Source organism: Draconibacterium sp. IB214405 (genome assembly GCF_033963885.1).
Classification (GTDB): Bacteria; Bacteroidota; Bacteroidia; order Bacteroidales; family Prolixibacteraceae; genus Draconibacterium.
In genome coordinates this window covers 921,145-978,815 of sequence record NZ_JAXBMA010000004.1, presented here as the reverse complement: position 1 = coordinate 978,815, position 57,671 = coordinate 921,145, and the positions used below count along the sequence as shown (strand labels likewise).

Below are 57,671 nucleotides of genomic sequence, written 5' to 3'. Positions count from 1 at the left end.
TACGATACAATACTTCGGTAAAGTTTAGCTATAATCGAACCGTTCAATACATTCACATTTTAACAAATTCCACTGCAATATCGCCAACCGACACCTGGAAATTGAGTGATGAACACATTCCTCCTCAGTTGGGGCACCAGTTATCTGCCGGAATTTTTAGAAGCTTTGGAGACAATGATATTGAGGTTTCTGTTGAAGGCTTTTTTAAACGAATTGATAACCTGAAAGAATACAAACCGGGTGCAAGTTTATTGCTGAACGATCATATCGAGACAGAGATATTAAATGGAAAAGGGAAGTCGTACGGAGTGGAGTTTGCACTAAAAAAGAATACCGGTCGATTAAACGGAGGTTTGGGTTATGCTTATATGCGAACGTTGTTAAAAGCCGATTCTGAATTTGAATCGGAAAAGGTGAACAATGGCGAGTATTTCCCTGCGAACTACGATAAACCGCATAATTTTAACCTTCTGCTTAATCTCAAAGCAACTCGTAAAGTGTTGTTGTCGAGTACAGTTAATTATTCAACAGGTCGGCCGATAACATACCCGGTAGCAAAATACCAGTTGGGAGACCAGGTAATGCTGCATTATTCTGATTTTAACCGCTACCGGATTCCTGATTATTTCAGAATGGATTTCTCAGTAACCTTTGAGGGTAACTTAAAAGCGGACAAAAAAATCGATGGTTCACTAACTTTTGCCATCTATAATGTTACAGCACGTAAAAATGCGTACTCTGTATTTTTCCGGAGCGAAGGAGAACAGTTTAACGGCTATCGGCTATCAGTTTTTGCCACAGCAATACCAACGATATCTTATAATTTTAAATTTTAATGAAAGCTAAACTATTAAAATATTGTGTCGTTATTTTTTCCTTGCTTTCAGCGGTGTTGCTGAATAATTGTATCGATCCGTATCGTCCAGATTTAAAAGATGAGGACATGCAGAGTATTTTGGTTGTAGAAGGTTTGATAACAACAGAAGCCGGTCGGTTTGAAGTGATTTTGCGGCGTTCTGTTCCCTTGGATACAATGGTTAATTTTACGGAAGAATCGGGGGCACAGGTTTATATTCTGGATAGTAACGGTAAACGAACAGAACTGGTGGAAATGGCTCCCGGAACGTACAGAAGTCTGAATGATGATGACCAGGCAGAGGTGGGTATTGAATACCAGTTATTCATAACCGATGCAACGGGGGCAGCATATGAATCGTCGCCTGTAACGCTGGAGCAATCGCCCGATTTTGGAGACCTGGAATGGGAAGAAACAGAGGTTGTAGTATTTGTAGATAACGAGGCGATTACCCAAAAAGCGATGAATATTTACGTAAATGCCAGCGATCCAACGAACGAAACGGAATACTATCAGTGGGAATTTTCAGAAACCTTTGAAGTGATTATGCCGGGACATATTACCGCACTCGATGGTTTTGGAATGCCTTACGAAGCTACTGTTATCGTTCCTGAAGAAAAAAAATACTGCTGGGTAACGCGTCCGCAAAGCAACATTTTGGTTAAATCGGTTGCCAGCCAGTCAAACAGCGATGTGGAAAAGTTCGTTGTCCTGAAAATTCCGGAGAACGACGACCGCTTGTTTTATCGCTATTCCATCGAAGTAAGTCAGTACCGTATTAATGAAGAATTATATGATTTCTGGAAGAAGTTAAAGGACATTAATGAAACTGCGGGGTCGTTGTACGACCAGGTGCCGGCTGCCGTTTTTGGTAACATTAGCTGCTGCGACGGAAGTTCTAAAGTATTGGGATTTTTTAATGCCGTGGATGTAAAACGGAAACGAATATTTATTGAAAATTACGAGCATGCCGTGCCTGCTGAAAATGCCTATGGTGGCTGTACTTATGTAACAGATTTTACCAGTTATCATTTTGTGAACCAGTTTTATGCCCGAAGTGCTTTTTGCAGCGATTGCCGGGTGTACGGAAGTAATATTAAACCGGATTTTTGGTAAGAGCACATGATGACCACAAAAAGCTATATCATATTATTCCTGCTACTGATCAGTGTTTTGGCTAAAGCACAGACCGGTAGTTTGCCACACGAAAAAATCGATGTGCACTTAAGCGAACAGTGCCTTTTGGTGGGTGACGAGCTGTGGATGAGTATCAGTGTAAATAATGAGCAGGAATTAGCGGGAAAGCAGATTTCGAATTTAGCTTTGGTTGAATTTGTGTCGGAGAATAACCAGTCTCTGGTGCGTAAAAAGATTTTATTGACCAAAGGTATTGGAGAATGTTCGATTACCGTCCCCGATACAATAGACTCCGGAATATATTACCTGATGACTTACACAAACTGGAGTAAAAACTTTGGCGAAGGTGCATCGAATGTGTCAAAAATTTATGTTTTTAATCCGGCAAAAACGGCAAATGTTAGTGTTGATACAACAGCAAAACAAGAAGCAGAAATAACACCCGTTGAAAATGAAGTTATTATCAAAACACAAAAGTCAGAATACACGTCCAGAGAACGGATAGACTTTTCTTTTCAACTGAAAGACGAGCAGTTGTCGCCAATTGCCTATTCGGTTTCGGTTGCTCCGGTATTGAGTAATTTGCTGAATAAAGAACTGACTGTTTTGACGCAATCCTCGCTTGCCGTATCGGACAAAATAGAATATTTGCCGGATTATAAAGGAATTTTACTTAGCGGGACACTCATCAATAAATTGAATAACGAAACCATTCCAAATCAGGAGCTGGTGATGTCATTACCGGGAGATGCCGTTGCTATCGATTTCACCACGACTGATGCACAAGGAAAATTTGAGTTTTTGTTGGAAGCCCGGGCCGGTTCAAAAGACATTGTATTTAATCTGCCATCAAATGAGGCGGTGATAAAATTTGATGAAAGTTTTGTAAATGGTTTTGAGAAAACTCCTGAAAGGACAGCTCTTGCGTTTGATGAGGGTACAGTTGATTTTCTGAAACGAATGTTTCTTTATCATCAACTAGGGGAACGATTCGATCAGAAAAATTACAAACCGGCAAGCAGTTCCTATGCCTCTGCTCATAGTAGTTTTTATGGCGAAGTTTATCAAAAAGTCTACCTAAAAGATTTTACAGAACTCGATTCCATTTCCGAATATTTCTACGAATTAACGCCAACTGTACATTTCCCGAAAAAAAGGGGAGAGCAGGAGTTGTATCTCACAAATCCGGAAACCAACTTTTCATTGGGATCGAACCCTGCTGTATTTATCGATGGTGTGTATTACCCGTATTTTGATGATTTGGCCGGACTGGATTATAAGTTGGTGGAGCAGATCAATGTAATTCCGAAGAATTATTACTACAAGAATAAAGTTTTTAATGGTATCGTTTCGTTGTATACGCACCAGAAAAACTTTAACGAGGTGTTTCAGCCTGAATCTATGCAGCGAATTATTTATCCCTTAACCGATGCATCATTCAGCTTTGGGGAATTTGTTCCGGAGAAAAGCAGCAGAGTACCTGATTTAAGAAGATTATTGCACTGGGAGCAAAACGCATGGAAAACAAAGGGGGCAGAACAAAAAGGTTCTTGTTATTCCAGCGATATCACAGGCGATTATCAAATTAATGTGCGTATTGTTACGGCTTCGGGCGAAGTTGTTAAGGGCGCAAAGCAAATCCGGGTTAAATAATTATCTCGCCCTACCAAGGCATCAATAATCAGTATCATGTTTCGGATAGGTGTGTATTGACACCTCGAAAAATGAGCGAATAATACTTTTATTATTCTATAGCTGTTTAACCATAAATTCTTACTTTTAAACAGCTAAAAAACCTGAAATGAAGAACACAGTTCTAATCTTTATCGCTTTATTACCACTATTTTGTTTCTCACAAAACGAAAACTGCGGTTTCTTTATAGAAACAGGAGTAACCATGTTTGGAGGCGGAGATTACATGCCGTTCGTTGGTAAAACAGGTATCTCCTTCTGGCAATCGAAAACATTTGTTGATAGAAATGGCGATGTGGAACTCTATGAAGGGTACAATTATCATGTTACCTCTTTTTCCATTGCACCACGATTTGGATATTGTTTAAGTAAGAAACTAGCTGTAGGTCTGGATTTTCAATATTTTAGAAATTATAATGCATATCGGGGAGCATATGATGATAAAGAGAATTACAGGAACTTTTTAGCAGGTATATTCCTTCGATATACCATTTTGGATAAAAAACACAGTCCTTTTGTTGAACTGGCTTCAGGAACAGGAATTTCGAAAAATATGTATAAAAGTTATTCTTCCGGAGGAGGGAGATATGATTTGATAAAGTACGATAACTTACCCTACATTGCAGGCAGTTTGGGCTATTTATTCAGGCTGAATGATAGCTTTAAAGTAGGAATAGCGGCAACGGTTCAGAATACACTTGAAAAGCCGAATGATAAAGGGAATGTTGGAACAGATATTGACCGGGTTTCAATTCTCGAAACAGGCATGGTCGCTTCAATAAGTTATTATTTTAAAAAACGGCAAAAACCAATAGAATAAATACAGGATGACAATCTCTCGAATAAAAACCTTGGTAATTGGTTTGATTTTTATATCAAGTGCATTAGTAAGTAGCGGACAATAAGCGAATTTTTGAAAGTTTTAAACCCTATTAAAAACCATATTATGAAAGCAATAACGATTTTACTGTTAAGCCTGATTTGTTGCAACTTATTTGCACAGGAAATAGGAGAAAAAGAAATTGAAACAAGTGTTTCGGAAGTAACCGTTTTTATTGAAGGAGCACAAATTACCCGAAAAAAAACAATTGAATTTGCAGAAGGGGAAACGGTACTCAAATTTACTAAGCTTTCGCCTTTTATCGATGCTAAAAGTGTTCAGGTTAAAGCAAATGGCGATGTTACTGTTTTGTCGGTCAATCATCAGCAAAATTTTTTGGAGACGCTTGAAAAACCGGATGAGGTAAAAACCATTGAAACAAAAATTAAAGCTCTTGATTCGAAAATAGAATTGGAACAAACACATTTGTCGATACTCGATGAGCAACTTACTTTCTTAAAAGACAACCGGGTAATCGGGGGTGAAAACAGTGAGACAAGCGTGGCAAACCTAAAGGAAACGTCGGAGTTTTACAGTGCTCAACTCACCGATTTGATGATGAAAAAAATTGAGCGGAATAAAACAATAGAAAACCTGAACGAGCAAAAAAGCAACCTTAAAAATCAGTTAAATACCATCTCCGGGAAAAAAGAGTTTGCCATGGGAGAAATTGTAGTTAAAGTTGAAACAAAAACAAAAACTTCAGCTTCAATTGAAATCTCCTATCTGGTGGAAAATGCCGGTTGGAATCCAAGCTACGATATTCGGGCAAAGTCAATAAACGATCCTGTTGAAATTATTTACAAGGCAAATGTCAGACAAGACACTAAAGTGGACTGGGACAATGTCAAATTAAAATTCTCATCATCCAATCCCACAACTTCCGGCGTTGCTCCCGAGTTAAAAACCTATTACCTGGATTATAACAATTTTCCGCCGGTTTATAATACAACCATAAATTTTGTTTCAGGACGGGTTGTCGACAAGGAGAATCAAACGCTTCCGGGAGTATCTGTAATGGTTCCGGGAACAACGATTGGTGCCGTAACAGATATAAACGGACGGTATTCTATTACCATTCCTCAAAATTCTGATTATTTAAGCTTTTCATTTATTGGTTGTAAAACTCAAACATTGCCAATCACACGTTCTGTAATTAATGTAAAATTGGAACAAGACCTGGTGGCGCTCGATGAAGTTGTTGCGATAGGTTACGGAACTCAGGAAGATTCAGATTTTGAACCTGCACTTCAGGGAAGAGTCGCAGGTATTAAAATTCGTGGAAGTTCAAGTCTGAAGAGCCGGGGGACTGAAAGTATTGCCGTCCCATTTCAAAAAACAGAAAATCAGACCACAGTTGATTTTGAGATTAAAACTCCCTATTCAGTAAAATCGGATAACAAAAGTTATGCGGTTGATATGGCAGTTTCCCAGGTTCCGGCATTTTATCAATATTATGCTGTTCCGAAAATTAGTAACGATGCTTTTTTGATCGCAAATATTACAGATTGGGAAAAATACAATTTACTGGAAGGAGAGGCTAACCTGTTTTTCGAAGAGACTTATATCGGAAAATCATTAATCGATGTCAGGTTTGCATCCGACACTTTACAAGTGTCGTTAGGAAAAGATAAAAATGTGAGTGTCAGCCGAAAAAATTTAAAGGACTTTACAAGCCGGCAATTTATCGGTTCGAAGAAGGAAGAAACGAAGTCGTGGATAACAACGATACGGAATAATAAAAGTCAGGAAATAAATATGATGATTCTTGATCAGGTTCCCGTTTCAAAACGTGAAGAAATAGAGGTTGATATTCAGGATTTATCAGGAGGAAAACAAAATAAAGAAACCGGAGAAGTAAAGTGGGAGTTTACGCTGAAACCATCGGTTGAAAAAGAACTAAAACTGAAATATTCGGTGAAATATCCAAAATCGAGGAATTTAGTAGTTGAATAAAAACCGATGCAACCTTGTACCAACCGTTACGAAAGATTTAGTACGCAACCAATACTATGTAAAGCACATCTAATAATCAGACAATCATTAACTAATAAATGTAAACATTAAAAAAAGTAATTATGAATGATATAAGGTGGAAAATCGGAATTCTAACCGTACTTGTTCTTTTTTGTAGTTGCTCAAAAGACGATGTTGAAATTGAAAATTCGAATGGAACAAAATTAATTTCAATCGATTACTCATATGAAGAAAATGAATGGAGTGAATATTATTACTACAATTCAAAGGATCAGTTGGTAGAAATGGAGGATTTAAGGTCACTAGGGCGGAGATATGAGTTTCTGTATTCCGATGATAAAGTTGAGCAAATTGAAACCTACCGGATCAGTGATAACAGGATCGTATTCAGAGATTCCATAGCGTATAATGATGCGGGTGAAATTGATAGAATTTATAGTTATTCAATCAATTTGGGAGACGATTTGCCATTGAATCTGATCTATGAATTCGAATACGATGACGCTGGAAATATCGTTAAAAAAACAACTTATTCCGATTTTTATGGCGAGAATCCCCGGATACAGAAATACTATTGGACGGATGGGAATGTTACGCGAGCGGAAGAATGGAGTGGTGATCAGTTGGTAACGGAATATTTTTATACGTACGATGATAAAATATATTATAAAAAGGATGCCCGGAATTATGCGACCGGCGAAGTGATAAAAAATAGAAACAATGTAAAATCGATATCTTTTAAAGATTACTCCGGATTGGTAGATGCTATTTGTAATCCTTGCGAATCATCGTATACATATAATCTGGATGATTATCCGGTAAAGATTACGACTAGTTACGGGCGCACAATGCGTATCAATTACGAATAAAATTGTATTAAAATACGTAATTGCCACTTGGCAACACGAACCAAAAACCAAACTACAACCCTTGACCGATTTGCGAATGAAAACAATAAGCAGCTGATTCTGGATTTGAGAAAGGATGAAATTTCTACTGCTGATATTGAATATTTGGCGGAGTAGAAGTTGTTAATCATTCCAACATTAAATCCAATTGGTAATTGGATATAAATTGACGAAATAAGAAGTTATGAGCTATTACTTTGTTGCACAGATTAGAATAAACGACGAGGTGGAGTACCAAAAATACATCGATAAATCGGATGCGATTTTTGCGAAGTTCAAGGGCGAATATTTGGCGGTTGACAACGAACCAACAGTGCTCGAAGGAAACTGGGGTTATACCCGCACTGTAATGATTAAATTTGAGAGCAAGGAGGATTTTATGGACTGGTACACCTCTGATGAGTATGAAACCATAAAACGCTTCCGCTTAAATGCAGCGGATTGTGATTCGCTATTGATAAAGGGACTGTAATAATTGAAAATATATTGGAAATGCTTCAGGTTTCAACCGATAAAACAAAATTGGATATAAAACTGATTCACGACTATTTGTCGAAAGAATCGTATTGGGCAGTTGGCAGGAATATTGAGGTGGTGCAACGTTCGATCGAAAATTCCTTGTGTTTTGGTTTGTACATCGACAACAAACAAATTGGATTTGCCCGGGTGGTGACCGATTATGCTGTGTTTGCCTGGATAATGGATGTTTTTATTCTCAAGGATTACCAGGGAAACGGCTACGGTAAAAAATTAATGCATGCGATAATGACGCATGAAAAACTTCAAAACCTTCAGCGTTGGGGGCTAGGAACCGATGATGCGCATGGACTTTACGAACAGTTTGGGTTTAAACCGTTAGAGAAGCCACAAAATATGATGGAAATTAAACGTCGGGCAGAAAATTGAAAGGCTGGATTCCGGGTTTTATTTCTGACCTTTTGTAACATTCAGGTAAAAGCGGTTTCACAAAGCGGACAAGTGCTAGCGGTAAAATAAATGAAGACAAAATTTCACTATCATGATAAAAATAAGATCTCAATTACGATACGTTTTTATTGTTTGTGTCTTATTTGTTGCTTGTTCACCCAGACAAAAAACGGAAAGCAAAATCCCGGTCGCAAATAACCAGGTTACTTTAATATTCGAAAATATACCTGCTGAATGGCGTTCGGAAGAAACGAATTGTATGGTTTTATCGGAGACTGAATATGTGGACGACAACTTTATTTCGCACCGTTTTACCCCTGATCCTTCAAAACTGTTTGATACTTTAACAATAACAACAAACAGGAATGTAGTTGAACTAACACATACTTATAAAACCGTTGATGAGTTTTCCTATCTGTTCCATAAAGGAGATACGGCCATTATTCGTTACAACGATAAAACGCCTGTAGTTGAGGTTGTAAACAGGGAAACTAAATCCTTCGATTTGAATTACGACTTACTTAAGAGGGAAAGACTTACACCCAATGATTTTCCTGCTTTTATAAAATTTCAACAACCAATTGTATTTGCCGATTATACCAATGGTTTTAATGGGGCAGAGGAGAGAGCATTTAATGCTGCTGTAAAAAACTTTATTCTTGAGATGGGGAAAGAATTAAATCTTCTGGACTCACTGCAAAAGCACGAATTAATTTCTGACGAAATAGCCAATTTCTATAAAACACAATTACTTTATCGACAGATAAACCTAAAATTACAATCGCAAATTGGCTCTCATTCAGTAAAACCGCTGTACAAAAAGTTCACACCTGAAGATTTTACCATAAGGATGGAATACTATCAAGAGTTAGGATGGATAAGCGGAGGAAATTTAATTGATAGCAAAAATGACAGTTTGTTGTACTTTAGTTATTACAACGACCTGTCCAACTGGATTTATTTTCAGTATTTTAGTCGAAAAGTGGGGCGTATAAAATCAACGAATTCGGTTAACAATATTACAACAGCCGGCAGTAATATTGCGGACTATTTAACGCTGGCCGACACGATTTACACCAGCATTCTTTTAAGTGAACATGCTAAAAATTTGCTTTTATTTAAAAACATACAAAACATCATTGAAAATTGTTCGATCGATGAAACGAGACAGGCTTTTAATAAATTTGAAAACCGGGTGAAAGATACAGTTCTGGTAAATTATGTTAGGAATAAGTATTCTCTCGATGATGAGTTGGTGGATGCGGCAAATGATATGCGATTAGTCTCCACAAATTGTGAATACCTTACTTATAACGAACTAATAGCAAAACATTCGGGTAATGTGATTTATATCGATTTCTGGGGGAGTTACTGTACGCCCTGTATCAACCAATTTCCTTTTGCAACCACCTTAAAAAAATTGTACGACGGACAAAAACTGGTGCAAATATACATTTCGGCAGAACCGGATCAAGAACAATGGGAAAGAGCTTGTACTAAATACGGCCTGCAAGCGGAGAGCTATTTTGTTGTAAACAGATATACATCAAAACAGTTAGAAAGCATGAATATCAATTATTTCCCACAGTACTTATTGTATGATAAAAACGGAACCTTGGTTAGTGAATCTTCACCAAGGCCCGGCGATAAAGAATTAATTGCCTTGTTGGACAGTTGCCTTGCAAAGCAATAGCTACTTACTATTGTTGAGGTTTTGGAAGTGTAAACCAAACCGTTGTACCTTCACCATAAACGCTGTCGATTCCGATTTTTCCCTTATTTCGTTTTACAAATTCATGACACAAAACAAGACCAAGACCATTTCCTTGTTCCTGCTCGGTACCGTGGGTCGATACTTTTGTATGGATGGAGAACAGTTTCTCAATTACCTCCGGTTTTATACCAGTACCGTTATCGGTAACCATAATTTTAACGCTGTCACCAAGGTCTTCGCCACTTATCAGAATCTTTCCTTCGGCATGGGTAAATTTTATGGCATTGGCGATAATATTTCGCAAAATCACAAAGATCATATTCTTATCGCCATAAACATGTAGCGGAGCGTCAATTTCATACTCAAGAGCGATACTTTTTGCCTGTGCAATGTGCTCTTGTTTGCGTACCACATCGCACAATATTTCCAGCAGATTATGGTTTTCGGGTTCAAATTTTATCGATCCGGTTTGCGAACGTGCCCAACGTAACAGGTTTTCCAGCAGGTCGAGTGTATTTTTCGAGGTGTTACCAATGTCGTTCAGCAGTTCATCAATTTCTTCTTTCGACAGAAACTGTTCATTCTCCTGGATAATCTGAACAAAGTTCATAATGATACCGAAGGCACCTCTTAAATCGTGCGAGATGATCGAGAAAAATTTGTTTTTGCTGGTAACTTCTTGTCCGAGAAGATTTTGAGTGGTCTTTAATGTAAGGTGCGTTTTTACCCTGGCCAGCAATTCGCTTCCGATAAAAGGTTTGGTAACATAGTCAACCGCACCCAGTTCAAAGCCTTTAACTATATCTTCAGTTTCTGTTTTTGCCGATAAAAAGATCACCGGAATGTCTTTGGTTTTCTCATTGCTTTTCAGAATCCGGCAGGTTTCATGCCCGTCCAGAATTGGCATCATAACATCAAGCAGAATAAGGTCGGGTTTTACTTTTTCAACCGTATCCAATGCTTGTTGACCATTCATTGCAATGGCAAGTTCGCAATCAAATTTTGCAAGGAGGGTGCCCAGCACCTGTATGTTTTTTGGGACGTCGTCAACGATTAAGATTATTGGTTTCTGATTATCGCTATTCGGCATTTTCTAATTCTTTAAAATGGTACTTTGTTCCTTGAGTCTACTTTTTAGGTTGTCCAGAATTTTTTCAAAATTGTTTATGGTTACGGGAAGGTGTTCCATGTCGTAATTGTCAGCTTGTTCTTCAACCTGCTCGCCCCAGTGTTTAAGCAGCGATGAATTATACTTTTCGCCAATTTCCTTTACCCGGGTAGCTAGTTTCTTAATCTCTCCCAGAATAAATGTATTTCGTAATGTTTCCCAAACAGGAACGATATTTTCCTCCAAAACAGTAATCAGTTCGGGGAGGTTCGAAATATTGCTAGGTTTTACAACTTCTTTCTTTTCCTGCTCAGCAATTATAGGTTCCTCGCGGTATTTCAGGTGCTCGCACAGTTTCGAGATCAGATCCTTTTTTGAAAAAGGTTTTCGGAGGTAGCCGTCAAATTCGGCTTCTTCAATCTTTTCTGTATCTTCTTTTAGTGCCGAAGCCGTGAATGCCAGCACCGGAATATGTTTTAAATTGTCGTCGGCTTTTAAAACCGAAGTGGCCTGGTAACCGTCCATTACCGGCATTTTTATGTCCATAAGGATAAGGTTCGGAGCCGATTGTTGAGCCAGTTCAATTGCTCGTTGCCCGTTTTCAGCAAGAGTTAATGATAGTTCGGTTGCCTCCAGAAAACTTTGAATAATTTTTCGGTTGGCATGAAAATCGTCAACAACCAAAACGTTCGCAGGTTCGAATACCAGTTTACATGCTGGTTTTGTATCTTCCTTACGTTCCGATTCAGTATGTTTGGCAGTTTTTAGGGCTATAAATTTCACCTGGAAAGAACTGCCTTTTTCCACTTCGCTTTCAACGATAATTTCACCGTTCATCATTCCAACGAGTCGTTTGGTAATGGCAAGCCCCAGACCGGTTCCTCCGTATTTGTTGATGTTTTGGTTTTTCTGTTGCTCAAAAGCTCCGAATATCAGTTCAAGCTGATCGGCTGCAATTCCAATTCCGGTATCTTCAACAACAAATTCAATGTCTTGTGTTTCTTCGTCTTTATTTTCGGCAACTTTCCGAACTTTCAGTTTAACACTGCCTTCGTCGGTAAATTTAACGGCGTTACCAATCAGGTTTATTAATATTTGCCTGATGCGGATGTCGTCGATCTCAATAAATCTTGAAACATCCGGATCAATTTCAGTAATCAGGTCAATTCCTTTTTGCTCAGTTTTGTGTCTGAAAATCTGACCAATTTCTTTTAACAACGAATGCAAATCGGTTGGTCGGTAGTTAATTTCAGTTTTTCCGGCCTCAATTTTCGAGAGGTCGAGAATATCGTTAATGATACTTAAAAGCGCACTGCCACTCGATGAAATAGCCGAAACATAGTTCATCAGCGATTTGTCGGTGATTTTATTGCTTAAGATTTCAGCAAAACCAAGAATAGCGTTCATTGGGGTTCGAATCTCGTGGCTCATGTTGGCCAAAAATTCACTTTTTGCCTTATTGGCTTGTTCGGCTTCCAGTTTTGCTTTTTCAATGGCAATAGCCTTATCTTCCAGTTCGCGGTTTAGCGCAACAACGCCTTTGTTGGTTTCTTCCAGCTCGTGGTTTATTGTTTCAATCTCGTCGTTACGTTCCTGCAGTTTCTGCAATAAAAATACCAGCTCGTTGTTTTGCGAGTTAATGGTATCAACCATGCTCGAGTCGCCTCTTTCGATGGTCTTTTTAAATGCTTTCCTGATGGAAGTAATTCGTTTGCTATCGAGTGACGAAAAGTAGGAGGGAAGCCATTTGGCTGCCGTAATGGTTGTTCCTTTGTTCGATTGGGTTTTTATATCGAAATTGTCCATCAGGCGTTGCGAGCCGCTAAGACCTACACCCATTCCGTGTCGCGATTTGTAGTTCCCGGCTTTTATTGCGTCAAGATCTTTAATTCCTTTGCCTTTATCTTTAAAAACAAGCAAAATTCCCGGACTTTTTTTTGCTCTTTCAACAATAAAAAACTCAATAGTTCCCTGTTGGGCATGCTCAATAATATTCCTGCTTAATTCCGAAACGGCTGTTCCTATCCGGATACAGGTAGTTTTATCAAACATGATCTCCTGAGCCAATAACGACCCCAGATTCCGGGCCCTCACAACATCCGATTCAAACTGAACCACAATGGTTCCAACCTCATGAATCGTAGCGGACGATAAGAATGGTAGCGTCGTCATTGTTTCTTGAGTAATTTGTAATTAAAAATTCGGCATTCTTTTGCGGATGCTCTTTCCAGTTGATGTTGTCGAATTGCCAGCGTGATGTAATACCATCGGATGACAGACACAGAAAATCACCCGGATTAAACGCATATTCAAAAACCCTTGGTGTACGCATATTGTGGCCAATTATACCACCGTACGAAAGCAGGTTGTTCTTTTTATCTGATGAATAAACAAAACCATCGATGTTGCCAATTCCGCTGAAAACCACTTTGCGCTTTTCGGTATCAATCGACACAACCGATGCCACCAGCCCGCGGGTACCTTTTGTACCTTCGTGCACATGGTTAAGCAGGTTGTCAACCGATTGTCCGGATTTTAGCAAAATCTGTTCGCGGGCCAGTTGCGAAGCCATGTGCGCCTCTTTTCCGTGCCCAAGACCATCGATTACTGCCACCACCGTTTTGGTTGATGAAATATGATTGATAACGTAACAGTCGCCGTTCAACTGTTCGCCGGGTTTGCTACGCGATGCAGCTCCAATTTGTAAGGACCGGTTGGCGCCGAGCCACTTTTTAGTTGGTACCCATTTTAAAGTTCTGATACAGTTGCTGTAGCGGTTTAAACCGGTTTGGTCGTTCTCGTTTATGAAAGGGATGTCGGTTGGATTAACCTCAAAAACATCGGAAAAACGACGAATGGAACCCAGCCCGATTCCCAGCGATACTTTGTTTGAAAAGCCATCTTTTAAGGCCTGTTCGATATCGGGAATACCTGGACCGGAATCGCAACACCACACTTCAATGCCTTTGTTGCCATCGTCGGTTTTTACTTCGTTCACTAAAATCTTACCTTTTCGACCACCGTGTTTTAACACGTTGGTAACCAGTTCGGTTATCACAATAGCGATTTCGCCCGATTTAACATCGTCGAATCCTATTTGTGTGCCCAGACTTACCGATTTTCTTCTGCAGATACCGATATCTGACTCATTCTCGATAAGTAAAGTAAGTTTTTGTTCACGAATCATCTCCATTTCATTATCCTCACAGTTGTTCCTTTTCCTACTTTAGTCTGAATTTCGAAGCGGTCGACCAAACGTTTGGTACCCGGAAGTCCGTAGCCCATGCCCATTCCCGATGTATAACCATCTTTCATAGCAAGTTCCAGATCTTCAATACCCGGGCCTTCATCCAGGCAGGTTACAATAAGCGCCCGCTTACTTTCAACCACACCACGCTCAATCAATACTTCACCACCACCCGCATAATTATACATATTCCGAAAAAGTTCCGAAACTGCAGTTGTAACGCGGGTTTGCTCTACTATTCCCATGCGTGCCTCTTTGGCATAATGCCGAACGAGTTGCCGCACTTTTACAATGTCGTGTTCTGTTTGTATTGGATATTTGCCGAGCTGCTCCCAGTTGTTATCGAAAGTAATTTCGTCCATTGGGCAGCGCTTTAAATAAACTCCGAATCCAGTCTTTCCTGTAACATTTCGATACCTTTTTCCATATTCAGAGCTGTATCAACTCCCGGCATCTCCAAACCCAGTTCAACAAGTGTGATGGCAACGGCGGGTTGCATACCTACAATAACTACGGCAGCATCCATTATCGAAGCCATCGACGCCATTCCTGAAAGCATTCGGCCGATAAAAGAATCGACCATTTCTAAAACCGAGATATCGATTAATACTCCTTTTGCCCCGGTTTTTTCAATTTCTTCCAGTATTTGCGCCTGTAACTGAATTGCTAATTTATCGTGCATATCCACCTGAATGGATACGATCAGGAAATCGTGAATTTTTATTATGGGGATCTTCTTTTCGTGTAAAGCTAAATCCATCTAGTTTTCAATTTCTTCGTTTTCAGCGTGTTCTGTTTTGATTTTACCATCTACCAACTGGCGGTTCTTGCGCATGGAGTAAATCATGGCATCCTGCAATGTTGCTTTTGTGCGGATTACAGACAAATCAATACCAAGGTGGACGATGGTTTGAGCAATTGCCGGACTAATACCTGAGATAATACAATCGGCTCCGAGAAGACGGGCAGAAGTTACTGTTTTTAGCAGGTGGTTTGCCACCTGGGTGTCAACCGTTGGTACACCGGTGATGTCTAAAATTGAAATGGTACAACCGGTTTCAACAATTTTATGAAGCAGGTTTTCCATCATAATTTGTGCACGCTGACTGTCGAGTGTTCCAATTACAGGCAGAATAAGGATATTGTCCCAAACTTTTGTAACCGGACTTGAAAGCTCAAGTAAATCGTCTTGCTGGCGAAGAATGGTGTTTTGTTGCTCCTCAATTTTACTGAGTTTCTCTTCCAGCTCTTCACGCATTTTTTTACTTTGCTTCAGTTCGTAAGTGAGATCCTCGATAAGAATATTGATCGCTTCTTCAACCCCTGTTAAGTCGTCTTCAATAGTTGTTTCAACCCTTACGTCCAGATCGCCTGCTGCAACTGATGACAGAACATCTTCAATATGTTCTATTCTTTTTTTTGAATTTTCGAATTCAATTTTTGCGGTCATAGTTTTTATCTTTTGTTAATTATCCAATTTTCAGCTTCTTCGAGAGTTTTGAAAAAATCGCCTTCAATTTTTATAACCCCTGTTTTTAGCATCACTTTTGCGATCATTCGGTTGGCAGCACTAACCCCAACAAAAGCTACATGCGAAATTTTAAAATCTCTAAGTAACTCGCTTGATTTTTCACGGGTTTCGCGATTCTCAATTTTATACGATAAATTACTGTGAATGATTAACTGGCGATAAGGAATACTATCACCCACTTCTGAAAGCCCTTTTCTGATTCCTTCAACATCTGAAGTCAAAAAGTCTCTTGTAAATTTAAGATGTATGATCTGCTTTTCCTGATCATACCACATTTCATGATCCATGAGATAGTCGTTAATGGTTTGTAATAACTTGATTGAGGAGCAAAGAAAACAATATGCCTGAAAAATCAGGTGTAAATTTAGAATGATTTTATAGTTTTTTTTTGCTGATTTTTATACTTCCAAAATGCTGAGAAGAAATTAAGGTTTGATGATAGTTGTAGTTCAGGAGGTAAAATTTTGTATTTACATATAATTTATTATAAAATATTGGGCTATATTTATTACAAAGAAAAATAAAAAGATTTTGCTGCAGTATTGACGCAAACCGCGGTATTTGCTAGTTAAAAATAGAACAACTGTTGACGCAACAGTTTGTTTAAAATATATTTCTGTTTAAATTTCAATTGATTAGCATTTCGTTAATGTTATGTTTAGAAAAAATACTATTTTAGAATAATTAAACATGGACAGCTATATCAAATATAAAATATTTCCCGAAAGCAGATTTATCGTTGAGTTTATGATGGGGGATCTTGATTATGAGTTGTTTCTCGATCATAAAAAGAGATTGTTTAATGATGACGAACATGATGAAAACTATTGTGTTCTATCGGTTCTCAGTCATTCTAAAATTCTATTGACGGCTGATGATGTTGAAAGATATAAGTCGTATTTAACCGATAACAAAAAAGTTGTTGGAACCCGAAAAGTCGCCGTATTAACCGATACGCCTAAACATGTGGTAATTAGTACTATCTATAAAAATGCGGTGAAAGAATTCCCCATGCGTTTTAAGATATTCAGTACGTATAGTGCAGCTTTGCAGTGGTTAAATGTTTCAGAAGAGTACGAGTCAAAAATTCTTGAATTATTTTATCCCGGTAAAGGTAAAATTGTACGTTAAAATGGGGTGGAATGAAATTGTATGTTTCTTCCAGTTCATAAAATCACTACGTTTTCCGTTTTTTCTTTTTAGCCGCCGGAAATAATACGTTGTTTAATATTAGACGGTAACCTGGTGAGTTGGGGTGCAGGCTCAGGTCGGTTGGCGGATCGCCAATCAGGTGGCGGTAATCTTCCGGATCGTGACCTCCATAAAAGGTCCAGAATCCTTTGCCTTGCTCACCATGAATATAACGCGCCTCATTGGCCGGTTTATTCTCGCCAAGTACCAGCACATTCGATTTTAATACTTCTTTTCTGTAAGCGGTAGTCTGACCCATAAAACCTTTAATCAGGTTGCGGTGGTTTTGGCAAAGCATGGTTGGAATTGGATCCCATTTTGCTGAAAAATCAAACAGGGTAAAGTAGTCGTTTTCGCGGGCCACATGACGGTGATCGGTAGCATCGATGTTTGAAAACTCATAAACATACGGGCTCTTTTCCAGCCTGAAATTCTCGAAAGCAAAAGTGTTGTGGAAATCGAGTTTGTCATCAACATTGGCTTCCATTGGGTCGCCGTCGAACATACTTTCGCAAATATCAACACCCACCGCAGCAAGTGAAATATCGTAAGTATCGGTAGCGGCGCACATGGCAAACAGGAACCCGCCGTTTTGTACATATTTCTGAATTTCGCGCGTAACAAACGACTTCATTTCCGACACTTTCATAAAACCGAGTTTTTGTGCCAGCTGTTTGTTAATACTAACTTCCTGTTGATACCAAGGCATGTGTTGGTACGAGCGCCAGAATTTTCCGAACTGACCGGTAAAATCTTCGTGGTGAAGGTGCAGCCAGTCGTAATCTTTCAGGTTGCCATTTAGTATTTCTTCGTCGTAAATAATATCGTAATTAATTTCGGCGTAGGTTAAAACCATGGTCACAGCATCGTCCCAGGGTTGTTTGTTGGGAGGAGAATACACCGCAATTTTTGGTGCTTTGTTCATCGCCACAGCGTCCTCGTTAACATCGGGTTGCGAAATTTCGTTTAATATTCCCGAAGCCTGTGCATCGCTGATTACCTCGAAACTCACACCACGTATCACACACTCATTTTCAATTTCGGGGTAGTGTTGCATTAAAAAACTTCCCCCGCGGTAATTCAGCAGCCATTTTACTTCGATGTCTTGCTCCAGCACCCAATAAGCGATTCCATACGATTTTAGGTGATCCTTTTGCATATCGTCCATTGGTATGAGTAAATGAACGGCTCCGGCATGCAACGAAATAAAAAGCAGTACCGGCAAGAGGAATATTTTAATGAGCGTGCGCATGTTGTTTTTGTATTATGACAGCGAAACGGGTTTTTAGTTCATATTGTTTTGCGAATGATGATTAACGAATTCTGATCTTAGAAGTAAGTCCTTGCAAGTTTATTGCTTTTACTCATAAATCTCTAATCGTTAATCGAAATTCTTCATTCATCATTCATTTTAAAACGGTGCATCGCTTGTTGGAGAATTCTGGCTGTCGAAGCCACTGTTGCTCGACATTCCGGCTGCCATGTTATCATCATCCTGATTCATTGATGAGCCAAAGGTTTGAACCTCCCGCGAGAAATCTCCTGAATCGAACTGCGGATCGAGATCGGAGAAACGCGCCATCTCTTTCTGGAAACGAAGCGGAACATCGGCAGTGGCACCGTTACGGTGTTTTGCGATAATCAGCTCAGCAATTCCCAGCAGTGAATTACCCGATTCATCTTCGGTAATGCCAAAATATTCAGGACGGTGAATAAAACACACGATATCGGCATCCTGCTCAATCGCTCCCGATTCACGAAGATCGGATAGCTGCGGACGTTTTCCTTCGCGCGATTCAACGGCACGACTCAACTGCGACAGTGCGATAATTGGTACATCAAGCTCCTTGGCAATCGCTTTTAACGAACGCGAAATCATACTTACTTCCTGTTCACGACTTCCGCGAGTATCGGTTCCGGCAGTCATCAGCTGCAAGTAGTCGACGATAATAATGTTGACATCGTGCTGCATTTTCAGGCGTCGGCATTTTGCCCTGAACTCAAAAATTGAGAGGGCAGGAGTGTCGTCGATAAAAATAGGTGCTTCGTCAAGCGTTTTAATTCGTTGGTTAAGCTGTGCCCATTCGTAATCCTCCAGTTTACCGGTTTTAATTTTTTCACCACCCAATTCCGATTCTGCCGAAATTAAACGGTTTACCAACTGTAACGATGACATCTCGAGCGAAAAAACAGCAACTGCCTGACGGTGGTCAACAGCCATGTTTCGTGCCATAGATAATACAAATGCCGTTTTACCCATCGCCGGACGTGCGGCCAGAATAATCAGCGCCGATTTTTCCCAACCCGAAGTAATCCGGTCAACCGCGGTAAAACCCGAAGGAACACCGCTCAAACCGTCAGGTTTACTTCGTGCTGCTTCAATTTGAAGCACGGCCTGGTTCAGGATCGGTTTAATGGGTACCGTTTCTTTTTTGATATTACCTTCTGAAACCTGAAACAATGCAGACTCTGAAAAATCGATCAGGTCATCCACATCGATGGTGTCGTCGTAAGCTTTTGTTTGTATCTCGGATGAAACACGTATCAGCTCGCGCTGCATATATTTTTGCGCAATAATTCGCGCGTGAAATTCGATGTGAGCAGCCGATGCAACCCGGCGGGTAAGTTGGGTAATGTAACCCGGACCACCAACTTCATCCAGTTGGTTTCGGTCTTTAAGTTCCTGTGTTACCATCAAAAGATCGACAGGTTTTTCCTTTCCCGAAAGGGTTTTTATCGCATCAAATATTTTTCGGTGTTCTTCTTTATAAAAACTAGGTGAATCAATAGTATCCGCAACGGTAACATAGGCGTCGCGTTCAAGCATAAGCGCACCCAAAACTGCCTCCTCAACATCCACTGCCTGAGGAGGAAGCTGACCGTATTGGGCATTAATTTGTTCTACTGTATTTTGTTGTTGATTTGGTCTTTTTCGTTGTGCCATTTTGATTTTTTCTGCATTCAATATTCGCCCGGACTTTTAAAAGCCGATTTCAAAAATAGAAATTTACATTGCCTGTTACAAAGTATTGCTCACTCTGTTTTAAACAGTTGCAAACAAGAGTAGTTCACAATTGTTAATTGATTATTTAGCCAGTTTTTCCTCGATAATTTGCGAAATAATTGATTTTAGCGTGCTTCCCATAGCTTCAATTTGTTGCGGGATGAAACTGGTTGCCGTCATTCCCGGAGTAGTATTTACTTCGAGGAAATAGAACTCTTCGCCCTGTAGAATAAAATCGATTCGAACAATACCCGAACATTCGCACAAATCGTAGATTTTTGATGTTAGTGCCTGGCATTCTTTAAACAGATTTTCAGGTAAACGGGCAGGTGTTATTTCTTGAGCAGCTCCGGGTGTGTATTTGGCTTCGAAATCGAAAAATTCATTATTTGGAATTACTTCGGTAATTGGGAAAATTACTTTCTCACCATTCAAACGAACGGCACCGCAGGTAAATTCATGCCCGTCGATAAATTGTTCAACCAGTGCTTCTTCACTTTCTTTCCAGGCTTTTTCGATGGCTTCTTTTACCTGGCCGGTTTCTTTTACTTTGGTAATTCCAAAACTTGAACCACCTGCATTTGGTTTTACAAAAATTGGCAGGCCAAGTTCTTCAACAACAGCTTCAGGATTAATTTCTTCTCCGCGTTTAAATTTACGCGAAACAGCCATTTTAATTCCATTGGAACGCAGGTAGTTGTTGCAAAACCACTTGTTAAATGTCAACGACGAAGAATGTACATTACAGGTTGAGTAAGGAATGTTCAACAACTCAAAATACCCTTGCAGAATTCCGTCTTCACCGGGTGTTCCGTGTATGCTAATGTATGCAAAGTCGAACTTTATTTTTTCGCCATCTAAGGTGAAAGAGAAATCTGATTTGTCGACATCGGCAATTTTTTCTTCGTTTTGAAAAACCTCCCATTTCTGGCCCTGCATTTGCACCAACCAAGGGGTGAATTTTTCGCTGTCGACAGCTTTTAAAACGTTGGCTCCACTTTTTACTGATACTACAAATTCCGATGAATCGCCTCCGGCGATTACGGCAATATTTGGTTTGTTGTTTTTACTCATTTCGGTTTGCTATATAATTTTCCCATTTTTCAATTGCGGTTGCCATGTCTTCAGGCAATTCCGAATTGAATAACATTTTTTCTCCGGTTGTAGGATGTATAAATCCAAGTGTTTTTGCGTGTAATGCCTGACGCGGCAGTTCTTTAAAACAATTCTGCACAAACTGGCGGTATTTGCTAAAGGTTGTTCCGCGTAAAATTTTGTCGCCACCATAGTTGGCATCGTTAAAAAGCGGGTGGTTAATGTGTTTCATGTGCACCCTAATCTGGTGTGTACGTCCGGTTTCGAGGCGGCACTCAACCAATGTTACGTAGCCAATGCGTCGTAATACTTTGTAATGTGTTACTGCGTGTTTCCCGTAATCTTCTTCAGGAAAAACAGTGAATACCTGTCTGTTTTTCAGGCTTCGCCCAATGTGGCCGGTAATTGTTCCTTCGTCTTCCTGCACGCTTCCCCAAACCAGGGCGTGGTATCGGCGTTCGGTTGTTTTTTCGAAAAACTGAAGTGCCAACTTGTTCTTTGCCAATTCGGTTTTTGCTACCACAAGTAATCCCGATGTGTCTTTGTCGATGCGGTGAACAAGTCCCGGTCGCGGATCTTCGCTGTTGAATAACGGCAGATCTTTAAAATACCAGGCGAGTGCATTTACCAGGGTTCCGGTGTAATTTCCGTGGCCAGGATGCACAACTAGACCCGGAGGTTTGTTGATTACAACCAGTTGGTCGTCTTCGTAAACAATATTCAATGGAATATCTTCCGGAATTATTTTTAGCTCGCGACGAGGGTAATCCATTACGATAGTAATTTCCTCGTTGGGTTTTATTTTATAATTGGGTTTTACCGGTTTTCCGTCTACCAGGATATTTCCTGCATCGGCAGCTGCCTGAATACGGCTTCGCGAGGCGTTTTCAATTCGGTTGGAAAGAAATTTATCGATTCGTAGCGGAGATTGCCCCGGATCGACTGATAAACGGTAATGTTCGTACAGTTCATTCTCTTCCAGTTCTTCGTTTTCCTGAATGTAATCTTCCATATTATCTATAAGTTCTTTCGTATGCGTCGTTAATCATTACCGTGTCGGTAGTCAGCCAGATGTCGACCGATGAACCCATCTCGATTTGTTTCGTGAATTTCGGATTAGGCAACTGTTTCCAGATTCTGGCATTTATGGAGTCTTCTCCTGTTTTTATGGTATTGTCGTAAATAACGGCACCCATATTTAACAGGGCATCGGCTACTGTAGATCTCGCTTCGTCCAGTGTAAAACCGGTGAGATTCGGCAAAGTTGTTCTCATATTTCCCTGACTGCGTCCAACAACCAGATCGATTCCTGATCCTTTAATAATTTTATCGCCTTCAAAAATCTCCACAGAATCCTGCATCACGCTTAATACCAGATCGGTGTACTCCGATGGCTGATAATAGGTGTTGATCACCTGTAAACCAATACTTTCGATAAGTACCTGTGCCTGTCGGTATGAGATGTCTGTTAATCGCGGAAGGGTAATTTTTTCAGGTTCGTTGGAGTTAATGGTCAGCTTTATTACCCTGTTTGCTTTTACCCTGGAGTTGGCCAGCGGAAGTTGATCCACAACCGATCCCGGTTCAAAATTTTTGTTGTAAACCGAATCGATTACTTCAACCCGCAATTTGTTGGCACCGGCACTCTCAGTTGCTTCATCAAGTTGTAGGCCGGTTAAAGCCGGAACTGAATAAGATATTCCGTGTTGTGTATAAAGCTGCAGGCTTTTAAATGTCGCAAAAAAAAGTAGCGCCACAACTACAATGGCAATCGACAGGTGCATTAAAAATGCACGGCTGATAATAAATTTTCTTAAACTCATATTTTATATATGGAACCTATAAAGAGAACAAAAATAAATCAAAAAAAGTATGTTGAAAGGATTTACGCGATAAACCAATTCTTTTTTATCAAAGAATGTTGTGAGGGAGTAAAAATGCGTTGATTTGTTAAATGTATTTGTAAGGAACAGGCGGTTGAAGGCAAAGAAAATTGGGATTACAAGTATGTATAAACACGAAAAGGTAAAGAACCGAGTTCTTTACCTTCCCATATGCTGTAGTAAGATTTTACTATTTCTTATGTCTTGGCTCGTCAGAAACAGATAGTTTCTTTCTGCCTTTAGCTCTACGTGCTTTTAATACTTTACGACCATTTGCAGTCGACATTCTTTCTCTAAAGCCGTGCTTATTCTTTCTTTTTCTATTCGATGGTTGAAATGTGCGTTTCATTTCTATAAAGTTTTACTTGTTTCTATTCAGAATTTTCGGACTGCAAAAATAGTGCTTTTTTTATTTCTTCCAAAAACTTATGCATTTTTTTGTGTAAAAACGTACTTTCTTTGTTTGTTGTTATAAATCAGTAGTTTATAAAATGCGTTTTGCCTGTGTTAATGCTGTCTCTTTTTATATTTCTTCTTCAGTTGTAAATTGTTACAACCGCCTGCAAAGGTAGGTTGTTTTTTGCAGGATTTAAAATCAGTCGTCTTTTTTTACCGAAAACCTAAATCCAATGCCGTGCAGGTTGATAATTTTTACCGAAGCATCGGCTTTAAAATATTTCCTTAAGCGCGAGATAAAAACATCGAGGCTGCGGCCCAGGAAATAATCGTCGGATCCCCAAACTTTCTCAAGTATTTCGTTGCGGCTAAGAACTTTATTGGCATTTTGAGCAAAAAACTGAATCAGCTCAGCTTCCTTCATGGTCAGATTTCTGGCCTCCCCGTTTAGTGTTAACGAAAGATCGTCAAAGTTAAAATCGAATTTGCCAATTTTCAGAACGGCCGGAGATCCCGAGACAACGGGCTGCGACTGGCTGCGTTTTAAAAATATCTTGATTTTCAACAGCAGCTCCTCCATGCTGAAAGGTTTGGGAATATAATCGTCGCCGCCAATGGTAAGACCTGTAATTTTGTCTTCGGTCATGCTGCGGGCAGTTAAGAAGATAATTGGTGTCTGCTCGTCAGATTTACGAATGGTTTCTGCCACCTGGAAACCATCTACTTTTGGGAGCATAACGTCGAGCACAATAAGGTCGAACTCGTTATTTTTGAAAAGCTCAAGGGCAATTTCTCCGTCTTCGGCCACGTCAACGTCGTAGCCTTTCTCGGTTAAATTGTCCTGTACAATAAACCGCAGGGCTTCATCGTCTTCTACCAGCAGTATTTTAAAGGCATTATCATTCATATTAATTGGGTATGGTTATACTAAAAATGCTTCCTCCATCGGGATTATCGGCAACTTTAATTTTCCAGTTATGCGTTTTTACAATTTTGTAAACGTAGTCGAGTCCGAGTCCAAAACCTTTTACGTTGTGAACATTGCCGGTTGGCACCCGGTAAAACTTTTTAAAGATTCTTTTTCGGTGTTCGCGAGGTATTCCAATGCCGTTGTCAATAAAATTCAGTTCGTAAATTTTCTGCCTTTTCTTAAGTTCAACTCTAATCGCGGGCGTTTTTTCGCAATATTTTGCGGCATTCTCCAGGATGTTCGAAACCAAATTGGCAAAATGAAAACGGTCGGCTAAAATAATACATTCTTCCGGGAAAGCTTCAATCGAGACAGTGGCTTGCTGGCCTGCTTTCGAATCGCGGAATTGACGGCTGGCTTCATTCAAAAAATCGGCCAGTTCAATTTTTTCAAGGTTGAGATGAATTCGGCTTTTTTCGATAGAAGCCAGATTAAGTACCTTCTCCACATTTTTCGATAGGCGCCGCGTTTGATCCTGAATGATGCGGGTGTATTCAAAAAGTCGCTTGGGCGATTTTAATATTTTTTCGTCGTTTATCACATTTGCAGCCAAAGCTATTGACGAGATAGGCGTTTTTAGTTCATGCGTTAGGTTATTGATAAAGTTTTTCTGGATTTCGGAAAGCTGGCGTTGGCGAATGATCACCCATAAAGTGTATCCAAAGAAAAAGATAATCAACATCAGCAAGGCCGTTAAGAAATACCAGATAGAAAGTTGATTAAAAAAGTAGGAAGTCCGGTCGGCGAAGTGAATACCAAAATAATTGCTGTAATTTTCGTTTAGTACAAACTCAAAATCAGATGGCTCTTCATCCTCGTCGGTGTGTACCAGAATGGTCTCGTCCATTTGTTCCTGAGTTGGATTATAGATCGCAAACTCATAGTCGTAATAAATATCGTGTCGTTTTAGCTGGGTGTTAAGATTCTGTTTCAGCAAATCTTTGTCGATGGCAACACCAACATTCACAAGGTAGGTGTTGTTGGAAATGACTTCTACAGGAGTTATGCTGTCGAAATTTTCGGTGGTTCCGGTGGCAAGCATTACCTGCCAGGCTACCTCTTTTAAAGCTACAGCTGCACTCTCCTGAAACTGTTTTTCGGAGAGGTTATAAGAGCTTCGAATAAAAGCAAATTGTACTAAAAAAACGCCAACAATCGATATCGTTGCAAGCATTATAATGTATTTAAGTGCTCTTCCTTTCATCCTGTCTTACATTGTCAGCTAAACTACATATTTTTTTACTTGCCTGCCGGGGTTAACAACTCGTTAACAAAATATTGAATTCAATTAACAGCATATATATTAATGCATTTTTACATTTGTTATATAAATACACTGGACAAACAAATTTAAGTAATAAATTATGAAACGCATTTTACAAGTATTAGCAGTTTTCGCGATGGGTGTTGCATATAATAATGTGATGGCCCAGGAAAACCCAAAAATTGTTTTTGAAGAAGAGACGCACAACTTCGGTTCTTTTAAAGAGTCGGACGGTGTTCAGAAAACCACATTTAAATTTACAAATAAAGGAGAATCGCCTTTGGTGTTATCGAATGTGCGTGCATCGTGTGGTTGTACTACTCCAAAATGGACACGCGAGCCTGTAGCTCCCGGCGAAACTGGTACTATCGATGTAAGTTATAATCCAAAAAACCGCCCGGGTTCTTTTAATAAATCAGTAACTGTTAGCTCGAATGCTGAAAACCGTACTGTTGTTTTAAGAATTAGCGGTAAAGTTGAGCCTCGCGAAAAAACATTGGCAGAACAATACCCAAGACAAATTGGTGCTTTACGAGTAAAATCAAATTACCTGTCGTTTGCGAAAATAAAAAAAGGCGATGTAGTTACTAAAGAGCTGGAATTAGTGAATGATACTGACAAACCTGTTAAAGTTGGTTTCCGCACAGTGCCAAAGCACCTGACAGCAAAAGCAGAGCCTGAAACAATTCCTGCAAAATCAACCGGTAAATTGGTTGTAACGTACGATTCAGAGGCTGCCAATACTTATGGTTTTGCATCGCACCGTATCTACCTTTCGTTAGACGGAAGCAACGACTACAAAAGCTCTGTAGGTGTTAGTGCTACTATCGAAGAAGATTTCTCAAACCTTACACCAGAACAACTGGCTAGTGCTCCTGTAGCCGTATTTAAGGAAACTTCAGTAGATTTTGGTGAAATGAAACAAGGTGACAAAAAAGAACATACTTTCTCGTTGACCAATAACGGTAAAACAGATTTGATCATCAGAAGAGTACGTTCGTCATGTGGATGTACTGCTGTTGCACCTTCAAAAAGTGTGATTGCAGCCGGCGAAACTGCACCGATTAAAGTTACTTTCGATTCTCGTGGAAAACGTGGTCGTCAGAGCAAATCGATTACAGTTATCACCAACGATCCAAAAACGCCAACCTCAACATTGCGTATTTCAAGCAACGTGGTTGTGCAAAGTGCAAGCTAAGTTTATTTAAAGTCAATATTTCAGAAGGTGTTGCAGGTGAAACTTGCAGCACCTTCTTTTTTGCTGTACTTTTGAGCGATAAAAGTTAAACCAATGTCAGAACAAGATTCACACCATATAGAAAACGACCCACAGTTTAAAGGATTAAACGTTAACAGCGGAATAGAGCAGCCCGATTCTGTTAGTAACGACTCGGTTAAACGCTTTCTGCAGAAAAAACGAAAACTGCTTCCGGTACAGGATTATGTCGATGGGATTTTAAAGGGAGATATCACGCTTTTAAGCAAAGCCGTTACACTCGTTGAAAGCTCAAAAGCTGAGCATCAGAAACTGGCTCAGCAAATTATTGCAGCCTGTTTACCTCACAGTGGAAACGCAGTTCGCATTGGAATTACCGGTGTGCCCGGAGTCGGAAAAAGTACCTTTATCGAAGCGCTTGGAAAATATCTTACCAGCAAGGGCGAAAAACTGGCTGTTTTGGCCATTGACCCGAGTAGCGAACGCACCAAAGGAAGTATTTTGGGCGATAAAACACGCATGGAAGAATTGGCCAGCGATAACAATGCCTACATCCGTCCAAGTCCTTCAGCCGGATCGTTGGGAGGCGTTGCACGTAAAACCCGCGAGACAATTATTCTGTGCGAAGCAGCCGGATATAAAAATATTTTTATCGAGACGGTTGGTGTTGGGCAAAGCGAAACAGCTGTTCATTCCATGACCGATTTCTTTCTGTTGTTAATGTTGGCCGGAGCCGGCGACGAATTACAGGGAATTAAACGTGGAATTATGGAAATGGCTGACCTGATTGCGATCAACAAAGCCGATGGTAATAACGTAGAAAAGGCCGACATGGCTAAAGTGCAATATAAAAATGCCATTCATCTTTTTCCCCGAAAAGAATCGGGCTGGGATCCAAACGTATTAACTTGTTCTGCTTATCAGAAAGTTGGGATTGATTCCATTTGGGAACAGATCGAAAAATACAGGAAACAAACGGTTGATAACGGGTATTTTTACAAAAAACGAAACGAGCAGGCTACCTACTGGATGCACGAAACCATTGAAGAGCAATTAAAACGAAACTTTTACGATCATCCTGAGATTAAGGAGAAAGTAAAAGTGCTCGAAAATTATGTGTTATCGGATAAAATGAGTTCGTTTATAGCTGCAGGCGAGCTGCTCGATACCTATTCAAAGCTAAAATAGCTTCCGGCATTTTTGGAAAGAGTTTATGAGAACTCTCATATTACGGGGGCTTTTTATTGCTTCATAAAAGAAGTAAATTTGTAAGAACCTTTCTTGGTGTGAGGTGTTACTTACATAAATCAAATATCAAAAAAATTACAAAATAAAATGAATTACGATGTAATAGTAATAGGTAGCGGACCGGGTGGATACGTGACAGCGATTCGTGCGTCGCAACTCGGATTAAAAGTTGCCGTTGTTGAAAAAGAAAACCTGGGCGGAATTTGTTTAAACTGGGGCTGTATTCCAACAAAGTCGTTGTTGAAAAGTGCACAGGCTTTTGAATACGCCGTTCACGCTGCTGATTATGGTGTTGCCATCGAAGGTGATGTAAAAGCTGATTTTGGCGCGATGGTTAAAAGAAGTCGTGGTGTTGCCGACGGTATGAGCAAAGGAATTCAATTCCTGTTTAAGAAAAATAAAGTTGAATCGATTTTTGGCTGGGGAAAATTAGCAGGTAAAAACACGGTTGAAGTAACTGATGATGCCGGTAAAAAGACTTCGTACACAGCCAAGCATATTATTTTGGCAACTGGCGCCCGTTCGCGCGAATTGCCAAACCTGCCGCAAGACGGCGAAAAAATTATCGGATACCGTAAAGCGCTTACACTCGATAAGCAACCTGAAAGTATGGTTGTTGTAGGATCGGGAGCAATCGGTAGCGAGTTTGCATACTTCTATCACACAATTGGTACAAAAGTTACTTTGGTTGAATTTATGCCAACACTTGTACCAAACGAAGATGCGGAAGTTGCCAAACAGCTGGAACGCAATTTCAAAAAATCGAAAATGAAAGTGATGACCAGTTCATCGGTTGAAAGCGTGGATACTTCGGGCGATAAGTGTAAAGTGACTATCAAAACCAAAAAAGGCGAAGAAGTTGTTGAGGCTGATATCGTACTTTCGGCTGTTGGTATTGCACCAAATACTGAAGGAATTGGTTTGGAAGAATTAGGTGTTGAAACTGAAAATGGTCGTGTTAAAGTAGATGAATACTACAAAACCAATGTTGAAGGTGTTTATGCCATCGGTGATATTGTTGCCGGACCAGCATTAGCTCACGTTGCATCGGCCGAAGGAATTACCTGTATCGAAAAAATTGCCGGCCTAAATCCTGAGCCGATCGATTACAGCAACATTCCGGGATGTACTTATACAAGCCCAGAAGTTTCGTCGGTTGGTTTAACCGAAGCAAAAGCAAAAGAAGCCGGTTACGAAATTAAAGTGGGTAAATTCCCATATTCGGCCAGCGGAAAAGCAAGTGCAGCCGGTCAAAAAGACGGTTTTGTTAAATTGATTTTCGATGCCAAATACGGCGAGTTGCTTGGTGCACATATGATCGGTGGAAATGTTACTGAAATGATAGCTGAAATGGTTGTTGCCAAAAAACTTGAGATTACAGGACACGAACTGATTAAAACGATTCACCCTCACCCAACAATGAGCGAAGCGGTAATGGAAGCCGCTGCCGCTGCCTACGATGAGGTTATCCATATTTAAGAAAAAGAATTACCCTTAATATAAAGAGCCCGAGGTATTTAACTTCGGGTTTTTTTATGCGAACACTGTCGAATAAGTGACGACATTGTTCGAAAAAACTATAAAAAGCTGAAAATCAGCTTGGAAGTTTCTGTATTTCAGAATAAGTTTTAAATTTGCCGCTCAGGCATCAACTACAGTAACCGTAAATTTCTCGGAATACTATTGTTAAACAAAGGGAAAAATTCTTAAATATAAATTTGACATAAATGAAAAAACTGACATTGATGGTGGCATTTTCTATGCTGCTTCAACTTGCTTTTGCAGGAGGTTTATTAACTAACTACAACCAAAGTGCGCAATATATTCGTATGTTGTCGCGAAATGCAGCATTGGAAATTGATGCTGTTTTTTACAACCCGGCAGGTTTGGTAAAAATGGAAGATGGCTGGCATTTTGCTTTCTACAGCCAAACGATATTCCAGACCCGCGATATCGACTCACAATTTCCTACATTAAATTCAGGTCATTTCGAAGGAGAAACTACAATTCCTGTTTTTCCAGACCTTTACGCGGTGTATAAAAAAGATAAATGGGCTTACTCAATTGGTGTTGGCCCGATTGGAGGTGGTGGAACTGCAGAATTTGCAAATGGAATTCCAACACTGGAGATTCCATTCTCAATGATTCCTTCGGCACTGGCAGGTCTATCTCAGATCGATCCTGCGTTTGCAGTAACCGGTTACGACCTTGATATGGCTTTGGAGGCATCTTCAACTTTCTGGGGTATCCAACTTGGAGCGTCTTATGCAATCAACGATAAATTTTCGGTTTATGGTGGTATGCGTTTAATGCCATCGGTAAATACTTACGAAGGTGCAATCCGTAACATTCAGTTAGAGAATGGCGGACAAATGATAAATGCCGCAGCCTGGTTAACAGGAGCTTCAGGTCAGGTTAGTTCTCTTGCCACACAAGCGAGTGCAGGAGCCGATTTAATGTATGGAACAGCCACAACGATGCAGCCGGTTATCGACGCAGGTTATGGAACAGCCACTCTTTCTGATTTGGAAGCAGGAGGTGTAATCGATGCTGCTACCCGTGCGCAGGTTGAAGGCGGATTATTATTGATTGGTTTGCCACAGGAACAAATTGATATGATGAATGTACTTCAGGTGCAGGGAACCTACTCTGCTGCCGGAGATGAATTAACTGCTACTTCTACTTTACTTACCGGAACTGCACAAACATTGTCAGGAACAGCCGGTCAGGTAGGAGATAAAGAAGTGAAAACAAAACAAAAAGGAATGGGTTTTACCCCAATTATCGGGTTTAACTACTCGCCAAACGACGACTGGACTTTCGCTTTTAAGTACGAGTTTGAAACCAAATTAAAACTGGAAAACGAAACTGAAGTTGACGATATGGGTTTATTTCCTGACGGTGCTGAATCATCAAACGATGTTCCTGCAATTTTAGCTGCAGGTATTGGTTACCGTGGTTTAGACTGGTTGGAAGCTCAACTTTCATACAATGTGTATTTCGACAAGGGTGTTGACTACGGTAACAATGTGCGCTATGCAACTTTAGGCGAACAAGTACACCGCGATATCGATGCCAACTATTACGAACTAGCGCTAGGTCTTCAGTTTAATGTGACTGATAACTTTGCTTTTAGTTTGGGTGGAATGCGCTCGAAAAACGGAGTAACTCCGCAATACCAGAGCGATTTTAGCTACAGTAATTCATCGTATACTTTAGGCGGTGGTATTATGTGGAAGATCACCGATAAACTAACTTTTGATGCAGGTATTATCAATACATTTTATGAAGATGACACTGTGACATTTACCCATGCCGGAGTTGGAAGCTATGACGAAACTTATGCAAAAACTACCATAAGTATGGCTGCCGGTATCTCATACAGCATTTTTTAAACCAATAGCAATATAACGCAAAAGCGGGGGGCAGTAATTGTTCCCCGTTTTTTGTGCGATTAATTTAAACTCCGGAATATTTGTGTAACTGATGATAGCGATTGCCACAAAAAAAAGATCCTACCCGTGTTCGATAGAACGATTACGGATCGGATCTTTTCTGTTTATTAGTGGAATTCTTATAGTGCTTTTGCCTCAATGTGGCAATCGAAGTCCATATTCACCATAAAATCCATTGGCGCGGTATTGGTAACGCCTGCAACGGTTATGGTTATTGCCTTGGTAGAACTAAGAATTGAAGCCGCCTGAATAAGTTTGCTGTCATCGATCTCCGGCGTAAATGTGGTGTTTTCCATCGAAATGTCGGTTAAAGTTACCAGTACTCCTACGCCGTCAACAGAAATTTCGATAGATTTCACTAATTCACCTTCTCCTAAATTGCTGATCACAATTTCCAGATCATTAATGTCAATCGATTTTAACTTGTCTAAATAATCCGCAATTTCTTCAATTTCGCTAAGCGAATTGGTTTGTGTTACCGAAAAGGCATAGTCAGCGAGTGCCGATTTTTGTGCCTGGGCGCTGGTTTCTATCACTGCAACCGGAATGTCCATCGAAACGGTTGTGTCAAATTCAAAAGTGTTGGCTTCATCAATTTTGTCGCACGAGAACAATAAAGCCGAAAAGATAAGTAATAAGAGAAATGTGTTTTTCATGAGATTTGTGATTATTGTTAGATACGCAATATACGGTCTTAACCTATTCAAGTCAAGGGCTAACGAAAAAAGGGTTGAATAAATCAACCCTTTTTGGAAGAACTAACTTGCAGCAAAATTAGTGGAATACCTAATCGAGCTGGAATATTTTGTTGTAAACTTCGTCGTTCAGAAGTTTAGCCGTAAGTACAAATTCTGTTTTTCCTTCGGCTTTTAAATCAGATAAATCGAACCTGAATTCCCGTGTGAACCAGGCTTCGCAGAGGTCGTCGTTGGCGTTGTGACGGATTTCAAAAGTTGGAACTGTTGAACTGCTTGCAGTCCACGGATGCATGCGTGCCAGGTCGATGGTGTGATCCTGACAACCGCCGCTGTACGATACTTTAAAATACAGACAGTTGCCATCCATGTAGGCATCGTGCAAGTGAACGGGATCGCGTGCCAGACTGTCGTAATTTTCAAAATAAAGATCGACATAAGGCGAACATGATAGTTCTTCAACATAGCTTATTTCGCAAGGAACGCCCTGTTCGCAACCAATAGAAACATTGTTAAGTTCGCTATACGTAACCAATACGCGCTGACCCTGTGCAAAAGTAAAACCGTCGGGGTAGTAAAGGGGCAGAATTTTATTTCCGTTATCAAGTACAATAACAAAACCACAGTCGCCTGCGCCGGCATAATCAAGTACGGTGCCGGTTTCATCGAACGTTAACAGATCGTCGTCGTCCTGGCAACTGGAAAATACAACAAGAAATACGGATAATATTACGATTAATCGTTTCATGGCTTTTTATAATTTTACTTATAACGTAAATCGCGAACGTTTATTTTTTACTATTCCTCATATTCCGGCTTTTGCACTTCACCTATAAATAAAATGGCGTCGGTATCTTTTTCAGTAATAGCAAACACAAATGGTTTATTCACGGTGAAATATGTTTTTTCCGTTGTTGGAAGAGCACTTGTGGTTTCGAAAACAATGGCAGTAACTGCTGCGGCTTCGGTACCTGTTTCATTCACATCGATATAAGTTTTGTGAATTATTGAGCTGATATAAAGATAAATATCCGAAATGTTTGAAAAATCTGCATCGACTGGCGAGAAAGCGTCAATCATTCCCATCAGCTTTAACATTTCGTTTAATTTGCTCTCAAATTCAAATTTAAAACGGGGCAAGTTCACCACAACATTGTCTCGTGTGCCAAACTGGTCGTTCCACGATTTCCAATTGTCGACATTTAAAGTATTTATTAGATCGCCCGAGTTATTTTCTCCTGCCGGCAGCATTACAACCATATTGTACTGACCTGCACCGTAGGGCAGTTTTACCGCACTGAACAGCTCGTTTTCGGTGTAATCAAGTTGGTCTTCCTTGTGCATGGTTTCCACATCTTCCGAAGTGCCATCGGCAAAATAGAACGGACGCATTTTTGTAGCGTCCTCTTCAAATTCGACGCTCCAGTTGCCGTAAAAATAAATGGCGTTTAAAAGTACCATGCGGGCATCGGGAGATAATGAATCCAGAATTTTTTTGATTTTGTCGTGGGTTTTATCGGCTACCCAGCCGTTGATAGTTTGTAATGCGTCAGTGGAATTTCCAAAATCAATGGCTTCAACTTCTGCATTGTAATAGTTGGAGTTAATATCCAGGAAGGATTGTTTTACCGGAAACCCGTCGGCGTAATATATGGCATCGGCAATTTCAAAAATCACATCTTCATCAAGCGATTGTAAAGCGGCAATCAAACTTTTATACGAGTTATTGATTTGCTCCGTAGTGAGGCCATTAAGTTTCATGGCATTTTCCATCTCGAGCTTTGTATTTTCGTCGGCTCCGTTATAAGCCATACCCAGTGCCAGCGAAACACTTAGTGGCGAGATCATAATATTCTCGTCCTGGCTATCTTTATAAATTTCTTCGCGGATGGTTTTAAACAGGTCGAAACCAAATGCATTATCGGCCTCAACAAGTTGTGCCGATTTTTCATCTAGTTCAATATTTTTTATCGGATCCGGATCGTCGTTGGCGGTGTTACACGAACAAAGAAGACTAAAGAACAAAACAAAAAATAGCGGTAATGTAGGTTTCATAATAAAGGTTTTAACAAATTTACAATGGATAGATGGTATTAAACAAGTTAAGGTTGCGTAACAAATGTTAAATAACTTTTTCTGCTACTGGAAAAAGTATTTCCCTTTCGGAAGGACTTTTGATAAAATTGTCATTGTCCGAAAGAATTTCCAATTCAACGCAACCTTTTTGAGCAACGGCCCATCTAACTTGTGATTTTCGTTGTAAGAACTGACTGTAACAGCAGATACCAAAAAGAAGATTGAGGCCGGAATGTTATAATCTTTATTTTTGGGTGTTATTTGCGAAAGATTTTGGAAGACCTAAAAAAAATAATAAAGGATTGTGCTTCGGGTAAAAAGCGCGCACAAGAACTACTATACCAAATGTTTGCACCAAAAATGTTTGGAGTTTGTTTGCGCTATGCCAAAGATAATACCGAAGCCGAGGATAACCTGCAAGAGGGGTTTATAAAGGTTTTCCAAAATATTGGCGGGTTTAGACACGAGGGTTCTTTGGAAGGGTGGATACGAAGGATAATGGTAAACGTTTCGTTAGAGAAATTCAGAAAGCAAAATATGATGCATCCGGTGGAGGATGTAAACATCTACGAAAATCAGCAGCTTTCGGACGATATTCTTGCCACGATATCGGCAAAAGAGTTGATTGAATTAATTCAGAAACTGCCACCGCGTTACCGAATGGTTTTTAACCTTTTTGTGATGGAAGGATTGAACCACCAGGAAATTGGTGAGGAGATGGGAATTACAGTAGGATCATCGAAATCGAACCTCGCAAGAGCCCGCGATATTTTAAAGCGTAAGGTGAAAATGCTTTATGGCGATATTGAAACAAGTAATTACACAGCTGGATGAGCAAAAAGACAAATATAGACGATTCGATCAGGGAAAAGCTCGACGGATTTTCTACTGCACCGCCTCCGCATGTTTGGAATAATATCCAGGCACAATTGGAGGCAAAGCAGAAGAAACGCCGCGTGGCTTATATTGGTTGGATTTCGGCTGCTGCCGTTGTGGTACTGGCATTTATTGCAGGCTGGTATTTTAATGGCACTACCTTAACAGAAGAACCTGTAATGGTTGAGCAGAATTCTGTTAAGCCCGAAGTGAAAGAGGAGGGAAGAACTGTTGATGAAACCGGCGTTGAAACGGAACCCGTTAACCCGGCCGATGAAGAAGTTGTTTTTGTCGCTAATAATAATGTATCCGAGGCAACTCAAACTGAAGAGCCAGTTAATACCGTTGAAGTAGTTTCGGAAGATAAAAATATTGCCGGCAACATTCAATCACAGGAACCGGAAAGGCAAGCAAACTACAGCTTATTAAGCAGTATTGAAACCTTTTTTACCAAAGACGAATCAACAGTAGAATTAGAAGAAAGGAGCAAACTAATAGAGGTAACATCATTGACTTCGGCCGACGAAGTGCTTATTGCCGGGAATATCAGAGATATGAATTTAAACCCTCAAAAAGCAAATGAACGCGGCTGGATTGTTGGTGCGAATATTTCGCCGGGATATTCGGCACACTCTGCAAATCACAACGATGAATATTCCCGGAACATGACCTACAATAGCAACAACGGAGGAGCGAACGTTGGCGGTGGAATTTCGGTGCAGTATAAAACCAGCAAACGACTGCGGGTTGAGAGTGGTATTTACTATGCTAAAGACGGACAAAAGGCCAATAACTCACTAAACCTGTTTGCTTCGGATAATGAATTGGTTTATGCGGCTAACCCTGATGCCGTTTACGACGGGTCGGCCCCCACGTTTTCAAACCTGGTTCAGACCGGAAACATTGGAATTGCCATGAACAGCACCGCCGGTGTTATCAAAATGGCAAATACCCCTAATGGCGCCTATATTGCTGCCAGCCTCGAAAATAGCAGCGACGCAGCAGTTAATATGCTTTATGCTGATGGCGAATTTTCGCAGGTGTTCGAATTTGTAGAAGTGCCGCTTTATTTGCGTTACAGTGTGCTCGATAAAAAACTGGGCATCGATTTGCTTGGAGGTTTAAATGCCGGTTTTGTAATCGGAAACAATGCTTATCTCGATAATAGTACAGGCGTGCAAAACATTGGTAGTACTGCCGATATTTCTACGCTTAATTTTTCGGGAACAGTTGGTGTTGGTTTAAGCTATATGTTGGGTAAACGTTTTTCTTTTGCAGTTGAACCCCGCCTGAATTACTACCTGAATTCTATTAATACGAATCCCGATGTAAATTATCATCCCTACCGGGTTGGTGTTTATACAGGTGTTTATTACGAGTTTTAAATTCTTGATTAACTAAGGTAATTGCAATACCAGCACCCTGTTTTGAGGGTAATTTGTAATCGACAAACTTTTAAACTAAAGATCAATTAAATGGTTCACTCTGTCCTTGTCTCTTAATAAGGTATTTTTGTAGTTTTAACAATATATTGATTGTCAGGCCCCAACTTCATCAGAATGTAAAATTTTACTCAATTAACAGTTTATTAAGAGACTAGCTTCGCCCCAAGAAAATATCTTTTATACTTTTGCTCCCGATTTCAACACAACCTAAACGACTCATCGATAAAACCCATAGATGTTCGTTTTATACGACAATAATATTTAAGTACGGAGTTTTTAATTATTTTTTTGATGAAAACAGGAATTTATATCACCAATACTGAAAGCGATACCGGAAGATCGCTGGTAACACTGGGTGTTCTAAAAGTTTTACTTTCAAAAGTAAGCAAAGTAGGTTATTTCAGACCAATCATTAACGACTATCCCAAGGGAACTCACGATAATCATATCGAAACTATGATTTCGTATTTTAACCTCGATATGGAATATAAAGATGCCTATGGCTTCACCATGTCGCAAGTTGTTAAGTATAAAAACATGGGTCAGGAAGCGCGTCTTATCGATCAGATCATCGATCGTTATAAGAATCTGAAAGAGCGTTTCGAAGTTGTTGTTGTTGAAGGTTCTGATTTTGATAATAAAGGAGCTTCTTTTGAATTCGACCTGAACGTAGAATTTGCCAAAAACCTGTCGATACCAACTATTTTGGTTAGTTCGGCAAAAGACAAGGCAATGTCGGATGCAATTGCCAATCTTGATTTAGCTGTAAAATCGTTTGCTGAAAAAGATGTGGTTGTGCAATCGGTTGTAATGAACAAGGTAAAACCCGGCGATTGCGAAGTAATGAAAGCAGAACTGGAAAAAGTAATTCCTGCTGAAACTTCTATCGAACTGATTCCTGAAATTAAAAAACTGGGTAGTCCAACGATTAAAGAAATTTATGAAGAGCTAGGAGGTAAAGTTCTTCTGGGTGAAAATCTGTTGTGTAAACAAGCCGACCGTTACGATGTTGGAGCAATGCAGCTACGTAACTACCTCGACAGAGTGGAAGAAAACAGCCTGATTATTACTCCGGGCGACCGCTCCGATATTATTTTGGGTGCCCTGCAGGCCAATGCATCGGCCAATTATCCGAACATCGCAGGTATTGTTGTTACCGGAGGTATTGCTCCTGAACCACAAATCCTTCGATTGATTGAAGGTTTGCCAACTGTTGTCCCAATTATTTTGGTTGACGATGTAACTTTTGTGGCAGCCAATAAAATTGCAAACGTAAAACCAAAAATACGTCCGGGAATTCCACGTAAAATCGATTTGAGCATTTCAACTTTCGAAAAATATGTGGACACAGAATTCCTGATCGATAAATTCAGAAGTTACAAAACTGATGTTGTAACTCCTTACATGTTCCAGTACAACCTGGTAGCAAAAGCAAAATCGAAAAAACAACACATTGTTTTACCTGAAGGAACCGATCCTCGTGTATTGCAGGCTGCAACAAGTTTGGTTGATCAGGGGGTTGTTGAAGTTACCTTGTTAGGAAAAAGAGAAGAGATTGTCGCTAAGGCTGCAGAGATTGGCGTTAAGATTAATGGTAATATTAACATCATCGATCCTGTAGAATCAGAGCATTACGAAGATTACTGGAGAACTTACCACGAACTGCGTAAGCACAAAAATATTCCTGAAGATATGGCCCGCGATGCCATGGCCGACGTTTCGTACTTTGGTACAATGATGGTATACAAAGGGCACGCCGACGGAATGGTTTCAGGTGCGGCGCACACCACTGCGCATACCATTATTCCGGCACTTCAGTTTGTAAAAACCAAACCGGGTGTAAAAACTGTTTCGTCAGTATTCTTTATGTGTCTCGACGACCATGTTTCGGTAATGGGCGATTGCGCTGTAAACGTTAGTCCAAATGCAGAGCAACTTGCCGAGATTGCAGTTACATCAGCCGATTCGGCCAAAGCGTTTGGTATCGATCCAAAAGTAGCCCTGTTGTCGTATTCATCGGGTACATCGGGAACCGGTGTTGAGGTTGACAAAGTGAGAGCAGCTACAGAAACAGCAATCAGTATGCGCCCCGATCTGAAAATTGAAGGACCAATTCAGTACGATGCTGCTGTTGATCCAAGCGTGGGAAAAAGTAAAATGCCCGATTCGCAGGTTGCAGGTCAGGCCAACGTGCTGATATTCCCCGATTTAAATACAGGTAACAATACATATAAAGCAATACAGCGCGAAACCGGAGCACTGGCAATCGGTCCGATGCTGCAAGGTTTAAATAAGCCGGTTAACGACCTGAGCCGTGGTTGTACAGTAGACGATATTTTTAATACTGTAGTAATTACTGCCATTCAGGCACAGGAAGGTTTTTAATACGTAAATTCAGATTTACGATAATGATTGGTTGTCGGCAGCAATGTCGATGGTTTGATCATTACCAGAACTTTTAACAATATATTTTAAAAATGAATATTTTAGTAATTAATGCAGGTAGCTCGTCAATTAAATATCAGTTAATTGATATGAACACCGAGTTGCCTTTGTCGAGTGGAATTGTAGAACGAATCGGCCTTGAAATGGGCGTGATTAAGCACAAAACTTTTACAAACGGAGAAGAAACTAAAACCGTTGAGGAATTTCCGATTCCAGATCATGGAGTTGGTTTAAAGCGTGTAGCCGAATTGCTTATCGATGCTGATAAAGGAGTTATCGGCGATCCTTCAGAAATTCAGGCTGTTGGTCACCGTTTGGTACACGGTGGTGAAACTTTTACCGAAACCGTTGTGATTACCGATGAGGTGAAAGCAAAAGTGAAAGAATTGTTTCCTTTAGCACCATTGCACAACCCTGCAAACTTAATTGGTGTAGAAGTGGCTGAAAAAGTATTTCCGAATGCAACACAGGTTGGCGTATTCGATACAGCTTTTCACCAAAGTATTCCTGAAAAAGCATTCCGTTATGCTTTGCCGGAAAAATTCTATAGTGAATTGAGAATCCGTAAATATGGATTCCACGGAACATCACACAAATATATCTCGGAGAAAGCCATTGAATACCTTGGAAATCCGGATGCAAAAATTGTGACCATTCACCTTGGTAACGGTGCTTCTATGGCAGCTGTTGATGGTGGTGTTTGTGTTGATACTACTATGGGTATGGGACCTTTGAGCGGTTTGATTATGGGAACCCGTTCGGGCGATATCGATCCGGCAATTATTTTCTACCTGGCTCAGCAAAAAGGTTATTCTGTACAGGAAATTTCTGACTTGCTGAATAAAGAAAGTGGTATGAAAGGTTTAACCGGTTACACCGATATGCGTGATGTTGAAAAAAGTCAGAGCGAAGGTGATGCAAATGCAATTCTGGCACTTGAAATGTATGCTTACCGCGTAAAACAGTACATCGGAAGCTACGCTGCTGCAATGAACGGTGTTGATGCGATTGTATTTACCGCTGGAGTTGGCGAAAACAAAACTCCTGTTCGCGAGATGGTTTGCGAGGGAATGGATTACCTTGGCATTACCTGGGACGCTGAAAAAGATGCGAACCGCTCAGGTGGTATCCACGAAATTAGCGTTGATGGAGCAAAAGTTAAAGTACTTATTATTCCTACCAACGAAGAATTGGAGATTGCAAAACAATCATTGGCTCTTGTAAAATAACGAGAACAAAGAATATATAAAAAAGGCGTACTTATTTTGAGTACGCCTTTTTTATTTTAAAACTATTACGAAAATTCATCGGTTCTATTTCCAATCGGAAATTTACAACAGTTATTCTCTTCCTTTAAAAAGATCGGCAATTTTAGCCAGTAGTTGCCTTTTGTTGATCGGCTTTGAAACAAAGTCATCACACCCCGCAACTTTCGATTTCCGTATATCTTCCGGCTGCGTAAATGCCGATTGAGCAATTATTTTAACCGATGTATTAAACTCCCTGATTTTTGCGGTTGCAGTAAATCCGTCGATTACAGGCATTTTAATATCCATTAAAACCAAATCGATATCCGGGTTGGAGTTCACCAGCTCAACCACTTCTTTTCCGTTGTTGGTCACCACAATCTCCGATGCAGTGTCGCGAAGCAACAGTTTTAGTAATTCTACTGAAACCGGGTCATCTTCAGCAATCAGTATTTTTAGTTTTTTCGATACCGGATTTTTATCTGCCGGCTGGCCGCTTTCATCTGTTTTCTCCTCATTTACCGGAGTGACTAATGGCAGCCTCACGGTGAATGAACTACCTTGTCCTACCTCCGAATTCAGCATAATTTTACCGTTCAGCATTTCGGTATACGACTTTGCAATGGAAAGGCCTAACCCCGATCCTTCAAAAACTCTGGAATCGGCAATATCAGCCTGAACAAATCGGTCGAAAATAGCTTCCTGTCTGTTTTGGGGGATGCCAACTCCTGTGTCGTGAACATATAAATGGATGTACCCGTGTTTTAAAATATAGCCAAACTCGATGCTGCCAGAGGCGGTAAATTTGTAGGCATTTTTTATCAGGTTGGTAAGAATTGAATTCAATTTGTCCGGATCGGTATGAAACAGGTTTAACGGTTTTCCATCGTTTTCATTCAGACGGAATACAATACCTTTTTTGTTAATCGACAGCTGGAAAAATGAAAAAATATCATTGAGCAGAGTGGAAAGATTAATATCCTGCATATTTACACCAACCATTCCCGATTCGATTTTCGATACATCAATAATATCGTTGATGGTGTTTAACATTCTTTCGCCACTGGTTTGAATTACATCGATAAATTCTTTTCGCTGATCGTCTGATAAATCCGGTTCTTTAAGCAGTTCAGTAAACCCGAGAATACCGTTCATTGGCGTGCGGATTTCGTGACTCATATTAGCAAGGAAAGAAGACTTTAATTTGTCACTCTGTTCCGCCTTTTCTTTGGCGAGAATCAGTTCGTCTTTTATATTTTTTTCCTCGGTTATGTCCCGGAATTCGGATACGCGTACAATTTTGTTCTGATATGGAATCATTCTGCCTTCAATCCGCAGCGGGTATTTTTCGCCGTTTCTTCTGATGCCAACAGTTTCGTATGGTTTATCGTATTCGTTCAGAATTCTGTTCATAACCGTTTCCCGTTGTTCTTCTTCAATCAGAAGTAAGCCGTTCATACCAACCAGAATATCGTGTTCGTAGCCTGTTATCCGGCTCAATCCCTGGTTGCAGTCCAGTATCAATCCTTTGTCGTGAATTATAATTCCGCCAAACGAAGCATTGTGTAAAGCTTTAAATCTGCGTTCGTTTTGTTCTGCAATTTCTTTGGCGTGCTTAAGTTCTTTTAGGGTCTTCTTTTTTTCTGTTATGTCTTCGCGAACGGCTACAAACTGCGTAATTTCGCCCTGGTTGTTAAAAATGGGGGAAATAACGGCTTGCTCCCAGTACAGTTCTCCGTTCTTTTTTCTGTTGCGTATTTCACCGTACCAAATCTTTCCAGCTTTAATGGTTTGCCAAAGGACTTCGTAGAATTCGTCTGAATGATTTCCTGAACTCAGAAAACGTGGATTTTTACCGACTACTTCAATACTTTTATATCCGGTTAATTTTTCAAAAAAAGGATTAACGTATTCAATACGTCCCTGATAATCGGTTATAAAAATGCTGACAGGACTGGCTTCGATTGCTTTCGAAAACATTTCGTTGGCAATTTCCAGCATCTTACGTTCGGTGATATCGCTGATAAAACCCTCAACATGAAAGTGCTCTTCTTCGTTGATTCTTTTGCCGCGTTCCCAAACCCATTTTAACTGGTTTTGTTTGGTATAAATGCGATATTCTACTTCAAATGCCTCATCATTATCAATCGCTTCCTGAATTATTTGTTTAATACGGTCTCTATCGTCGGGGTGGATAATATCATCATAAGTTACCGATTTGTCGGTCGTAAGTTCTTCGGGGCAATAACCAAAAAGTTCAAAACTTCCCTCGCTCACAAAATTTAATGTCCAGTTTTCGTCAGTAAGACCATTGTAGGCTACACCCGGAAGGTTGGCGAGAAGCCGGTTTAACTTGTCCTGCTCTTTTTTTATTTCATTCATTAACCTATCCCGCTCTGAAATATCGCGAACTGCAACTATACGAACCGTTTTGCCTTTGTAAGGTATGTTGCGGGCTTCTATTTCTGCTCGTCCTATTGTTCCATCCTTTTTAAACGCTGCAATAATATACGGTTTGGGTGAATCCTCCTGAATATTTTCAAGAACCGTTTGCCTGTCTTCCTCCTGAACAAAATCAGTAAGCAGGTTTTTCCCAATCATTTCTTCGCGCGAAAATCCTGTTAGTCTTAACACTGTAGCATTAACGTCGAGAATTGTACCATTGTCATGAATGATAATTCCTTCGAATGCTGCATTCGACAAAAAGCGGAAACGTTCTTCACTTTCTTTGAGGTTTGCCAGCGATTTTTGCAATTCGGAGTTATCGTGAATGAGAACCATTATTGCCGGCTTATCATCAAAAACCGTGTGGCTAATGGTAACTATAACGGAAAATGTTTCGCCCGATTTTGTAGCAGCTGCCGAATCGTAATGAGTTTCGGATGATATTCCGGTAACAAAATCGGTGTACAATCCGATTACCCGTTCGCGCTCGTCGGGCGCAACAAGTGTAATGAACGGAGTTTCAAGCAGCTCTTTTTCAGTATAGCCGGTCAACCTGCAAAGTGCCTGATTGACAAACTTGGTAATTTCATCCTGAATGATGAGAACTCCATCGTTTAAGGAGTTAACCAGATTTTTATGGCGAACTTCGTTTGTTTTTAATTCGTTGTACTGCTTTAGTTTCGACAAGGCAAAACCAATATTGTTTGCCACATCGGAAAAAGTCTGTTCTTCCTTTGGATGGCTGAAGTCTTTTTCCGGAATTCCGGCGCAAAGAATTCCATATACTTTATTGCTTTCTTTTAACGGGGCCAGTAATGGCAACCACTGGTCTTTATCTTTTTCTGCAAGAAGTTCTGTGGGTATATTTTTTATTAATGTTTCGTCAGAAGTAAAAACTGTTTGCAAAAGCTGATCCGGGATTCCATTTTGCAGCAATTGCATTTCTACTTTACTGATCCCTGTTGCATCTCCCGAGCCGGTAAAGAATTTTAATCCTTGTTTTTCGTCGAATAACACGATCCATGCATAATAATATTCGCGCGTGTTCACGAGAATTTTGCAGGTATTTTCTGCCATCAATTCCGGATTTTTTTCGGAAATGATTAAGCGGACAATCTCCCTCGTGGTATCAATAATTTTATGGAGATGTGTTATTTTTTGATCAGCCTGGTTCTTCATTATAGGTAAGGTATTGTTTACACAACACAATGTTTAATGCAGTTGTTGGCTAATATAATAAAATTGAGGAAGATTTTGTTTGATAATTATTGCAGGGGACACAAAAAAAGGTGCCTCGAAACGAAGCACCTTTTTAAGTATGATAGTATGGTTTTTATGCCAATAATTCTTTTACCTGGTTGTATACATTTTCGCCTGTATAACCAAGTTTTACATCCAGTACTCCTGCAGGTGCAGAGAAACCGAATGAGCCAAGACCAAATACTTTTCCGTCCATTCCAACCAAACCTTCAAGGGTTACAGGCAATCCGGCTGTTAAACCAAATTTAGTAACTCCTGCAGGAAGAACTTCTTTTTGGTATTCGGCACTTTGCGTGCGGAACAAACCTTCAGAAGGAACAGAAACGATACGGCTTTTTACACCATCTTTTGCCAATAATTCGGCACCGGCAACCAATGTGCTAACTTCCGAACCGCTTGCCAACAGAATTACATCCGGTGTACCTTCGCAATCCTGAAGAATGTAAGCGCCTTTAGTAGCTCCCTGAGCAGTTTCGTAGGTTGTTACATCTTTAATTCCCTGACGCGAAAGAATAAGCGCTGTTGGAGTGTCGGTATTTTCCATAGCCATTTTCCATGCAACGGTAGTTTCGTTACCATCAGCAGGACGAAGCACCAACATTGAGTTTTTGTGACTGTGGTTTTGTAATTTCTCCATCAAACGAATTTGAGCTTCCTGCTCAACCGGTTGGTGGGTAGGACCATCTTCTCCAACGCGGAATGCATCGTGCGTCCAGATGTATTTAACCGGCAACTCTTGCAATGCAGCAATACGTGCTGCTGGTTTCATGTAGTCGCTGAATACGAAGAAAGTACCACATGCAGGAATTACACCTCCGTGCAATGCCATACCGTTCATAATGGCAGCCATTGTTAGCTCGCAAACACCTGCCTGCAGGAATTGTCCGCTAAAATCACCTTTTTTAAATGATGTTGTATTTTTAAGGAAACCGTCAGTTTTATCCGAGTTTGAAAGGTCGGCAGATGAAACCACCATGTTTTCAACCTCGTTGGCAAATACTGAAAGAACAGTTGCCGAAGCACCACGAGTTGCGATACCAGCTTTTTGTTCGATTTTGCTGTAGTCGATCTCCGGAATTTCGTTTGCGAAGAAAGCAGTTAGTTTAGCAGCCAATTCTGGATTAGCAGCTTCCCACTTCGCTTGCTCTGCTTTTTTAGTGGCAGCAGCAGCAATTAATTCTGCTTTGCGTTTTTCGTACAACTCTTTTACGTCGTCGAAAATTACGAATGGGTTTTCAGGATCGCCACCCAGGTTTGCGATTGTTTTTGCAAATGAAGCACCGGCTCCGCTCAACGGCTGACCGTGTGTAGAACACTGACGCTCGAAACTCGCACCTGCTTCGGTAACAGCACCTTTACCCATAATTGTTTTACCAATAATAAGTGTTGGTTTTTCTGTTTCTGCCTGCGCATCTTTTAATGCTTTGCGAATAGCGTCTGAATCGTTACCGGCGATGGTAACAACGTTCCAACCCCAGGCTTTATATTTCATTTCAGTATCTTCGTTTGTAACCTCGTCGGTTTCTGTAGATAACTGAATGTCGTTTGAATCGTAGAACATAATCAGGTTGCTCAATCCCAGGTGACCTGCAATTCTACCGGCACCTTGCGAAATCTCTTCCTGAATACCACCGTCAGAAATAAAAGCATATGTTTTATGCGCCATCCACTCACCAAAACGAGCAACTAAAAAGCGCTCAGCAATGGCTGCACCAACGGCCATAACATGACCTTGTCCGAGTGGGCCAGAAGTGTTTTCAACACCGCGTTCAACGTCAACTTCAGGGTGACCAGGAGTTACGCTTCCCCACTGACGGAAATTGGCAACATCTTCCATGCTGTAAAAACCTGCCAATGATAAAATTCCATAAAGCATCGGTGACATGTGACCCGGATCAAGGAAAAAACGGTCGCGGTTTGCCCATGTCATGTCTGATGGATCGTAATTCAGGAATTCAGAATAAAGAATGTTGACAAAATCGGCACCACCCATTGCTCCTCCGGGGTGACCTGAATTTGCTTTTTCAACCATAGCTGCAGCCAGAATTCGAACATTATCAGCTGCTTTAACTTCAATACTTTTGCTCATTTTTGTAATTTTTATTCAATTAACTTCGGCAGGACAGGAGTGCCAAAAATAGTAAAAAAGAAGGACTTAGAAAGCGGGCTAACCTGTTATTAATGATAATTTAGCAATCAGTAAGCGACTGATATCATAGAATGAAAAAAGGAGAATAAGATGCAAGATCCTATTCTCCTTTTGTTTTGATTTTAAAGTAATTATCTTTTTCTAGGCACTAATTATTCGAACCATAAAAATTCCGTCGATCGCCAGGAGTTTGTCTTTTACACTTGCGTCAACGGTTTCCTTATCAACATCAATAATGTTGTAGGCAATATCATCGCGCTTTTTATTCAGCATGTTGTCGATGTTCAATCCTTCGGCAGCTAGTACTGTCGAAATCTGACTTACCATGTTTGGTACATTTCGGTTACCAATCAGAATGCGGCTTCCTCCGTTTCTCTCCAGCTCGGCAGCTGGGAAGTTCACCGAGTTTTTGATGTTACCGTTTTCAAGGTAATCGCGCATTTGTTCAACAGCCATAATCGCACAATTGGTTTCCGATTCTTTTGTTGATGCACCCAGGTGAGGAATGGAAATTACATTATCCATTTTCAAACATTCTTCATCAGGGAAATCGGTAATGTATTTGGCAACTTTACCGGAAGCAATTGCATCTTTCAAGTCAGCGTGATCTACCAGACCGCCACGGGCAAAGTTCAATATTTTAACGCCATCTTTCATCATGGCAAATTTGTCTTTATTAATATAGCCTTTTGTATCCGGCAGAAGTGGAATATTAATCGTAACAAAATCGGCTTGTTGCAACAATACCTGGATGCCTTCAACAACTTTTACTTCGCGGCTAAGTTTAAGTGCGTGTTTAACCGACATGTATGGGTCGTATCCAATTACGTTCATACGCAATGCCGATGCTGCATTTGCAGCCAAAACACCAATTGCTCCCAAACCGATTACGGCCAGTGTTTTTCCTTTGATTTCTGCTCCGGCAAAATTCTTTTTACCTTGCTCAACCAACGAACCAACCTTATCGCCTTCGCCAACCAACGTTTTTGCCCAGTTTGCAGCACCAATATAATCGCGCGAAGCCATTAACATTCCTGCAATTACAGCCTCTTTAACCCCGTTGGCGTTTGCACCGGGTGTATTAAATACTACAATCCCTTTCTCTGTACATTTGTCGATAGGGATGTTGTTTACTCCCGCTCCGGCTCTTGCAACAGCTTTTAGCGACGACGGTAACTCCATATCGTGCATTTTAAAACTGCGCAATACGATAGCATCCGGATTTGGAAGCTCGCTTGCGATCTCATAATTGTCTAACGGAAACAGTTTAAGACCATCAGGGTCGATCTTATTCAGAGTTTGAATTTTAAACATGAAGCTTTTTTTAAGTTGATATTCTCTGTAGCTGACAGGATACCCAAGATCGCGTGAAATCAGATATCATTTAGTTTACTGACAAATATCAGGAATATATCTATAAATTATAAGCTGATCGCCGGATTACTTTTCAATATGAAATTAACATTAATGGAATAGGGGAGAAAAGAGCAAAAAAAAGCCAGACTCTCCAGCCTGGCTCATCAACCTTCAACTACTAACCGATTTTATAACCCAAAAAATTATGAAACAATAGTTATGAACTATTATGTCTTTAGATTTATGCTTGCAAATTAAATAATAGAATACCAGCGGGTATGTAATGTAAGTCACAAAAGGCCAGAAAAATCAATAAAATTTCTCGAGAGCGAAACCTTACCTTCTTTTTCCAGTTTTTTTAGCAGGCGCGATATTACTTCGCGCGAAGAATTTAGTTGAAGAGCCAGATCCTGATGGGTGCCTGAAAAGGTTTTTACGCCCGATTTTTCGTGTCTGTCAAGAAAATATTTTACCAGGCGTTCGTCGAGTTTTAAAAATGCCACCGCATCAAGTGTGTTTATTAATTCGCGAAACCTGTTTTGAAAGGTTTGCATAACGTATTGTTTCCACAACGGATATTTTGTGGTCCAGGCATCGAGCATTTCTACCGGAATAAGTAAAACCTCGGTGTCAACTTCGGCAACAGCATTCACTTCGCTAATTTGGCGGGCCATACAACAGGTCAACGACATGGCACAAACCTCGTCGGCCTGAAGGTAATAGAGCAAGAGCTCGTTTCCGGCTTCGCTGGTGCGCGAAACCCGGATGAGGCCTTTTAGTACCATCGGGAAACTGGATATAAACTGACCTTCGCGAATTAACGTTTCGTGTTGAGTGAATTTCTTTCTTACTGCAACCTTTAAAATTTCGTCTTGCAATTCCGGTTCCAGGAAATTGTATCGTGTATAAAAATCTTCCATGTTAGTAGTTCAATATCAGCAAATTTAATGTTGTGTCTCGTTTCTGCAAAAAAAATCAATGAAATCCGATTTTTGTATAAATTTTTCGGATCGAATTCCTTGTAAGTACAACGGAAACAAAAAAAGATTCCTGAATAATGAGGAATCTTTTTTTATATCGTATTCAAAAAGTGTTTATTCAAACATGTCTTTCATTTTCTGAAAAAATGATCGTTCTGATTCCGATGGTCCTCCTTGAAATCCCGGCGAAGCCTGCAGCTTTTCAAGCGCACGTTTTTCTTCGTTGCTCAGTTTCTTTGGTATCCAAACATGAACACGAACCAACAAATCGCCACGACCGTAACCGTTAACATCAGGTACTCCTTTTCCTCTCAGACGAAGAATTTTTTCAGGTTGTGTACCGGCATCTATTTTTACTTTCACTTTACCGTCAACCGTTGGAATTTCGGCCGTTGTTCCCAATGTAATATTGGGGAACGATAAGAACAGGTTGTAAATAAGATTATTTCCGTCGCGAACCAGTTCCTGGTCATCTTCTTCGGTAATCACTACCAGCAGGTCGCCGTTAATTCCGCCACGTCGTCCGGTGTTTCCTTTTCCCGAAACATTTAACTGCATGCCTTCACCAACTCCTGCAGGAATTTTGATGTTGATCACTTCCTCTTCGCGAACAACACCTTCTCCGGCGCAGTGGTTACATTTATCGGTAATCATTTTGCCTTCGCCCTGACAAGTCGGACAAGCCGAAGTGGTTTGCATTTGACCCAGCAAGGTATTCTGAACACGTGTTACCTGGCCGGCGCCACCACATGTTCCACAGGTGGAGTACGACGATCCGTTTTTCGCACCTGTTCCGCTACAATGCTGACAGGCAACGTATTTTTTTACTTTTATTTTTTTCTCAACTCCGTTAACGATGTCTTTTAAGTTGAGTCTTACTTTTACGCGTAAGTCGGAACCACGGCTCACGCGGCGTCCGCCACGTCCGCGGCTGCCACCGCCACTAAAACCTCCGAATCCGCCAAAATGTCCGCCAAAAATGTCGCCAAATGCCGAGAAGATATCTTCAATGTCAGAAAATCCTCCGCCACTGAAACCACCACCTCCGGCGGCTCCACTCATTCCGGCATGACCAAATTGATCGTAACGTTGTTTCTTTTCAGGATTACTAAGTACTTCGTAAGCTTCAGCTGCTTCCTTGAATTTTTCTTCCGCTTCTTTATTGTCCGGATTTTTATCCGGGTGATACATGATCGCTTTTTTGCGGTAGGCTTTTTTTATCTCTTCAGCAGATGCACTTTTGCTAACTTCCAGTACTTCGTAATAATCTCTTTTTGCCATTGTTTCTCCTCTTATTTATTATTCTCCGATTACTACTTTGGCAAACCGGATTACTTTTTCGTTCAGGCAATATCCTTTCTGAATTACATCAACCACTTTTCCTTTCAACTCCTCGCTTGGTGCAGGAATTTTAGTAATGGCTTCGTGTAAGTCTACATCGAACACTTCGTTTAGAGCCTCGATCTCTTTAACGTTATTTTGTTTCAGGAATTCCTGAAATTTGTTGTATATCAGTTGTGTTCCTTGTTTTCCGGCATCGTCGTCCGACAAGTCTTTCATCGAATCGATTGCACGTTCAAAGTCGTCAATTACCGGAAGAATATTGATAAGAACAGTTTCACCACCTGCTTTAATCAGGTCGGCTTTTTCCTTTAATGTTCTTCTTCTGAAGTTGTCGAACTCGGCCTGTAAACGCAAATGTTTGTCCTGAACTTCCTGTAGTTTTAGTCCAAGTTCTTCCAGCTGTTCTTCCTTCTTATCTTTTTTCGATTTTTTCTTTTTCCCCTTTGTATCTTCCACTTCCTGTTCCTGCTCGTTAGCAGTGTTTTCGGTGTTTTGGGTTGTATCTTTTACCTCTTCTGTTTCCTGATTCACTTTTTCTTCTGCCATTTTACCTTAATTTTCAGTATAAATAATTAACTGCTAGCCCTTTTTGTGCTACGCTGACATAGCAAAAATATTGCCATGCAAATATAAACGACAAATTGGCACCCGAATATGATTTCGAGTGCCAATTTGAACGATTTATTTTATTTTTAAACTACAGGCTTACAGCTCTTCTCTCAGTATTTTGTGAAGAGCAGCGTCAAGCGCAGGGCCACGTAGTTTTTTAGCAATAATAATCCCGTTTTCATCAATCAGGTAATTATCGGGGATACCTCTAACCTGGTAAATATAACGGTATTTTGAATTCCACTTTTTAAGATCGCTGATATGGTTTGGCCATTCCAGCCCGTCTTGCTCAATAGCTGCTTTCCATCTGTCGGCAGATTCGTCGAGCGATACGCCAAAAACTGTAAAACCTTTACCATTGGTAAATTTCGCATCTTTGTATTTTGTGTAAGTGGATACAACATTTGGATTTTCACGACGACACGGGCCACACCATGAAGCCCAAAAATCGATTAACACCACTTTGCCGTGCAAATCAGATAATTTTATGGTTTCACCATTCGGTCCTGTGCCAATCAGCTCGGGTGCTTTGTTGCCAATTTCTAATCCAAGTTCCTGTGCATTAACAGCTGTGATACCCGTTAATATAATTGCTACCAGCAAAATCAATCTCTTCATCTTTTTAAATTGTATTTGTTTCTTAAAAACTCAAATATAGGATTTTATGTAATAACACAGTGCCCGCGTTAATGTTTTAACAAGTCGTTTACATCCTTGAAATCCGGGCTCCGAGCGCATTTAACCGGCCGTCGATATTCTCGTATCCGCGATCGATTTGCTCAATGTTGTTGATGGTGCTGGTTCCTTTGGCCGACATGGCTGCGATTAAAAGTGCAATACCTGCACGAATATCGGGTGAAACCATTTTTGTGGCGCGCAAAGCATGTTTCCTGTCGAGCCCGATAACTGTTGCACGGTGCGGATCGCAAAGAATAATTTGTGCACCCATATCAATCAGTTTGTCTACAAAAAACAAGCGGCTCTCAAACATTTTCTGATGAATGAGTACACTTCCCTTAGCTTGTGTGGCAACTACCAGAAATACACTTAGCAAGTCGGGTGTAAGTCCCGGCCATGGGGCGTCGGCAATGGTCATTATTGAGCCGTCGATATAGGAATCGATTTCGTAGTGTTCAGTATCTTTTACCAGCAGATCGTCGCCGGCTTGTTCAACAATAATTCCAAGCCGTCTGAATGATTCAGGAATAATGCCGAGGTGTCCGATCCCTACATTTTTAATGGCAATTTCGGAAGCAGTCATTGCTGCCAGTCCGATAAAACTACCCACCTCAATCATGTCAGGTAGAATACGGTGATTGCAACTGTTTAGTGAAGAAACACCATAAACCCGGAGTAAATTAGAGCCGATTCCATCGATTTTTGCGCCCATGGCAACCAGCATTTTACAAAGCTGTTGCAGGTAAGGTTCGCAAGCGGCATTGTAAATGGTAGTTGTGCCCTCTGCCAAAACGGCTGCCATTACAATATTGGCTGTTCCGGTAACCGATGCTTCGTCGAGCAACATGTAGGCACCTGTAAGTTTTTCTGCCGATACCGAAAACCACTTGTTTTCACGATCGAATTCAAAACGGGCGCCAAGTTTTTGCAAACCAATAAAGTGTGTGTCTACTCTTCGGCGGCCAATTTTGTCGCCACCCGGCTGCGGAATAAATCCTTGTCCGAAACGTGCCAGCAGCGGCCCGATAATCATTATCGATCCACGCAATACAGCAGCCTGTTCAGCATATTCCGGGCTTTTTAAATAGTCAGTATCAACTTTAGAAGCATCGAAACTAAAATGGCCCTTTTCAAGGCGTTCAACTTTTACTCCAAGTCCCTGAAGAATTTCGATAAGTTTTAGTACATCACGAATCTCGGGAATGTTTTCGATTGTTGTTTGCTGCTCGGTTAACAAGGTGGCACAAATAACCTGGAGCGCCTCATTTTTCGCTCCCTGAGGCTCAAGTTCTCCTTTAAGTTTATAACCACCTTCAATTTTGAAAGTCGACATGGGGAAACAGATTACAGGGTAATACCTATTTTTTCTTTTTCGCTTTTGGCTTGTTTTTTTTCGTACCAACCAGTGTTTTGGCATCAGCAAGCTGAAGGTCTTCTTTTACCTTTAGTTTACCGCGAGACATTTCATCCAGATCGTTAAAAATCATTTGATCCTCCACGGCATCTTTGTTCCATGCCAGGTACGATTTTTTCATGTGGTTGGCGATTTGTTCAATAATTATTTCACGCTCTTCACCTTCAAAATTATCGGCTTCTTTTATTAAAAGCTCCATGGTACGGCCGTAATGTTTGTATTTAATACGATGTTGATCGTAAGGCACAACATTCGGGCGTTCGTGAAGCGATTCAGGTGACGGTGGATCGTAAGGATAATCAATGTCTAATTCAAAATCGGACATGATTGCCAGGTGATCCCAAAGTTTGTGTTTGAAATCCTGAACATCACGTAAATGAGGAAAAAGATTACCCATTACATCGATAACCGTTTGTGCCGATCTGTTTCGTTTTTCGCGGTCTTCAATGGTTAACAGGTAGTCCACCATATTTTGTATATTTCTTCCGTATTCGGGAAGAGCCATTTTTTTTCTCTTGGTATTATAATCCATCTGTAAATGTTTAATGCTAAAAATCTAACTTTCAAGTAAATTGGATTTATTTGCGAAATGATGTTGCAAAACTAATCATTTCCAAACAAATCCCGAAGTTTTATTTTTTAGTTCGTTTTTATTCGATTCCGGATGCTTATTACTCGCGGCTCGCTTCTCGTTACTCCAATCTGTTTACCCTTTTATTTTCAGTTTGGCGAATTTTAGCAGCAATTGTTTTTGTGTACCAGTTTTAAAGAAAACAGTTGCTTTAATGTTTGGTGCAACTCCTTCAATATTAATTACTTTACCTTCGCCAAAACGTTGGTGTTCTACTACCATTCCGGTTTGTATTTTTTCGGGAGCATCGCCCTGAAACGTATTTTGAGCTCTGCTTGTTTCTTTAAGCGAAACGAGTTTTTTATTAAAAAAGTTTTGCGACTCGGGAGTTTTAAATGCTCCGGGTGGCTGACGGCGAACAGAATTCTTGTGATAACGCTCGGGTTGAATATCATCGGCGCTTTGTGCACGGCGTGTTGGCGACGAGTGTGCGGCAATTGCCGAAGTGTCGAGAAACTGCTCATCAATTTCTTCCAGAAAACGACTTGGCGTACAAAAATCGAGATTTCCCCAACGGTAGCGTTGGTTGGCATACGAAAACCAGGCGTTTTCTTCGGCGCGGGTTAATGCCACATAAAACAGGCGGCGTTCTTCCTCTAAAGTTTCCGGTTTGTTATCGCCATTTTGGTTCGATGGGAACAGGTTTTCTTCCAAACCCACCACAAACACATTCTTAAACTCCAGCCCTTTTGACGAGTGCACGGTCATCATTGTCACTTTGTCGCGATCTTCTTCTTTTTCGTTATCCTGATCGGTTAACAAAGCAACATCTTCCAGGTAATTCTCCAGTTTTTCAGGTTCGCCGGTTTCTTTGGCGTTAATGCTAAATTCCTGAATACCGTTTAACAATTCCTGTATATTCTCGTGCCGACTTAACCCTTCGGGCGACTTGTCGGTGTACAATTCTTTTAAAATGCCGGTTTGTTCGGCAATGGTTTTGGCGGTATCGAAAGCATCGTTGTCTTGTGACAATTGGATAAACCGCTCGATCAAGCCCACAAAACTCAGAATCTTTCCGGCAGTGCCTTTGTTTAGTCCGGCGTGGTTAATTGTTGGCAGATCGGAAATTATCTTCCAGATAGATGTTTCGTTATTAATTGCTGCTGCCTCCAGTTTCGAGAGGGTAGTGGCCCCAATTCCGCGCGCCGGATAATTGATGATGCGTTTTAAAGCTTCGTTATCTGCCGTATTAATCGTCATCCGGAAATAGGAGAGCAGGTCTTTAATTTCCTTTCGCTGATAGAAACTTAAACCGCCATAAATTTTGTACGGGATATTTCTTTTGCGCAACGACTCCTCAAATATCCTCGACTGCATGTTTGTGCGGTACAAAATGGCAAAGTCTTCGTATTTGTAATGATCGCGCAATTGCAACTGGGCAATTTCCTGTCCTACCAAAAATCCTTCTTCGTTGTCGGTAAGTGCCGAAATCAATTTTATGGGTTTACCGGTGGCATTTTCAGAAAAAACCTTTTTCGGAATTTGCCGTTTGTTTTTGGCAATTATACTATTGGCAGCGTTTACAATGGTTTGCGTTGAGCGGTAATTTTGCTCCAGCTTAAATACTTTATGCTCCGGGTAGTCCGATTTAAAATTCAGAATATTTTCGATACGTGCACCACGAAACGAGTAGATACTCTGCGCATCGTCGCCTACCACACAAATGTTTTTATGTGCCGCAGCCAGTTTTTTTACAATCAGGTATTGCGAGTAGTTCGTATCCTGGTACTCATCAACCATTACATAACCAAAACGCTCCTGGTATTTTTGCAGCACCTCGGGATGATCGCGAAACAGTATGTTTGTTTTCAGCAGCAGATCGTCGAAATCCATGGCGCCCGAAAGTAAACAGCGTTTGGCATATTCTTTATAAATCTGCGCAAGTTGCGGCATGCGCATGCTTTTATCAGCAGAGCGAATTTCGGCAGTATTTTCGTACGCATTTGGCGTAATCAGGTTGTTTTTTGCCATAGAAATACGGCTGGCAACCACCCCCGGTTTGTAAATTTTATCGTCGAGCTGAAAACTTTTAATGATCGTTTTTATCAAACTTTTACTGTCGGCACTGTCGTAAATTGTAAAGTTTGCCGGGTAGCCGATTGTTTCGTGTTCGAAGCGCAAAATACGCGCAAAAATACTGTGGAAAGTTCCCATCCAAAGGTAGCGCGCTGTGTTTTCGCCAACCACACTCGAAATTCGTTCTTTCATTTCGCGGGCTGCCTTGTTGGTAAAGGTAAGCGATAAAATGCTTGACGGCTTGGCACCCTGTTTTAGCAAATTGGCAATACGGTAAGTTAATACACGCGTTTTTCCCGATCCGGCTCCTGCAATTACCAGCGCCGGTCCTTCGGTACGAAGAACAGCCTCTCGTTGGGCTTCATTTAAATTTTGAAGATAATCGAACACTATAGATCTCTTTTTTCTGCTTGCAAATATATAATATTGATTGTATTGAATATTTCCCGGTTTGGTGCGGGCGATTTCGGTAAAACATTCAGCATTCAATCGTAGTAAAACAACAACCGGCGAACCAAGTTGTTTGGGCTACAAAATTAATGATGTCAGGTGGAATCTTTTCCTTCTCGATGCTGTTTTATTAACAAATTATACCAATTGTATCTTAAAGTAACTTTGGCGAAACTTTGAGATTACATTGGTTAATGCCGATAGTAAATTAAAGAGCTTTTGGGAGTTTGCGAATCAAAAGCTCAGTTTAATTTCTCATCGGTATTATTGAAAGCCTCAGTTTTTCGCTTGTTGTTCACTATTTTTGCCGGTATTACCGATTGTAATTTCACCGATTTGCCACAGGCTAACGTTGAAAAACAATTGGTATAACACGCAATTAAATTAAATTTATACGTTAATATTGTATCTCAAAGAGCAATAGTTTATGAAGCGAAGTCTTTTTATTGTAATTATTCTGGTATTTTCTTTTTCTGCTCTCCGGGCTCAAATATCCTCGCCGGGAGCCGATGCCAGCGAAGTAACACAATACCCTGTATACACGGAAACTGATAGTATTTTTATTTTTTGCAGCAGCGGTTCGTCAAGCGATGTGGCAACATTAACTGCGGGCACCGAACTTACCGGTACAAAAAACTGGTTGTGGGAAAAGTATAACAGCGAAACCGCTTCGTTCGAACCCTATTTCGAGGAAAGTACGGATGCTGCAACCTCGCAGATTAATGAGCTGGCCGACGGTTGTTACCGTGTTACCATTACGCAGGGTGCGACTACTGAAATTGATCGCGCATGGGTATTTAATAGTTGGATTTTGGCAGAACCAAAAATTCCACAATCCGATTGCGAATCGTTTACACTAAGCGGAAGTTACACTGCTTCTCCGTTAAATTATTTCGATTTATCGGATAATTCACCTCTTGAACTGATCAGACAAATCAATGTAGAATGGCTGGAAGGATCGGTAAAGTGGAGTAGTTTAATGACTTTTGAATTCAGAAATCCGCCAACAGAGAATACCGATTATACCTTGCGGGTATACGATCAATATAATTGCGAAGGACGCACCGATATCACATACGAATCGATTGTAACAAAAGCCAGTTTTACTGCCAGTCCGATGAGTGGCGAGGCTCCGCTGGAAGTTTCATTTTCGAATAATTCGGAAAACGGAACGGCGGGTTATTACGAGTGGTTTTTTTACCGCGATTTAAGTGCGATTATACAAGATTCGGAAGGAACAACAGAACCGGTTGACAGTATTGATTTTGTAGCTTACGATGATGCGCCGGTTTATACTTACGAAAATTCCGGTACTTATATGGTTAAACTGGTATCGAAACACCTGTCGGATACGCTTACCTGTGTTGATACCGCTTACCTTGAAGATTATATCGAAGTTGATACCTCGTTTATTGCAGTTCCCAATGTATTTACACCAAATGGCGATGGAACCAACGATGAGTTTGTGGTTCGTTTCTGGTCGATGCAAAGTATCGAGATCAGTATTTTTAACCGTTGGGGAAAACGAGTTCATTACTGGGAAAGTGGCGATGTTCGCGGATTTGAAGATTCCTACACCGAAAGCGTTTGGGATGGACGAATTGGAGGTCGTTTCGCCAGTCCCGGAGTTTATTTCTACGATGTGGTGGGGCGTGGCCGCGATGGTGTAAAACGGAAAAAGCACGGCTTCGTACATTTATTTCGCGACAAATAATCTTTTTGCATCGGGGTGGAGAACTAAGTTAATCCCTGTTATTTCTCTTCAGTTTCCATATCCTCAGTTAAATTAACGGCAGGAGGAAGTACATTGTACTCGTCGCCAAACTGTGCCAGAAATTCAACACTAAAGGCTCTGA

General features: G+C 40.5%; 48 protein-coding genes (2 of these 48 only partly in view). 19 read left to right on the top strand and 29 right to left on the bottom strand.

The window, feature by feature from the left end; translation table 11 throughout:
- The 9 genes from SLH46_RS16655 to SLH46_RS16615 form a co-directional block, all read left to right on the top strand.
- Positions 1-836, top strand: partial view of a TonB-dependent receptor gene (locus SLH46_RS16655; RefSeq protein WP_320282337.1) — the end only. The gene continues 1,876 nt to the left of window position 1, outside the view; 836 of the gene's 2,712 nt are visible here — the last part of the coding sequence; its start codon lies off the left edge, out of view; the stop codon is at positions 834-836.
- A complete protein-coding gene (locus tag SLH46_RS16650) occupies positions 836-1,972 on the top strand; it encodes a DUF4249 domain-containing protein (RefSeq protein ID WP_320282336.1) in 1,137 nt (378 codons plus the stop codon). Before SLH46_RS16655 ends, SLH46_RS16650 begins: the two co-directional genes overlap by 1 nt.
- A 6-nt stretch (positions 1,973-1,978) precedes the next feature.
- Positions 1,979-3,646, top strand: a complete 1,668-nt coding sequence (locus SLH46_RS16645; RefSeq protein WP_320282335.1) for a hypothetical protein — start codon at positions 1,979-1,981, stop codon at positions 3,644-3,646.
- Between the two features lie 148 nt (positions 3,647-3,794).
- Complete coding sequence (locus SLH46_RS16640; RefSeq protein WP_320282334.1) at positions 3,795-4,505, top strand: hypothetical protein; 711 nt, start codon at positions 3,795-3,797, stop codon at positions 4,503-4,505.
- Between the two features lie 126 nt (positions 4,506-4,631).
- Positions 4,632-6,521, top strand: a complete 1,890-nt coding sequence (locus SLH46_RS16635) for a DUF4139 domain-containing protein (protein ID WP_320282333.1) — start codon at positions 4,632-4,634, stop codon at positions 6,519-6,521.
- 122 nt (positions 6,522-6,643) lie between these two features.
- Complete coding sequence (locus tag SLH46_RS16630) at positions 6,644-7,411, top strand: hypothetical protein (protein WP_320282332.1); 768 nt, start codon at positions 6,644-6,646, stop codon at positions 7,409-7,411.
- A gap of 223 nt (positions 7,412-7,634) precedes the next feature.
- The gene (locus tag SLH46_RS16625; RefSeq protein ID WP_320282331.1) at positions 7,635-7,922 is read left to right on the top strand and encodes a DUF1330 domain-containing protein; all 288 of its coding nucleotides are present in this window, start codon (positions 7,635-7,637) and stop codon (positions 7,920-7,922) included.
- 20 nt (positions 7,923-7,942) lie between these two features.
- A complete protein-coding gene (locus SLH46_RS16620; protein ID WP_320282330.1) occupies positions 7,943-8,356 on the top strand; it encodes a GNAT family N-acetyltransferase in 414 nt (137 codons plus the stop codon).
- Positions 8,357-8,468: 112 nt separating this feature from the next.
- Complete coding sequence (locus SLH46_RS16615; protein ID WP_320282329.1) at positions 8,469-10,070, top strand: TlpA family protein disulfide reductase; 1,602 nt, start codon at positions 8,469-8,471, stop codon at positions 10,068-10,070.
- Positions 10,071-10,077: 7 nt separating this feature from the next.
- Here SLH46_RS16615 and SLH46_RS16610 read toward each other — a convergent pair whose 3' ends face one another.
- From SLH46_RS16610 to SLH46_RS16580, 7 genes are read right to left on the bottom strand one after another with little or no spacing between them, the layout of a single operon-like run.
- Positions 10,078-11,181, bottom strand: coding sequence for a hybrid sensor histidine kinase/response regulator (locus SLH46_RS16610; protein ID WP_320282328.1), 1,104 nt, complete (start codon positions 11,179-11,181; stop codon positions 10,078-10,080).
- A 3-nt stretch (positions 11,182-11,184) separates the two neighbouring features.
- Positions 11,185-13,371, bottom strand: coding sequence for an ATP-binding protein (locus tag SLH46_RS16605; RefSeq protein WP_320282327.1), 2,187 nt, complete (start codon positions 13,369-13,371; stop codon positions 11,185-11,187).
- A complete protein-coding gene (locus tag SLH46_RS16600; RefSeq protein WP_320282326.1) occupies positions 13,331-14,386 on the bottom strand; it encodes an ATP-binding SpoIIE family protein phosphatase in 1,056 nt (351 codons plus the stop codon). The genes SLH46_RS16605 and SLH46_RS16600 overlap by 41 nt, the downstream gene beginning before the upstream one ends.
- Positions 14,383-14,808: an anti-sigma regulatory factor gene (locus SLH46_RS16595; RefSeq protein ID WP_320282325.1), complete on the bottom strand. Its 426-nt coding sequence runs from the start codon at positions 14,806-14,808 to the stop codon at positions 14,383-14,385. Before SLH46_RS16595 ends, SLH46_RS16600 begins: the two co-directional genes overlap by 4 nt.
- Positions 14,809-14,819: 11 nt before the next feature.
- Positions 14,820-15,206, bottom strand: a complete 387-nt coding sequence (locus tag SLH46_RS16590; protein WP_320282324.1) for an STAS domain-containing protein — start codon at positions 15,204-15,206, stop codon at positions 14,820-14,822.
- Positions 15,207-15,896, bottom strand: coding sequence for an STAS domain-containing protein (locus SLH46_RS16585; protein WP_320282323.1), 690 nt, complete (start codon positions 15,894-15,896; stop codon positions 15,207-15,209).
- Between the two features lie 5 nt (positions 15,897-15,901).
- Positions 15,902-16,264 carry a hypothetical protein gene (locus SLH46_RS16580; protein ID WP_320282322.1) on the bottom strand — a complete coding sequence of 121 codons (363 nt, stop codon included), beginning with the start codon at positions 16,262-16,264 and terminating at the stop codon, positions 15,902-15,904.
- A 403-nt stretch (positions 16,265-16,667) separates the two neighbouring features.
- Between SLH46_RS16580 and SLH46_RS16575 the strand changes: the two genes are divergently transcribed.
- Positions 16,668-17,108: a hypothetical protein gene (locus SLH46_RS16575; RefSeq protein WP_320282321.1), complete on the top strand. Its 441-nt coding sequence runs from the start codon at positions 16,668-16,670 to the stop codon at positions 17,106-17,108.
- Between the two features lie 46 nt (positions 17,109-17,154).
- Here SLH46_RS16575 and SLH46_RS16570 read toward each other — a convergent pair whose 3' ends face one another.
- The 8 genes from SLH46_RS16570 to SLH46_RS16535 all read right to left on the bottom strand — a co-directional run bounded on the left by SLH46_RS16570 (position 17,155) and on the right by SLH46_RS16535 (position 25,690).
- Positions 17,155-18,420, bottom strand: coding sequence for a hypothetical protein (locus SLH46_RS16570; RefSeq protein ID WP_320282320.1), 1,266 nt, complete (start codon positions 18,418-18,420; stop codon positions 17,155-17,157).
- A 159-nt stretch (positions 18,421-18,579) separates the two neighbouring features.
- Positions 18,580-20,112 carry a replicative DNA helicase gene (dnaB, locus tag SLH46_RS16565; protein WP_320282319.1) on the bottom strand — a complete coding sequence of 511 codons (1,533 nt, stop codon included), beginning with the start codon at positions 20,110-20,112 and terminating at the stop codon, positions 18,580-18,582.
- A gap of 141 nt (positions 20,113-20,253) precedes the next feature.
- On the bottom strand, positions 20,254-21,246 hold the full coding sequence (locus SLH46_RS16560) for a D-alanine--D-alanine ligase (protein ID WP_320282318.1): 993 nt from the start codon (positions 21,244-21,246) through the stop codon (positions 20,254-20,256).
- Positions 21,239-22,279, bottom strand: a complete 1,041-nt coding sequence (locus SLH46_RS16555) for an RluA family pseudouridine synthase (RefSeq protein WP_320282317.1) — start codon at positions 22,277-22,279, stop codon at positions 21,239-21,241. Before SLH46_RS16555 ends, SLH46_RS16560 begins: the two co-directional genes overlap by 8 nt.
- Before the next feature lies 1 nt (position 22,280).
- A complete protein-coding gene (locus tag SLH46_RS16550; protein ID WP_320282316.1) occupies positions 22,281-23,090 on the bottom strand; it encodes a PASTA domain-containing protein in 810 nt (269 codons plus the stop codon).
- A 250-nt stretch (positions 23,091-23,340) separates the two neighbouring features.
- Positions 23,341-23,499, bottom strand: coding sequence for a 50S ribosomal protein L34 (gene rpmH, locus SLH46_RS16545; protein ID WP_320282315.1), 159 nt, complete (start codon positions 23,497-23,499; stop codon positions 23,341-23,343).
- Positions 23,500-23,745: 246 nt separating this feature from the next.
- Complete coding sequence (locus SLH46_RS16540) at positions 23,746-24,453, bottom strand: response regulator transcription factor (protein WP_320282314.1); 708 nt, start codon at positions 24,451-24,453, stop codon at positions 23,746-23,748.
- A 1-nt stretch (position 24,454) separates the two neighbouring features.
- Positions 24,455-25,690 (bottom strand): sensor histidine kinase, encoded by a 1,236-nt coding sequence (locus SLH46_RS16535; protein ID WP_320282313.1) that lies wholly within the window; start codon positions 25,688-25,690, stop codon positions 24,455-24,457.
- Positions 25,691-25,880: 190 nt separating this feature from the next.
- Here SLH46_RS16535 and SLH46_RS16530 point away from each other — a divergent pair, with 190 nt between their 5' ends.
- From SLH46_RS16530 to SLH46_RS16515, 4 genes are all read left to right on the top strand, one after another.
- Positions 25,881-26,978 (top strand): DUF1573 domain-containing protein, encoded by a 1,098-nt coding sequence (locus SLH46_RS16530; protein ID WP_320282312.1) that lies wholly within the window; start codon positions 25,881-25,883, stop codon positions 26,976-26,978.
- A 93-nt stretch (positions 26,979-27,071) separates the two neighbouring features.
- Entirely contained in the window at positions 27,072-28,184 is a 1,113-nt protein-coding gene (gene meaB / locus SLH46_RS16525; protein ID WP_320282311.1) for a methylmalonyl Co-A mutase-associated GTPase MeaB, read from the top strand.
- Between the two features lie 147 nt (positions 28,185-28,331).
- Positions 28,332-29,723: a dihydrolipoyl dehydrogenase gene (lpdA, locus tag SLH46_RS16520; protein ID WP_320282310.1), complete on the top strand. Its 1,392-nt coding sequence runs from the start codon at positions 28,332-28,334 to the stop codon at positions 29,721-29,723.
- A 248-nt stretch (positions 29,724-29,971) separates the two neighbouring features.
- Entirely contained in the window at positions 29,972-31,639 is a 1,668-nt protein-coding gene (locus SLH46_RS16515) for an OmpP1/FadL family transporter (RefSeq protein ID WP_320282309.1), read from the top strand.
- A 179-nt stretch (positions 31,640-31,818) separates the two neighbouring features.
- On the opposite strand, the gene SLH46_RS16510 is transcribed toward SLH46_RS16515, so the two are convergent.
- The 3 genes from SLH46_RS16510 to SLH46_RS16500 form a co-directional block, all read right to left on the bottom strand.
- Positions 31,819-32,355: a hypothetical protein gene (locus tag SLH46_RS16510; RefSeq protein WP_320282308.1), complete on the bottom strand. Its 537-nt coding sequence runs from the start codon at positions 32,353-32,355 to the stop codon at positions 31,819-31,821.
- A gap of 130 nt (positions 32,356-32,485) precedes the next feature.
- The gene (locus tag SLH46_RS16505; protein ID WP_320282307.1) at positions 32,486-33,142 is read right to left on the bottom strand and encodes a NigD1/NigD2 family lipoprotein; all 657 of its coding nucleotides are present in this window, start codon (positions 33,140-33,142) and stop codon (positions 32,486-32,488) included.
- Between the two features lie 50 nt (positions 33,143-33,192).
- The gene (locus tag SLH46_RS16500; RefSeq protein ID WP_320282306.1) at positions 33,193-34,449 is read right to left on the bottom strand and encodes a serpin family protein; all 1,257 of its coding nucleotides are present in this window, start codon (positions 34,447-34,449) and stop codon (positions 33,193-33,195) included.
- 294 nt (positions 34,450-34,743) lie between these two features.
- On the opposite strand from SLH46_RS16500, the gene SLH46_RS16495 reads away from it, so the two are divergent.
- From SLH46_RS16495 to SLH46_RS16480, 4 genes are all read left to right on the top strand, one after another.
- Positions 34,744-35,304 (top strand): RNA polymerase sigma factor, encoded by a 561-nt coding sequence (locus tag SLH46_RS16495; protein WP_320282305.1) that lies wholly within the window; start codon positions 34,744-34,746, stop codon positions 35,302-35,304.
- The gene (locus SLH46_RS16490) at positions 35,301-36,731 is read left to right on the top strand and encodes a hypothetical protein (RefSeq protein WP_320282304.1); all 1,431 of its coding nucleotides are present in this window, start codon (positions 35,301-35,303) and stop codon (positions 36,729-36,731) included. Before SLH46_RS16495 ends, SLH46_RS16490 begins: the two co-directional genes overlap by 4 nt.
- A gap of 351 nt (positions 36,732-37,082) precedes the next feature.
- The gene (pta, locus tag SLH46_RS16485) at positions 37,083-39,176 is read left to right on the top strand and encodes a phosphate acetyltransferase (RefSeq protein ID WP_320282303.1); all 2,094 of its coding nucleotides are present in this window, start codon (positions 37,083-37,085) and stop codon (positions 39,174-39,176) included.
- A 92-nt stretch (positions 39,177-39,268) separates the two neighbouring features.
- Complete coding sequence (locus tag SLH46_RS16480; RefSeq protein ID WP_320282302.1) at positions 39,269-40,465, top strand: acetate/propionate family kinase; 1,197 nt, start codon at positions 39,269-39,271, stop codon at positions 40,463-40,465.
- A 111-nt stretch (positions 40,466-40,576) separates the two neighbouring features.
- On the opposite strand, the gene SLH46_RS16475 is transcribed toward SLH46_RS16480, so the two are convergent.
- From SLH46_RS16475 to SLH46_RS16430, 10 genes are all read right to left on the bottom strand, one after another.
- Complete coding sequence (locus SLH46_RS16475; RefSeq protein WP_320282301.1) at positions 40,577-44,005, bottom strand: PAS domain S-box protein; 3,429 nt, start codon at positions 44,003-44,005, stop codon at positions 40,577-40,579.
- Between the two features lie 256 nt (positions 44,006-44,261).
- Positions 44,262-46,277: a transketolase family protein gene (locus tag SLH46_RS16470; protein ID WP_320282300.1), complete on the bottom strand. Its 2,016-nt coding sequence runs from the start codon at positions 46,275-46,277 to the stop codon at positions 44,262-44,264.
- A 201-nt stretch (positions 46,278-46,478) separates the two neighbouring features.
- Positions 46,479-47,651, bottom strand: a complete 1,173-nt coding sequence (locus SLH46_RS16465; protein WP_320282299.1) for a phosphoglycerate dehydrogenase — start codon at positions 47,649-47,651, stop codon at positions 46,479-46,481.
- Positions 47,652-47,983: 332 nt separating this feature from the next.
- Positions 47,984-48,613, bottom strand: coding sequence for a Crp/Fnr family transcriptional regulator (locus SLH46_RS16460; protein ID WP_320282298.1), 630 nt, complete (start codon positions 48,611-48,613; stop codon positions 47,984-47,986).
- A gap of 174 nt (positions 48,614-48,787) precedes the next feature.
- Positions 48,788-49,954 carry a molecular chaperone DnaJ gene (gene dnaJ / locus SLH46_RS16455; protein WP_320282297.1) on the bottom strand — a complete coding sequence of 389 codons (1,167 nt, stop codon included), beginning with the start codon at positions 49,952-49,954 and terminating at the stop codon, positions 48,788-48,790.
- An 18-nt stretch (positions 49,955-49,972) separates the two neighbouring features.
- Positions 49,973-50,563, bottom strand: a complete 591-nt coding sequence (locus SLH46_RS16450) for a nucleotide exchange factor GrpE (protein ID WP_320282296.1) — start codon at positions 50,561-50,563, stop codon at positions 49,973-49,975.
- Between the two features lie 159 nt (positions 50,564-50,722).
- Positions 50,723-51,244: a peroxiredoxin family protein gene (locus SLH46_RS16445; RefSeq protein ID WP_320282295.1), complete on the bottom strand. Its 522-nt coding sequence runs from the start codon at positions 51,242-51,244 to the stop codon at positions 50,723-50,725.
- A gap of 88 nt (positions 51,245-51,332) precedes the next feature.
- Positions 51,333-52,637, bottom strand: coding sequence for a UDP-N-acetylglucosamine 1-carboxyvinyltransferase (gene murA / locus SLH46_RS16440; protein WP_320282294.1), 1,305 nt, complete (start codon positions 52,635-52,637; stop codon positions 51,333-51,335).
- 25 nt (positions 52,638-52,662) lie between these two features.
- On the bottom strand, positions 52,663-53,250 hold the full coding sequence (locus tag SLH46_RS16435) for a DUF4290 domain-containing protein (protein ID WP_320282293.1): 588 nt from the start codon (positions 53,248-53,250) through the stop codon (positions 52,663-52,665).
- Between the two features lie 174 nt (positions 53,251-53,424).
- Complete coding sequence (locus SLH46_RS16430; protein WP_320282292.1) at positions 53,425-55,755, bottom strand: ATP-dependent helicase; 2,331 nt, start codon at positions 55,753-55,755, stop codon at positions 53,425-53,427.
- Between the two features lie 487 nt (positions 55,756-56,242).
- On the opposite strand from SLH46_RS16430, the gene SLH46_RS16425 reads away from it, so the two are divergent.
- The gene (locus SLH46_RS16425) at positions 56,243-57,529 is read left to right on the top strand and encodes a gliding motility-associated C-terminal domain-containing protein (RefSeq protein WP_320282291.1); all 1,287 of its coding nucleotides are present in this window, start codon (positions 56,243-56,245) and stop codon (positions 57,527-57,529) included.
- A 38-nt stretch (positions 57,530-57,567) separates the two neighbouring features.
- On the opposite strand, the gene SLH46_RS16420 is transcribed toward SLH46_RS16425, so the two are convergent.
- Positions 57,568-57,671, bottom strand: the 3' end of a protein-coding gene (locus SLH46_RS16420) for a DUF7544 domain-containing protein (RefSeq protein WP_320282290.1). It continues 835 nt past the right edge of the window; the window shows 104 of its 939 coding nt (coding positions 836-939); its start codon lies beyond the right edge, outside the window; the stop codon is at positions 57,568-57,570.

Coding starts and splice junctions, on each gene's coding strand:
- SLH46_RS16650 (WP_320282336.1), top strand. CDS start 836: ATGAAAGCTAAACTATTAAAATATTGTGTCGTTATTTTTTCCTTGCTT.
- SLH46_RS16645 (WP_320282335.1), top strand. CDS start 1,979: ATGATGACCACAAAAAGCTATATCATATTATTCCTGCTACTGATCAGT.
- SLH46_RS16640 (WP_320282334.1), top strand. CDS start 3,795: ATGAAGAACACAGTTCTAATCTTTATCGCTTTATTACCACTATTTTGT.
- SLH46_RS16635 (WP_320282333.1), top strand. CDS start 4,632: ATGAAAGCAATAACGATTTTACTGTTAAGCCTGATTTGTTGCAACTTA.
- SLH46_RS16630 (WP_320282332.1), top strand. CDS start 6,644: ATGAATGATATAAGGTGGAAAATCGGAATTCTAACCGTACTTGTTCTT.
- SLH46_RS16625 (WP_320282331.1), top strand. CDS start 7,635: ATGAGCTATTACTTTGTTGCACAGATTAGAATAAACGACGAGGTGGAG.
- SLH46_RS16620 (WP_320282330.1), top strand. CDS start 7,943: ATGCTTCAGGTTTCAACCGATAAAACAAAATTGGATATAAAACTGATT.
- SLH46_RS16615 (WP_320282329.1), top strand. CDS start 8,469: ATGATAAAAATAAGATCTCAATTACGATACGTTTTTATTGTTTGTGTC.
- SLH46_RS16610 (WP_320282328.1), bottom strand. CDS start 11,181: ATGCCGAATAGCGATAATCAGAAACCAATAATCTTAATCGTTGACGAC.
- SLH46_RS16605 (WP_320282327.1), bottom strand. CDS start 13,371: ATGACGACGCTACCATTCTTATCGTCCGCTACGATTCATGAGGTTGGA.
- SLH46_RS16600 (WP_320282326.1), bottom strand. CDS start 14,386: ATGATTCGTGAACAAAAACTTACTTTACTTATCGAGAATGAGTCAGAT.
- SLH46_RS16595 (WP_320282325.1), bottom strand. CDS start 14,808: ATGGACGAAATTACTTTCGATAACAACTGGGAGCAGCTCGGCAAATAT.
- SLH46_RS16590 (WP_320282324.1), bottom strand. CDS start 15,206: ATGGATTTAGCTTTACACGAAAAGAAGATCCCCATAATAAAAATTCAC.
- SLH46_RS16585 (WP_320282323.1), bottom strand. CDS start 15,896: ATGACCGCAAAAATTGAATTCGAAAATTCAAAAAAAAGAATAGAACAT.
- SLH46_RS16580 (WP_320282322.1), bottom strand. CDS start 16,264: ATGGATCATGAAATGTGGTATGATCAGGAAAAGCAGATCATACATCTT.
- SLH46_RS16575 (WP_320282321.1), top strand. CDS start 16,668: ATGGACAGCTATATCAAATATAAAATATTTCCCGAAAGCAGATTTATC.
- SLH46_RS16570 (WP_320282320.1), bottom strand. CDS start 18,420: ATGCGCACGCTCATTAAAATATTCCTCTTGCCGGTACTGCTTTTTATT.
- dnaB (WP_320282319.1), bottom strand. CDS start 20,112: ATGGCACAACGAAAAAGACCAAATCAACAACAAAATACAGTAGAACAA.
- SLH46_RS16560 (WP_320282318.1), bottom strand. CDS start 21,246: ATGAGTAAAAACAACAAACCAAATATTGCCGTAATCGCCGGAGGCGAT.
- SLH46_RS16555 (WP_320282317.1), bottom strand. CDS start 22,279: ATGGAAGATTACATTCAGGAAAACGAAGAACTGGAAGAGAATGAACTG.
- SLH46_RS16550 (WP_320282316.1), bottom strand. CDS start 23,090: ATGAGTTTAAGAAAATTTATTATCAGCCGTGCATTTTTAATGCACCTG.
- rpmH (WP_320282315.1), bottom strand. CDS start 23,499: ATGAAACGCACATTTCAACCATCGAATAGAAAAAGAAAGAATAAGCAC.
- SLH46_RS16540 (WP_320282314.1), bottom strand. CDS start 24,453: ATGAATGATAATGCCTTTAAAATACTGCTGGTAGAAGACGATGAAGCC.
- SLH46_RS16535 (WP_320282313.1), bottom strand. CDS start 25,690: ATGCTTGCAACGATATCGATTGTTGGCGTTTTTTTAGTACAATTTGCT.
- SLH46_RS16530 (WP_320282312.1), top strand. CDS start 25,881: ATGAAACGCATTTTACAAGTATTAGCAGTTTTCGCGATGGGTGTTGCA.
- meaB (WP_320282311.1), top strand. CDS start 27,072: ATGTCAGAACAAGATTCACACCATATAGAAAACGACCCACAGTTTAAA.
- lpdA (WP_320282310.1), top strand. CDS start 28,332: ATGAATTACGATGTAATAGTAATAGGTAGCGGACCGGGTGGATACGTG.
- SLH46_RS16515 (WP_320282309.1), top strand. CDS start 29,972: ATGAAAAAACTGACATTGATGGTGGCATTTTCTATGCTGCTTCAACTT.
- SLH46_RS16510 (WP_320282308.1), bottom strand. CDS start 32,355: ATGAAAAACACATTTCTCTTATTACTTATCTTTTCGGCTTTATTGTTC.
- SLH46_RS16505 (WP_320282307.1), bottom strand. CDS start 33,142: ATGAAACGATTAATCGTAATATTATCCGTATTTCTTGTTGTATTTTCC.
- SLH46_RS16500 (WP_320282306.1), bottom strand. CDS start 34,449: ATGAAACCTACATTACCGCTATTTTTTGTTTTGTTCTTTAGTCTTCTT.
- SLH46_RS16490 (WP_320282304.1), top strand. CDS start 35,301: ATGAGCAAAAAGACAAATATAGACGATTCGATCAGGGAAAAGCTCGAC.
- pta (WP_320282303.1), top strand. CDS start 37,083: ATGAAAACAGGAATTTATATCACCAATACTGAAAGCGATACCGGAAGA.
- SLH46_RS16480 (WP_320282302.1), top strand. CDS start 39,269: ATGAATATTTTAGTAATTAATGCAGGTAGCTCGTCAATTAAATATCAG.
- SLH46_RS16475 (WP_320282301.1), bottom strand. CDS start 44,005: ATGGCAGAAAATACCTGCAAAATTCTCGTGAACACGCGCGAATATTAT.
- SLH46_RS16470 (WP_320282300.1), bottom strand. CDS start 46,277: ATGAGCAAAAGTATTGAAGTTAAAGCAGCTGATAATGTTCGAATTCTG.
- SLH46_RS16465 (WP_320282299.1), bottom strand. CDS start 47,651: ATGTTTAAAATTCAAACTCTGAATAAGATCGACCCTGATGGTCTTAAA.
- SLH46_RS16460 (WP_320282298.1), bottom strand. CDS start 48,613: ATGGAAGATTTTTATACACGATACAATTTCCTGGAACCGGAATTGCAA.
- dnaJ (WP_320282297.1), bottom strand. CDS start 49,954: ATGGCAAAAAGAGATTATTACGAAGTACTGGAAGTTAGCAAAAGTGCA.
- SLH46_RS16450 (WP_320282296.1), bottom strand. CDS start 50,563: ATGGCAGAAGAAAAAGTGAATCAGGAAACAGAAGAGGTAAAAGATACA.
- SLH46_RS16445 (WP_320282295.1), bottom strand. CDS start 51,244: ATGAAGAGATTGATTTTGCTGGTAGCAATTATATTAACGGGTATCACA.
- murA (WP_320282294.1), bottom strand. CDS start 52,637: ATGTCGACTTTCAAAATTGAAGGTGGTTATAAACTTAAAGGAGAACTT.
- SLH46_RS16435 (WP_320282293.1), bottom strand. CDS start 53,250: ATGGATTATAATACCAAGAGAAAAAAAATGGCTCTTCCCGAATACGGA.
- SLH46_RS16425 (WP_320282291.1), top strand. CDS start 56,243: ATGAAGCGAAGTCTTTTTATTGTAATTATTCTGGTATTTTCTTTTTCT.